Consider the following 55,718-nt stretch of genomic DNA (forward strand, 5'->3'; position numbering starts at 1 on the left):
GCGAGATCAGCACGAGTTCCAGCAGGATTGCGGATATCACCGGGATCATCGAAGGGATCGCGTTCCAGACCAACATCCTCGCACTGAATGCGGCGGTGGAGGCTGCCCGTGCAGGTGAGCAGGGGCGCGGGTTCGCGGTGGTCGCGAGTGAAGTGCGCAGCCTCGCCCAGCGGTCGTCCAGTGCCGCGAAGGAGATCAAGGATCTGATCAACGCGTCCGTACAGAAGATCCGGGATGGGTCGTCGCTTGCCAATGAGGCGGGAAAGACGATGGCCGAGGTCACACAGGCCGTGACACGGGTGACCGACATCATGGGGGAAATCGCGGCCGCGTCGACCGAGCAGAGTCGCGGGATCGAGCAGGTCGATCAGGCGATCACGCAGATGGACGAAGTGACGCAGCAGAATGCCGCGCTGGTGGAGGAAGCGGCGGCCGCGTCGAAATCGCTCGAGGATCAGGGCCGGCAACTGAACCAGGCGGTTTCGTTCTTCCGTCTGGATTCCCAGCCCGCCGCCCATGCAACGGGCGGATCTGCTGCCCCGGCAAACGTCCTGGTATCCCGGGTGCGGACCGCGCCGCCAGCACGCCGGAATATGCTGCTCGACCGGTGAACACACCGACGCGATCTTCTCCCTGGCCAGCACCTTTTTGAAAATCAAAAAAGCCCGAAGACCAGGCGATATCGGACACGGCTCTTGTATTTGCGGTAGGTGTCGTCTTTCGCTAACAAGCGTTCTTCCTGCATGATGCGTCCGATTTGCAGCGTCCACAGTATGAAGATGACGAGGACGTTCCAACCGCCAAAGTTTGCAAGCAGAAAGCCTGCATCGGTGACGATATAGCCAAGGTACATCGGATGGCGGACGACGCGGTAGGGACCGAAGACGATCACCCCGCGATTGGCCGGCAACAGGCCAAATGAACGCCGAAGGGAGCACTTTGCGTAGACCTGGATGACGACGCCCAATAGCTGTATCGCCACGGCATGAAATTCCGGTACCAGCCGGATACCTGGCTCGGTCCGGATCGCCAGATAATAGAAGGTGCCGAAAAGGGTGATCGCCAGGCTGACCGGATTCCAGTCGCGCTCGCGCGGCACGCGCGAGACGATCGCTAAACCCACGGTCAGCACGCCCGACAACGCGAAGAATATCAGCGTGATACGAGACGGATCCATCAGATACTGGCGGGCCGTCGAGACCACGAATAGGGAAAGCACCACAGCGGTAAGGGTTCGCACGACGATTTCTGTCGCGAGTTGCATGCGCGTCAATCGAGTTCGTTCCGCTGGGCGTGAAGGCGCTTGTGCACCGGCTGTGAAGCTGCTGGAATCGGCCGGCCGAGTTGCCAGAGCTGAGCTATCCAATTTCATTAGTGAGTCCCCCGAATAATGACTGTGCAATGGGTACGCCGCGTTCGCCGCGCGTCCTGCTGTCGTTGGTTTCAAGGCCTGAAGGCCGAATCTCTTGTAGCGCCGCCATGAGTTCCAGGCGAATGCCACCGGACGATGCCGGATCTCAGCTGCCCGAGCCGGACAGCGCCGGCAACAACGCACGATAGATCTGGATACATGCGGGACCGATCAGCACCGTAAGTAGCGCAGGAAAAATGCAGAAAATCAGCGGGAACATCAGCTTCAGCGCGATCTTCGCGGCGCGTTCCTCGGCGAGCATCTTGCGACGCGTGCGCAGCGTGTCGGACATGACCCGCAGCGACGCGCCGATGCTGGTGCCGAAGCGTTCCGCCTGAATCAGCATCGATGCGAACATATTGATGTCCTCGACACCGGTGCGCAGTGCGAGGTTGCGAAGCGCTTTTTCTTTTGAGAAGCCGGAGCGCATTTCAAGCAACATCAATTGCAGTTCGCTTGCCACCGCCGGGCTGCCGATCCCGATCTCGTCGGCGACGCGCATCAGCGCGGCGTCAATGCTCAGGCCCGCTTCGACGCACACCGTCAGCAAGTCGAGCGCATCCGGAAAGCCCTCGAAGATCGCGCGCTGACGCAGTGCCCGGCAGTGCGTTAGCACGACATTCGGCGTGTAATAGCCGATTGCTCCAAGCAGTGTCAGGAGCATCCACAGCACCGGCTGGTTGTCCACGAGCGTTGAGCCCAACAGCCACAGTGTCCCGAGCCCGAGTAGCGGCAGCAGCAGCGCGAGAATCGTCTTCGCCGTGAAATAGAGCGAAGCGGATGTCGGCGTGCGCCAGCCGGCGTTCATCAGACGCAGCCGTAACGGGGAGTCTTCCCAGCCCTCTTTCGGGATGGAGAGCCGCGAAATCGGACGTGAGATGTCCGCAATTTTTTCGGCCCACGCGACGCCAGTCGGCGAGGACGGTTCCACCGGCACGGACACGCCGCCCGCCTGCTCGATGCGGCGTTGCATGTCGCGCGGCGCCAGCCAGAAGATGAGGCCGGCGACTGCGCCGGATACCGCCACAAACAGGCTGCCTAACAGCAGCACGTGGGTGGAATTGAGGGTTTCCATCAGAGTTCTCCAGGTCTTTTTATGCGCGGTGGCCTGCCGTCACACACGGATGTTCACGATGCGCCGCATCCACATCACGCCGAATACCATCGAGGCAAGGATCACCTGGGTGACCTTCAATCCGGCCGGGTCCTGCCACAGCATCGCAAGAAACTTGGGGTTCATCGCCTGCATTACGCCGCCGGCGACGAACGGCAACAGCCCGAGAATCCACGCGGACAGACGCCCCTCCGCAGACAGCACGCGCACCTTGTCTGCCAGGTGCAGGCGCGCGCGAACCAGCGACGCAATGCTGTCCAGTATCTCGGCCAGGTTGCCGCCGGTTTCCCGCTGAATCAGCACCGCGATCACGAAATAGCGCAGATCGGGCACAGGGACGCGTGTGGCAAGATTCATCAGGGCTTCATTCAGCGCGACGCCGTAGTTGATCTCATCGAACACGATGCGAAATTCGCTGGCCATCGGCTCTGCAAACTCGCTGCCTAGCATGCCGATCGAGGTCGGGAAAGAATGCCCCGCGCGCAATGCCCGACTGATCATGTCGGCGGCGTCGGGCAACTGCTTCTCGAGCACGCGCAGGCGCTCGCGGCGCTTGTGCAGGACCCGCAGCGTCGGGAAAGCGAACGCGGCGAGGCCGGCCAGCATGATCATCGGCATCGGCACTGGGATCGGCGCGAAACTCGCAGCCCCCGCCACGATCGCGACGGCGAGCACGCTGTGCCCGGCGAGGCGTCCCACAGTGAGGCTCAACCCGGACTGCAGAATGATCCGGTCGAGCATCTGCACGCGCGGCACGTGCATCATCAGTGCGTCGAGTTGCTTTGACTCGCTGAGCATGTGCTGCTTCAGGATCGTCAGACGCTCTCCCTGCACTTGCGCGCCCGCCGACAGTGCCTGAATGCGCTGCTTGAGGCGGCGCGCGGCAGGACCGTGGCGGCCGTTCCACCATTGGTACAGGCCAGCGGTACCCAATACCACGGCGACGAACAGCAACACGACGAAGGCGTAGAAGATCGGATTCATGGATGTCTCCCAAAACAGAAGGTCAGCGCCGCCACCGTCCGGCGCGCCCGTTACGCGGTCTCGAAGTGTCGCGCTGGATCGTAAATCTGGTCGCGTAGCGTGATGCCGAACGCCTGCAACCGGTCCGCAAACCTGGGCCGCACGCCGGTCGCGCAAAAGTAGCCGCGTACCGCACCGCTCTGATCGACACCGGTTCGCTTGAACGTGAAGATCTCCTGCATGTTGACGGTATCGCCTTCCATGCCCGTCAGTTCCTGGATGCTGATGATTTTTCGGCGCCCGTCGGCCAGCCGGGCCGTCTGGACGACTACCGAGATCGCCGACGATATCTGCTGGCGCAGGTTCTTCGGCGGCACTGCGAGTCCGGCGAGGCTGATCATGTTTTCGAGGCGGGTCAGCGCGTCGCGCGGCGTGTTCGCGTGAATCGTCGCGAGCGATCCTTCGTGGCCGGTGTTCATCGCATTGAGCATGTCGAGTGCTTCCGCGCCGCGCACTTCCCCGAGGATGATGCGATCGGGGCGCATCCGCAGCGCGTTGCGAACGAGCGTGCGTTGGGTGATCTCGCCTCGTCCTTCGACGTTCGGCGGCCGCGTTTCCAGGCGCAGGACATGTCGCTGACGCAACTGAAGCTCGGCCGCATCCTCGATCGTCACGATGCGCTCGTCCTCCGGGATGAAGCCCGACAGGATGTTCAGCAGCGTGGTCTTGCCGCTGCCGGTCCCGCCCGATACGAGGGTGTTTATTTTTGCGCGCGACAGAGCGTCGAGCAGCTCGGCCATCGGCGGCGAAAGGCTTTGCGATGCGACCAGATCCGATACCTGCAGCGGGCTGACGGCGAAGCGCCGGATCGACACCAGTGGCCCGTCGATGGCCGATGGCGGGATGATCGCGTTGACCCGCGAGCCGTCGGGCAGGCGCGCATCGACCATCGGGCTCGACTCGTCGATGCGGCGTCCGACTCGCGAGACGATCTTCTCGATGACCTTCATCAGGTGCGCGTCGTCGTAGAAGGTCACGTCGGTCAGTTCGAGCCGGCCACGGCGTTCGACGTAGGTCGTGTGGTGTGTGTTGACGAGTATGTCGGAGACGGTGGGGTCGCGCAGCAGCGCCTCGAGCGGGCCGAAGCCGAACATTTCGTCATGGATGTCGATCGCGAGCTGCTTGCGCTCCAGATCGTTGACCGGCGTCTTCTCCTCCTCGAGGATGCGCGTGATCAGCGCGTTGACCTCCTGACGGACCTGTTCGGCGGGCAAGCGCGACAGCCGTTCCAGTTCCACGCGATCGAGCACGATCCCGTGGACCCGTTGCTTCAGTTTCTGATATGCGACGCGCGCCAGACCGGGCGATGCCCCATCGCCGGAATGGCGCGCTTGCAGCGCATGGATCATGCTGGACGATAGTTGTTCGCGTAATGACATGAAGCTCTCCTCGTCGAAGCGTTACGAGATCTTGGGCTGCCGCGGTGCGACGGAGCGCCTGAACAAATTCCCAAAAAGCGGTTCATTGCGCTTGTCGGCGGGCGCGACGCCCGAGGACTCGGTGGCGATGTTTTGCGCGAGCGTTTGCAGGCTCCGTGCGAGCGGGCTTTTGGGAGCCATCTTCAACACCGGCTCTCCCTGATTGACCGCCTCATATGCCACCTGTGGATCATCGGGAATCATGTGCGATGGCCGCTTGCCCAGCACCTGTTCGAGTGCACTCCTGGCGCGCTCGTCGCCGCGGCGGTGCCGGTTGAGCAGCACCCGGAGCCGGTCAGGCGGGTAAGCAAGCGACACGAGGATTTCCTGCAGGCGCAGCGCGGCCCGCACGTACGGCATGCTTGCCTGAAGCACCATATGCACCTGGGCGCTGCGGTCGAGCGCGACGATCGATAACGCATTGATGCTCTGGCCCAGATCGAACAGCACGACGTCGTAGCGTGGCGCTGCGACGCCGAGAATCCACTCGAGTTTTTCCTCGCGAATCTCGTGCGCCTTGAGCGGATCACCCGCGCCCGCGAGGACGTGAAAGCCGGGGCTCACGTGCGTGAGGGATTGATCGAGAAACGCGGCATCCATCCGGTCGATCTGCGCGCACATCTGTGGCAGCGTCGATGGCGGCGACTGGTCGCTGACAAGGAACGCCGCATCGCCGAACGACTGGTTCAGGTCGACCAGTAGCACCCGCTTGTCGTGCAATGCGGAGATCGCATAGCCGGCGTTTGCTGCGATGAAGCTGGTACCTGCGCCGCCTTTGCAAGAAATGAACGACGCGATATGCGTTTGGTGCCGTTGGTGTGCGGCATGCTGCGCATTCGCGCGCTTGAGCGCGTCGTCGAGGGCGCGCGGCTCCAGCGGCCAGTTGAGGACGTCGCGAATGCCTGCCCGCATCGCCGCGATCAGTGCGTCCGGCGACGCTTCGGACAACAACAGTATGCAGATCAGGCGCGCATAGCGGTGAACCAGTGTGTCCACGGCCGCCAGTTCGGCCCGTTCGAGCGACGGCGCGTCGATGATCAGCACATCGAAAGCGTCGAGGCTGTCGCCGCGCTCCAGCAACGTCGACGGCGCACCGTGCGTTCGTGTGGTGGTGTAGCTGCCGAAGTCCGAGACAAGGCGAACGATCTCGGACATCCGGGCAGCGTGTTCCGAACTGATGAGGATATTGAGCATGATGTGGTCACCAGGTGGACGCTTTAGTTGCACGTGGTGCCGCCGCTCGAGCTGGTCAGGCTCTCGCGCGGCAAGGTAGTGGTGAATGGCGGCATCGTCAGACTCTGCGGCACGAACGGAATGATGGTTTGCACAGTGACGCCAGTAATGCTGACCGTGACCGTGTTGCATGAGTTACGTGCCGTGGAGACGTCCGCGTCGCACCCGGCCGGCAAATAAGACACGTCCACGTTCGCGTTATTCAGCAACGGCAGCAGTGCTTGCATTCGCGTTTTGATCACGGCCGCGTTGGCATCGCATACCACGGCAGTGCGTGCTCCCAGCCGGACTGCCTCGCTCGCGGTGTTCCAGTCGAAGAGCACGCGGGAGAACTCGCAGATACCGATGAGCAGCATGCACAACATGCCTGAGACCAGTGCGAATTCGACTGCGGTTGCGCCGCGCTGGCCGCGCAGCGAAGTACCTCGCAATGTCGGTGTTTTCATGACACTTGCCTCATCACCGTCAGGATGTCGTTGAACGTCGTCGCGGTAGGGTTGAAAACCGGCAGGAGCGGCGCATAGGGAAAGCCCGTGATTTTCACTTCGACGAGGTTGATCGTGCCGACAGGCGTACCGGAGTTCACGCCGTTGTTCGAGTCGTACGTCGCGACGTTTGCGAACTGAGATGGATCCGACGGGCCTGTGCAAGGAGAAGCGCTGTCGCAGACCGCCACGAGACTCGTCGTCAGACCCGGCACCAGGGACGACCCGGTGCAGCCCGTGTTGCCGTAAACCGCGAGACACAGCGCTTCGCTCTTATACGTTGGATAAGAGGTGTCGGACGGCAAGTATTCCGACAGGTAGCGGGCGGCGTTGCGCGTCGACTTCGTGAGTGCCTCATATTGGTAAATGGCGCGTCCGAATTCGGACACACCGGCGACGAGCAGCACGAGCGGGATCAGCACGAGCGCGAATTCGACGGCAGCGACGCCGCGCATGCGTTTCGGAGAAACAGGATGCCTTTTCATGAATGCTCCTATTGCACCAGCACCGGCACTTGCGGGCCGACCGCATTGACGTCGCCGGGCACGCCCTGGGTTGCGCAGGGGCTGCCGGGGTCAGTCGACCGGCCCCGGTATTCGAGGTGCACCGGGCCTGCACCGCCACCTTTTTCCATCGGGTCGAGCATCAGCACGCAGACCCAATCGAGGACGCTTGCCTGTTTCGCAGTGAGATACTGTGTGCAGTTCACCTCGGGAGCGAGCGCGAGCCTGCGGTCAGCCCCACTGTAGTAATTGCTCTGCGTGGCGGTGCCGCCGGTGTTGAGCCCGGACATCGGTGGTGACGGATTGCCGTCACCCTGGTACGACGCGAATGTCGCTCGTCTGGCGACGAAATCCGGATAGGCGTTGTTTTGCGGTGTGAAAGTGGTCGACGTATAAGCGTAACCAGTGAAATCAGGCACACCATCAGATGGACCCTTGTACTTGCCGCCATAGATCCCGAAGCGCGTGTTCCATGCGAATGTATCGCCGACCTTGTTGCCCGGTGAGCCGAGCAGCGCACCGGCGGCCGGCAGCGTGCATTGGTTGCCCGTTAATTGTGAGGCGATCGAGCTGGCCGATTTATCTGAGTTGAGGCTGGCCCAGCCGAAGCTGCCAGCGCCATAGGTGGGCGGCGAGCCCGCTTTCGAAGTGATCCAGTCACCGATGTTGTAAGCCGCCCCCGCTACCGGCGGTGATGTTGCGGTACCCGGCTTGCAGATGAAGACAGGAAGCGCACAAGTCGTTTGCGCCGCGCCGACGGTGGCGACCGCGCGCGCGGAAACGTCCTGCGCCAAGGCCACGTTCACGCCGGGCAGTACATTGAGCACCTGGATGAACCAACTGGCGATGCCAGTGCTTGCCGCCGTGCACTGCACATACTTGATGTTGGCCGATGTCGCCGCGTTAATCGCAGATCTGGGCTGGAAGGCGTTGCTGAGCGAAGTGCTGAACGTCACGTTGGTGTCGGTCAGGCTCTGCACCGCGCTTCCCTGAAAATACGCATAGTTCAGATGCGCCGCCGTGATGCCGTCAGCCTCCGGAATTCTCAAGTCGATTGCCCCGGTCAAGTCCCGCGCAGCTGACAGCGCGCACGCGTCCGCACTATTCTGCAACTCGCTCTTGGTGACATACAGCTTGCCGAGGTCGAGCGCCAGGCCGACGAAGCCGATCAGCACCACCAGCGACAGCGCGACGATGATCGACACCACGCCGCGCTCGCGATGACCCGCACCGCGGCTCCCCCCACGTTGTATTTGGCGATCCATGATGCCCTCGGCTCGAAGTGTCTACTGGCCGCTTGACGGGGCGGTGAGCATGCCCCCGCCACTGTTTCCGTTGCTGCCCACGCCAATCACGAACGCGTTGCTGTTCTGCGGGGCTTGCTGGATCGACTTGTTGTAGTTCGACATCGCCGCAACTGCGGCCTTGCCGTCGAGCCCGTCGACGGACGGATTATGGGTCGCCGCGTCGGGATCGATGATCTGCGCCTGCGTTACGGTCCGCACGGCCTGGCCGAAGTGGCTGTCCCAGACGGGCGTCGACGACAGGCAACCGCTCAGTGCCGCACAGGCCGGTGCGATCAGTGCTGCCCGGCGCAAGAAGAGAATGTGGCGGGTGGTCATGATGTTCTCCTGGGGAGACTTCAGTTCTGTGCGGAAGCGGACGACGCTCCCGGCTTGTTGTTCTGCTGCCGTTCGTGCGCCGCAATCTGCGCGGCGGCCGCCTCGATGCGTACGGCACGCGCGGCAGGGTCGTCTGCCAGCGAGGCCGGCGCACTGGCCCGCGGTTCCTGCAGCGGTGCCGTCACTGTCGGCTGGATCGGCACTGGCTGGGCGATGACTTGCGGGTCGGAAAGGGCAGCTGATTTCCTCGGCGCCGGTGCAGGTTCGCGCGATGGCGCAAGCGCCGGAGCCGGTGCCGCGGCCGGAGCCTGCGGAGCGGGTGCAGGCGCAGCGGGCGTTTGCGTAGGTGGGACAGGCGCTGCATTGTGCGATGGGCTGCGACCTTCCATGTTCCCCGTCGCATAGACGTCCGCTTCGTTGGGTGTGGTGAAGCTGTCGGTCGGAAGCGGAATATTCGAGGCGGTTTGCAACGGCCTGACGAGGTGCGGCGTAATGATGAAGACGAGCTCGGTCCGGTCCTGCTGGAACGACGTGCTTCTGAACAACGCCCCGAGCACGGGCACTTCGCCGACGCCGGGTATCGCCTTCAGTGCGCCGGTGGCGTTGTTCTTGATCAGGCCGCCGATCGCGAAGCTCTCGCCGTCGTTCATCTGGACCGTGGTCGAGGCTCGGCGAGTCGTGATCAGCGGCAGAATCGCGACGCCGCTGACATTGGTCGCGCTGACTGTGACGCCGGTAGGGGACAACTCGGAGACCTCAGGCGCGACCCGCAGATTGATGCGCCCGCCTGCGAGCACAGTCGGTGTGAATTTCAGGCCGACGCCGAATTCTTCTTCCTGCAGGGTGATTGTCGACCCGCCGGTACCGTTGTTGCTCTGCGGCACCGGAATGAAGACCTTGCCGCCAGCGAGAAACGTCGCTTCCTGGCCACTCAGCGTGACAAGATTCGGTTCGGCGAGGATCTTCACCAGGTTGTCGCCGTTTTGCGCATCGAGCGCGATGTTGAACGGCCGGTTGTTCGCCTTGTTGACGGCGACGAGGCTTGAAACCCCGGCGAGCAGGCTACTCACCAGGGCGCCGCTCCACGAGCCGAAGCCACCCTGGATGTTCAGGGCTGAGCCCATCTGGTTGAGCAAGGTCTTCGAGACTTCGGCGACCTTGACCTCCAGCATCACCTGTTGTGGCGAGTCGACGCTCATCATGTTCAACACGCCAGGGGGTTTGCCGTTGCCGTTGACAGCGGCGTTGCCGTTGCCGTTGGCTTGCGCTGCGCTGCGCGCGTAAGCCCTGGCGATCTCCATTGCCTGTTCCGCCGCCTGTGCACTGGAAACCCGACCGGCCAGGACCAGGTTGTCGGCGGCAGTGCCGACACGGATGTTCGGCTCTGCCGGCAACAGTTCGGACAATGATGTCCGCAGGCCGCCTGAATCGGCACTCACGACAACATTGATCACTTCGCACGCACCGCTCTTGCCTTGCACGATCATGTTCGTGGTGCCGACAGTGAGTCCGACCAGATAGAGCGTTTGCGGCGACACCATGGTCGCCTGTGCGACCTGTGGATTACCGAGCGTGCGATTGCGCACCGCTTCGGCGGTGTGAATCAGCGTCGACTTGCCGACCGGCACCACCGTGGTGTTTTCTTCCGATTGCGTGCGGGTACACGCCGGGCCGCGCGCGGAGGCGCTCTGCATCCCGCCGGATTGCTGGGCCGGATTGGAATTCATGGTGATGGTCATTTGCATCGGGCCACGGCCCTGCGGCAGCGGCATGGTGCCGAGTTTGCCGAGCGTGCCGTTCTCGACGGCTTCCTGTGCGAGCACGCCTTGAGTGCCCAACAGCGACGCGCATACAGACGTGGTCAGCAGGACGGTACGCAGTGCGCCGCTCCTCGTCGCATTTGACTGATTCGTTTTCATTTTGTGATTCCCCCGTAGCTTGATGCGAGTGAGCCGACTTGTGTACTGGACGCCGTCGCGGTGAATGACCTACGGCGCGGCCGTCTCTCGCATCACATGGTCGCGTTGCGTGGCTAAAAGCATTCCTGGCTGCCTTGCGTACCTGACAGCACGCCGATGCAGTCGCGTCTGGCCGTGGAACGGGCGATGTATTTCACGCGGGTCGGGGCTGCCGGGGCCGCGGGCGCCGGAGGCGGAACGGCGGCAGGCTTGCCCAGCAGCGTCACCTTGGTTGCACCGCCAGTCGGCAGCGCGCGATTGTCGATCTGGTTGCGCAGCACTAGCGACAGGCTACCGACGCTGCGCGCCAGGTCGAGCTTCTCAGCCTGCTCGGGCGTAACTTCGAGCGTCACTGCATTGACGACCTTTGGCTGCGTGTCGTCGCGGTTCACCTGCTGGGCGACCGCGAGCACCAGGATCTTTTCGAGGACGATCTTCGAGATGCTTTGTTGTTGGTCGCCGCTCCTGGCCTCAGGCTCCTGTGTGTTGACGATCACGTCGACATAGTTGCCCGGCAGCGCGAAGCCCGCGACTCCGACCACGTCGTTCACGCGCACTGTGATCGCCCGCTTGCCGTCTCCGATCACCGCCGACAGCCCGCCCTTCGTGCCCTGCGGTGCGAGCTTCGACTCGATGACTGGCTCGCCGGGTTCGAGGCTCGTGCGTACCACACGGCCTTCCAGCGCCTTCGCGTCCTTGAATGTGCCCGGCGGGATGCTTCCGGTTGGCCAGTTCACCATGCGAACCAGGGTCGGGGTCAGCGGCTGGCCGAGGCTCACTTCGGCGGCGGCCACGGCCACCGGCGTGACAGCCGAAGAGGACGTTTGCAACAGCCATCGTGACGCGAATCCCACGGAGGCGATGCCGGCCAGCAGGGCGATCCCCAACATCGTAAAAACCCGGCTATTTCTCATGGCGATGCTCCTTCGATTGCTCTAGTGGCGGTTGGGAAAATCCAGGCCGCGATGGTTGGCATACCTGATCGGGATGCCGTGTAATAACGGAACCGCTGCCGAAGTAGCTGCGCCATGCGCGCGCCAGTCCATGCTGGGTGACAATGCGGGCGTCACTGTGATAGAGCGCGAACGACCGAAGCACGGCAAGCAGGTCATTGGGATAGCAGGCGAGAAACGGTGTCCCGGTCGGCAAGTGAAGCTCGTGCAGCAGGTAATCGAACGCACCCGCATCGGCTTCGAGTTGCAGCGACGCGCATTTTGCGTCGAACACGCGGCGATAGTCGTCGACGCAAAGCGCTCCTACGTGGAGCTTGGAGCCGAGCCTGCGCATGAATGCGTCGTCATTGAACTCGGCGGGCGTCAGGTTGCTCGAGAACACCGGCCACACGTCGAATGGCGCGAGAAAACGGGCGCCGGACCGCAGCGTGAACTGATCTACGCCACGATCGAGCGGCATCAGCCAGCGGTTCAGGAGGTCGGCCGGCGCGACGCGCTGACGGCCCAGGTCGTCGATGACGTACAGACCCATCGTGGCCTTCATATGCGGCGGCGCCTGGTAGGTGCCGCCGTTCGGGTTGTATTGAAGGTCGAGCATCTCGAGTGTCAGCTCGCCGCCGGACGTCACCACCGGGCGCTTGCAGGCGCGCCAGCGCCGGTCCGTCAAGTCGGGGGAGGGCTCGCCATGCGCGTCGTGATGGACGAGCGGGTCATGCAACAGAATGATCTCCCCGCCGACATGAATGGCGTAAGGGACCGGCACTGCGCCAGTCAATAGCCTGCCCAGACATTCGGCGAGGAAGGTCTTGCCACTGCCGGCCGGACCGTAGAGCATCAGCGGGCGGCCTGCGTTCAGTGCGGCCGCCGCTGAGTCGAGCAAGGACGCATCGACGACGATGCCGGCGAATGCAGCACGCACGTCAGGCTGCGTGATGCGGATCCGTCGCACCGAATACGCGCGAACCACTTCCATGTAGCTGTCGAGCGAGACCGGCGCGGGACCGCAATAGGCGCAGCGGGCCGCTTCGGCCGCGGCGAGCGTGCGCCCGGCATCAGTCAGGCGCAGATGAACGTCGAAGTCGGTCGCACCGCGCGACGCGATCTCGACCAGGTGTTCGCGCACCAGGAAGCCAATCGTCTCGTCGAGTACTGTGGCCGTCAGGCAGTGCCGCCTGATCAGATCGCCGACCGACGATTTGCCGTTGAGCAAGGTCGACTTGAGCACCAACTGCGAGACCAGCATCGGGGGCAGCCCAGTGTCCGCCACGCAGCGCGGTGCGCGCAGCGCGACGGCAGGCTGTTGTGCGTGGGGAGCGCCCTCTGTGTGGGCTTCATGCAGATGCCTGATGCTCGCGGCGCAGCCCGCCTCTGTATTGTGCTCGTACATGCGTTGCTCCCCGGCGAGTGGCACCGCCTACGGCGTCGCCACTCGGAATGTGATCGGTGTAGTCGGATCGTCGTCCGGTTATTCTCAGATTTCCAGCTGTGCCGCCGTACCCACCAGCACGGCGATGGTTCCCGCCGCTATCGCGACGCCGTACGGCATCGTTCCCATCGACTCGGCCGGAGCGGGATTGACACTGCGCGACGTTGGATGGATGAGGACGAACATCGTGGCGCTGAACAGTTTGCTCACCTGGCCACGTCGCGCCGCCAGCGCCAGCGCCCACACGCCACCGATCACGCATGTCGCCAGCGCGACGTAAAACACCAGTGGCGGACCGATCCACGCGCCGACCATTGCGAGCAGCTTGACGTCGCCCGCGGCCATCCCGCGCAGCAAATAGAGCGGCAGAAAGAGGCCAAGTCCGACGAGTGCACCGGTGAGCCACGCGACGGCGCCTGCCGGGAATCCGTGCAGCCAGCACTGCGTGAAGAGTGCGCCGACCAGACCAACCGCGACCAGGATGTTCGGAATGCGCCGGCACTGGAGATCAGTGCTTGCAGCAGCAACCACCAGCGCGATCACGCACGGCGCGATCGGTGGCGGCGCATAGATGGTAATGAGCATGACAAGGACTCGTCAGTGTGCGCAGCGCGTGGTGGAAGCGGTGGTGCGACGGACGAATCGACAGGCTCGCTTCGTCCGTCGGCACCTCTTTCAGGCGGCGGGGAGGGCGTTGCTGATCTTGGTGAACGCCGCTTCGACCTGTGTGCCGAGGGTGGTCACAGTCACAACGATTACCGCTGCAATCAGGGCAACCATCATTCCGTATTCGACGGCCGTAGCGCCTTCTTCGTCACGGATGAATTGCTTGGTGATGTTGACGATCGATTTCATGATTGAATCTCCGTTTGGCCTACTAACGTAAAAAACATCGGATAACTACGGTTGATACAACGTACTACGGGTACTGCAAGAAATATGACCCGTCCGGCGCATTGAAAGACAGGCGCACACGAGCCTGAAGCGGCTCGGCGGACAAGTGTCAGGGCTGGCTTTGGAGAGTCCGGCGACTACGTGCCGGGTCCGTCAGCGACGTATCGCGTCTGGCTGCGATATGGGGCGCCGGAAAGGGGATTCGATGTGCGTGGCACATCGCGATTCTGGTCGAACAAACTTTGAGGGCAACATGCTTGTGTTCCTCGTCTTTTCTTTTCCAGCCGACTTGCTTTTCTCGCCGTTCGCCGTGCGCCTGAGCGCCGGTTACGTGTCAAGGAAAGCCCCCGTAAGCATTGGCGTTGTCTGGGCGCGACTGAAACTACCGTTGCTGCTTCGCGCTCGCCGCCATGCTGTCGACTTGCATGCGTAGTGTTCGCAAGATGTGGACCAAGCGGGTCAAATGTGACGAAACACCGGGTTTTGGCCGATTGGGCCGCTGTTGGACGGAGAAATTTGCCAGCGGGATGGAGAAATCGGTCGAGAATGTTGCATCTCTGGAACGTCAGGTTTCGTCTCGTCTCACAGATTCGCAGAAGAGCGAAGAGTGAGATGAGGCATGGGTATTACCTCCTCGGGAAACGCTTCAACCGTGGTAATTGCCTTGAAGGGTGTTCATGCGCTAGCACCGCGGGTAGATGAAGCATGTCTTCGCATCCGCGGAAAAATCAGGGATTACCCAAATGGAATCATGCGAGTATTCGGCTGACTGTCGGCTTTTTTTCGGAAATCGACATGTCGGGAAAACGTTGCAGCGCTGTTACATCGGGTTGTTAGTCGCGTCGTCCGCGGAGCTGGCAAGCGGACGTTTCAAAATGGCTTTGACATGGGAGCGTTGCTTCGACTCGCGCGAACGGTGAGCCTTTGCGGGGGCCACTGGGGAGGCTTGGCGCCCAGGAAGGTCACGACACCAGACTTGACCTGCCGGCATATCATCGATCCGCACCCCGCCGACGGACGCGCCGATGGAGACGTTATGAACGGTGTCCGCACTGTCACTCACCATCGCCCGCAAGGCGTCCCGGAATCACTGATTTCGACTGTCAAGCAAGGAGTATGGAATGAACAGCATCGCACTGGCCTGCACCGGTGTCCTCGGTTTGCTTCTCTTCGTACTTGGACTCACCATCACGGTCGAGCGCTTTCGCGTCGGGCTGCTGAGCGGCTACGCGCCTGAACCGGACCGGCTGCTAACCAAACTGGTTCGCGCTCACGGCAATACCGCCGAGTACGCGCCGTTCTTTGCGGTGCTATTTCTGTATCTCGGCTCTCAGAATCCGCCTCACTGGCAGCTCTGGTGCATGGCAGGTGCAACGGCCTGCCGCTTGCTCCTGGTGGTTTCGCTACTTGCCTGGCCCACCATGTCGAAGCCCAATCCGGCCCGTGCTATCGGGGCGTCGGGAACCTACGCGTTCGGGGTGGCCCTCTGTATCGCATTGCTCGTTGGCCGTTAGCCCTCCGGCCGTGTCGTGTCGTTTGTTCGAAGAGGAGAGGACACCATGAAACTGGAGCGACGACCCCCCGCCGACACGTGAGCGTCGGCAAAGGCAGACAGGACTGGCCGGGTGCCATCCGACGGCGAAGGCCCGCTGTTTGAGGGTAGCCGCCGCTCGAATGACCGCGTGACGGAGATAGCGAACGGCAGATCATGGCCGCGTCCGGTCCCACAGTGACCCACTCAGGTCGACCCGAATCGGACTCGTCGTCGCAGTCTCATCAACGTCTGCATCGTGACCAATCGCATCTGTTTCGGGCAAATTCCATGCATGAGAAATTGTCCTATCCGGGGATGCGATTTGGGCTTGGATCTGGGATTCCATGCCCGCCCAGCTTCGACCCATCGTTTGCGCTCTCCCTCTCGATCCGCTCCGAAAAAAATAATTGAGCAAGGCTCTAAGATTTCGGTGGCCGGTGCCGATAAGACCAGTTACAAGTCCCCCGCCAGACGAGGCTACCCAATGCCCCTCGATTTTATCGCCAGCCGCCCGATCCGATTAAAACGGGCTCTCGTCATTCTGATTGGCTGTGCAGGCGTACTCGCCAGTCTGTCGATTTGGGGCCGGGTGCCCGCCGATGTACTCGCTGACGCGGATAGAGAGGTCGCCCACTCTGGCCCCGCGTTAGCGAGCACCGCGTGTCCGCTCGAAGGAGCGGTTTCAAGGGACGCTCGCGGTACCTTTCTCATGTGTTGGAAACAGGTCTGGAGCAAGCCGTAAGCGCTACTCCCCTATCCCTATCGGCGTCTCTGGCGTAACGTACGTGACCGAAACTTCGGTAAGGGAGCGTTTCGGCCGGGTTTGTCAAGGCGCGCCTCGCTCGATCGAAGTGATTGTGGCAAAAACACAAACCGGATTTTTTTGCCATGAGTAGTCCGCAAACGACTACTTATACTTTCCGGACCTCGTTCTCCGAAGTGCGTCGCATGCGACAGGAATGGCTCGAATATCTTCAGCTTGTTAGCTGGAACAACCCGATAGCGTTGGCGTTGGCGTCAAGCGCGGTCGGCTCCGTCGTGACGCTCGCATGGATCTCCGCGAAAAATGTCAGGGAGCGCAAGTCTCAGCGACGCGATACAGCGCTGGAACTGGCGTTATCGTTGGAGAGCTACGCCCGAACATGCCGGACGATTATGCATAAGGCCGCGTGGGCGGCGACAGAGCCGGCCGACTCGAAGAGCCCTGAAGCGGTCAAGACGGTGTCCGTTGCTGCTTTTGGCTACCCAGACAAACTCCAATGGAACGTCTTGAGCCGCAAGGTCGTTTCCGAACTACGCGAGTACCCGGCGACAGTGCACGCAGCCCGGGAGTATGTGGAAGCGTTCCGGGAATTCGGCGAGCCGATCGAACTTTGCGGTCTCGTTGAATACGAATGTGCGAAGGCTGCAATGGCCGCGTTAGTCCTTGCCCGGGTCACACGCCGACGCCACGGAGCCGCGTCGTGGAAGCCGGGCGCCAAAGATTCCGCCATGGAGCGCGAACTGTCCAAATTTATCGCGAGCGCTGAAGAAAATCGCACGACGTCGCGTCGAATGGAATCTACGGTTGCTCGGCGAGTTGACGCACAAGCGTTCAAACAGGCCTAAACGCCTGAAGACATCGAAATAAAAAGGAAAGCGAGTGCGTCAGACTTCTCGCGACCCACAAGCGACGCTCACCTTCCTCCAGAGCGGACACTCATGAGGTGCACTCACATTGCACCTCAGCCGGCAGTCGCATCCGCAGTCGCCTTAAAAGGCGTGTGGCTCAAAACGCGTGCCGTCAGGGCAAGTTTCAGGATATAAATGGTCACGAGCGCCAGGGTCAAACCACCGAATACGTCTACAAGATAGTGTCCGCCTTGCGTTGGCGTTGAGATTACCATCGTCGCATTAAGCAAAACAGCAAAGGGAAATAGAAATATAGTCCGGCGAAGTGAGTATGCGAAGAAGACGGCCAGTGCGGTATGAAATGAGGGAAACGATACGAGGCCTTGTATCCGGAGGAGGTCGAACTTAACAATCTTTCCGTTTCGAAGAAGATCGAAGTCGGACACCGTCGCCGACGTATTCGGATCGGTGATGTTGAAATGAAAAAAGGCGCTTGCAGCTGGAAAGGGTGTCGAGATAAGAAGGAGCAGCGCGCTGGAAAGCATCAGAAGAAGCACGAAGCCCGATAATTCCTCACGGCGACCGAGTACGCCCAATACGACCGGGACTCCTATCAATTGCCATCTAGCACTATCGTAAGCGAATGCAAGAATCTGCTGAATGACGGCATGCGAATGTACCCAATAGTAGACGCTTGGCCAATCAAAGCCGAGCGCACGATCGAAGCGGACGAGGCTTTCGTCCACTAACGATGCGTTGACCGTTACGGACAGATAGGAGAGAACGCCCGCAACCGGTACGAAGCAAAGCAGCAGGGCCATCCAGGCGAGCGTGCGTGCAATTTCCTCATAACGGAACCTTTTTGTGACCTGCCTATAGCGCGGAACTGCCGCGATGGCTGCTAAACCGACCGCCGAACTCAACAAAAGCGAGAGAGTTTTAGCGATCAGCAGAATGCCATCCTCCCGCACCGAGCAACCACTCATATAAAGCCACGCAATATCAATCATCGAGAAAAGTAGTACGACGGCTAATCCGAAAAGATATTGCCTCCCGGGCACACAATAGGTTTGAGCTACCGCACGGTTAATCATTTTTTTTTTGTGAAATCGACGCTGGCTTTATTTTCGTTTCTCAACGGAGAGACCGACGGGAGAGTTTTCGTATAAAACGCGTGGGCGCGCATTAAGGATCGCAGTGGCTGTAATCTGCCGACCACAGGAGTGAACGAAATTCCGCTCAGAACGCGAGACGCGGCGCGACATACCCGCCATAGTTCTCCGTCGAGACGCCTGTTCCCTGGGTCGGCATCGTGTAGCCGGCTACGAAGTGCCCCTGGATGTACTTGCCGCCCTGGTCCGCACCATCGATGTGAAAAGCGGCGAATGCGATGATCGGGACGAATGTCTTGTTCTCGATTTGCCTGCTGACTGGCATGAGGACGGTCGTTGCCGTGGGAATGTTCTTGTAGACAGCCGCCTTGACGCCCGGGTCGATGTAGATGCTATCCCCGATCGACAGTGAGGTCGGATTCCCGTTATCGATCAAATTGACGACCGTCGGCGTGTCGTTGGCGACCACGAGAAACGATGTCCACTGCCCCGCCTCGCAAGAAGCGCCATATTCCTGGCCGTTGCCGACCTCGAACTCGTAAGGCTGGCCTGCCGCGTCGACCTTGGGCGCATTCTTCGTCGAGTCCCAATATTGGTTGTATACGCATTGATCCATGACCATGGGAAATAGCGCTCCGGCAGGCACCGCGGAAGGCGGCGCGATAACCGCCACGGCCGTTGCGCTGTCGGCCGTCGTCGGCATGCCGAGCAGCGTGCCGAGCAGCAGGTGCACGAGGCCGCCGTTGCTCGTGGCATTGCGGGAGATCGTCACCTGTACCGCGGGTTCCAGCAATTGGCCCGCCGGCGCCGGCAGCGTGACCTTGCCCGGCGCGAGCAGCGTGGGCGACGACGCGGCGACGTCCCAATATCCCGCCGTGACCGATCCGCTCGTAAGCTTGACGCCGTCCGACGTATTCAACGCAACGGCCGCCGTTGCGGACGAGGCCGCCCCCGCCCAGTTCGGTCCGCTCGTGCTGCCTCGTGAGAGCGCTCCGGCGCCGGCGAGCGCCGCCGCATCAGCGCCGTTTTGCAATTCGCCGCTGACCGTGAAGACGCGCGGCAGATCGATCGCAAAAGCCCCGATGATCAGCAACGCCGTGAACGTCAACAAGAACCATAGCGTTACCGAACCGCGCTCTTGCGATCTCGCACGCACGCACGGGGGTAGGCGCTCGTCGGGGCGCACGGATGCCCGGCAAAGCATCGCGGCCGCGGCTTGGCGGGAACGCACTCGCTTATTCACAGTTTTTCACCGCGACGGCCTTCACCGTAATAGGCCCCGTTATCACACTGAATGCCGAGCCGAGCACAACACCGTTGTAGGTATAACTGATGTTCACCTGCAGCGGATTGCTGCTGCCGGCCGATGCGCAGCCGCCCGTCGGGGTCACGCTCACGGTGGGGGACGTGGCCGTGCCGCTTGTCACCAGACTGTTCTTCGTATAGGCAAGCGCAACATTCTGGATCTGGGTTTGCGTATAAGACGGCACGCGCAGCACGACGCCCTGGCGCGCCGCTTCCCCCGCGGCATTCGTGATCACGGCCTTGTCGCACAGCACCATGCTCACGTCGACGATGCCGAAGAGCACCATCAGCAGGAACGGCGTTACCAGCACGAACTCGAGCGAAACGCTGCCGCGCGCGTGAACGCGGGCACCGGAGCCGGGGCGCCCGCGCCGCTTCATTGGAGCACTCCGCGAGCAGCGGCACTTGCTGCCGACACCGGCCGTGTTTCCCCCACGCCTGCGACACCCGCAACGCCCGCGTCGCCTGCATCACGCCTGGCGGTGACCAGACGCTCGCGCAGTTGCCGGTAAAAGCGCAGATTGTCGTCCGCCGATTCAGCCGGCATGTCAGTCACCAGGATGCGCCTCGCCGCCTCGCTGTTGCCGAGCATCCCATACGCCAGCGCGAGGTTTTCGCGAGCCTGCGGCGGCGCGTCAGGCAAGCCGGCGATATCGAGCAGCACATTGGCGCCTGCGCGCACATCGCCGGCCAGAATGAGCGACAAGCCGAGATCGGCCTTGAGACCCGCAACCTCGGGGTGACGCTGCAAGGCTGCGCGATAGACCGCCTGCGCTTGCGCATGCTTACCCTCGAGATCCAGCGCGGTGCCAAGCCCCTCGGCCGCTACCGCCTGGTCCGGGTGGGTTGCGGTGAGTTCGCGGTAGCGCTTCTCGGCCTCGTCGAGCCGTCGCTGGCGCAGAGCGACGCGTGCGAGCCCGAGCACGGCGCGCGCATCGTCCGGCGCTACGGCCGCAACCTGCCCATATAGGACGCCCGCGCGCGCGAGATCGCCACTCTGGTACATCGCATCGCCGAGGCCGAGCTGCGCAGCTTTCGATTGCGGGTCGATCTTCAGCACTTTTTCGAAAAGCGACATGGCAAGCGGCGTATCGCCGGCCTCAAGGGCGCTTTCGGCGACATGCATGTCGGCCTGCGCATCTGGCAGATAGGTGGCGGCGGCAGGCTGTGGCGTCACGAAGTGATGGCTTGCGCATCCGGTGGCGAGCAGCGCAGCGGCCAGCGGTGCCAGGAGCGCGGCGAAGGCCTTGCGCGCGAGCAACGGATGAGATGAGTTCAATTTAAGCTCCAGAAACCTTGCAGTGCTCAATGGCCGCGAAATACCGCGATGAGTCGAATGACGGCCGGCCCCGCTGCAATGAGCGAGACGGTCGGCATGATGAAGATCATCATCGGCAGCGTCATCTTCGGGGCGAGCTTCGCGGCCTTTTCCTCGAGCGCGACCATCTGCATGGCCCGTTCGGTACGCGACAGGGTGCGCAGCGATTGAGTGACCGGTGTGCCGTACTTTTGCGACTGCACCAGTGTGGTCACCAGTGCGCGCATCGTGGACAGACCCACCCGAGCCGACATCGCGCTGAGTGCCCGCGCCGTGTCGCTGCCGATACTGAGTTCGTCCGCGGTCACGGTGAACTCATCGGCAAGCGGCGGGCAGATAACGCGCAGCTCGCGCGCCACGCGCTTGATGGCAACGACGAGACTATTGCCTGCGTTGGTGCAGACCACGAGCAGGTCGAGTGCGTCGGGCAGTGCGGCGGCGATCGCCTTGCGACGATGCCGGATGAAGAATGCGAGCGCATATTCCGGCAACATCATGCCGATGACGAATGCGCCCGCCATCAGCAGCGCGCGAATCGTAAAGTTCTGGCCGACTTGGGGCAGATGCCCGCCGAGGGCGATGGCGCCGAGCGCGAGACAGGCTCCCACGACAATCTTGAGCCCCGACATGACGGCGATCGCGCGCCGGTCGCGAAATCCCGCGCTGGCAAGACGCATGGCCACTTTGGCGCGGTCTTCGGCCTGCACGACAGGCAGCCGTTCGCCGAGCGCGGCGATCCGTTTGGCGAAGCGCTGCGGCATGCGCTTCGCGGCGTCGGCCATCGCGCTGTTGTCGACGCCCACGCGGGCCACGCTTTGCCGTGTGCGCTGGGCAATGCGCGCGCGCTGGCTCTTGTCGCGCAGGACCAGCCACAGCGTGAAGCCCGCGAGCAGGGCGAGCAAGGCGGCATTGCGCCAGAAGTCGGCGTTCATCATCGCGAGGTGTCCAGGTTCGAAATCTTGTTGATCGACCACAGCCCGATCGTGAGCAGCACGGCGGCGAGGGCGAGAATCTTGTGTCCGGCCCGGGTATGCGTGAGCGTGTCGAGATACGGCCGATTGGCGATAGAGATAAAGCCCATGAGCGCGAACGGAACGGCTGCGATCATCTTGCTGGCGAGCCGCCCTTCCGCCGTGAGCGCCCTGCTCTTTGCGCGGATATCGCGCCGCATGCGCACTATGCCCGCGAGGTTCTCGAGCGTATCGCCGAGATTGCCGCCCGTCTCGCGCTGCAGGACCAGGCAGACCGAAAAGAACGAGAAGTCAGCGAGTCGCAGGCGCACCGCTGCCTGTTCGAGCACCTCCTTCAGGTCGGCGCCCACGAGCAGCGCATCGCCCATGGTGCGAAATGTCGTGCGCACCGGCTCCTCGCTTTCGACCCCGGCCACGCAGATCGCCTGCACAACGGGAATACCTGCGCGCACCGCGCGAATGATGAGGTCGATCGTATCGGGAAAAACGGCGAGAAAGCGGTTCCTGAAACGCGCGATCTGCCAGTGATAGGCCCAACGCACGACGAGAAAGGGGATTGCGATGCAGGCGAGCACGCGCAGCACGGGCCCCACAGGAACGAACGCAGTGGCGATCACCGATGCAATGAGTGCAGCGAAAGCGACTAGATAAATCGCGCGAACACCGCCCGGGCCGCTGACGGTGCGTATGCGTTCATGCCAGGCCGAGACGACGGCGAAGAGCGCGTCCTGGTCGGCGAGGCTGCGCTTGGGGTGCAGCAACTGCTCCTGAGGACTCGCGTCGCGCTCGGCGAGGGCGGCCTTGCTTTCGTCGCGCACCCCGGCCACACGTGCGCGGATGCGCGTACCCGCCTGCTGGCGCGCGATGCCGCGCAACGCGTGCACGATGAGCCCCCCGACCATGAAGGCGAAGAAGGTGCCCAGGCCGATGACGTCCGCAGGTCTCATGATTGCATCGCCGTGAGCAGCGCATCTTCGAGGCCATAGTAGGCAGCGCGCTGGGCGAACACTGGACGCAGTGACGAGCATTCGAACGTGCCGCGTACCTGCTCTTCGTAAGCGGTTCCGTTGTAGCGGAACGTGAACAGATCCTGGGTGATGACGACGTCGCCTTCCATGCCCGCGATCTCGGTCACATGAGTCACGCGCCGCACGCCGTCGCGCATGCGTTCGATTTGCACGATCAGATGAACGGCGCTCGCAATCTGCCGCCGGATCGACATCAGCGGCAAATTGCCGTTGGCCATCATCACCATGCTCTCGAGGCGCGTGATCGCATCGCGCGGCGCGTTCGCGTGGACCGTCGTCATCGATCCGTCGTGGCCCGTATTCATCGCCTGCAGTACGTCGAATGCTTCCGTGCCGCGCGTCTCGCCGAGGATGAGCCGGTCCGGGCGCATCCGCAGCGCGTTGCGAACGAGGTCCCGTTGAGAGATTCCGCCAAGGCCTTCGCTGTTTTCGGAGCGCGTCTCGAGGCTGACGACATGCGGCTGTTGCAGTTGCAGCTCAGCGGCATCCTCGATCGTGACGACGCGCTCGGTTTCGTCGATAAAGCGGGAGAGCGCATTGAGCAGTGTTGTCTTGCCGGAGCCCGTGCCGCCCGAGATGACGACGTTCAGGCGGGACGCGGTTGCGATGCGTAGTACGTCCACCATCTGCGTGGAGATATTGCCTTGCTGCGCCATCCGGCCGAGTGTGATGTTCCGTTTGGCGAACTTTCGGATCGAGATCGATGCGCCGCGCAGCGCGATCGGCGGCAGCACGACGTTCACGCGGCTGCCGTCGGCAAGACGTGCATCGACCATCGGGCTGCTTTCGTCGACGCGCCGCCCGATTGCCGCTGCGATGCGCTGCGCCACGTTGATGACGTGCGCGTTGTCGCGGAACTTGAGCGCCGTCAGTTCAAGGCGGCCGCCGCGCTCGACGTAGACCTGGTCCGGTCCGTTCACGAGAATATCGGTGACGCGTTCGTCAGCGAGCAAGGGCTCGATTGGCCCGATGCCGAACATGTCGTTGAGAATCTCGTCGACAACGAGCGTCTGCTCGGCCAGCGTCAGCGACAAACGCTCGCGGGTGGTCGTCTCGGCTGCGATCTGCTCGATGCCCGTGCGTACCTCGCTGCGCGACATCATGAGCGCCGCCGACATGTTCATCGACGCAAAGACGGCCGAACGAATCGCCCTGAACGTCTCGGAGCGGATCAGCGCTTCATTGCGGTCCGCGGCCGAGTGGCTCATTGCTGCGGGTGTAGCGCTCACCGAGGCCAGCGGCGTCTCGCGCTTGCTCGCTTCCGGCTCGGCGGCCGCGGAGCCGGCGACCGCCACGGATTCTCGAGGCTCATCGTGATCGGCGAGCGACGGGCTCGTCGAGAGGGGGGTGCGCCGGCCGAACATCAGCTCACCTTCCTCGTGGGCAACAGGCGCTTGTACCACGGCTCGCGGGCCACTGCCGTGTCGCTGCCCGTGATCGCATTGGCCAGCGACACGATGGCCGCGGCGAACGGCGAGCGATGCGCGTGGGCAAGCGTTCCAGCCTCACCGAGGTTCTCAGCGAGGGCAAGACTCTGCGGCTCGTAGGGCAGCGAATGCACGGACCCGCGTGCGAGCGCGTTGACGAAATCGTCCTCGCGAACGCGCCCGGACACAGGCTGCTGTGCTTCGTTGAGCAGCACCGTGATGGCGGGTGCGTTGTCGAGGTTCTGTGCGAAACGGCAAAGCCGCGCAGCTTCGCGCGCCGAATGCACCGAGAAGTCGGCGACGACGTGGATCGTCGAACTGCTATCGAGGGCTTCCTCGACGATTTTGCCCGCGCGTCCAGGCAGATCGAGCATGATGTAGTGGAAGTGATGCTTGAGCATCGTGACAAGCTCGCTCAGCGCGCCCGTGCGCAAAGCGAATTCCTGGTTGTACGGGAGCTCCGCTGCAAGCACGAGAAGACGATCGCTCTGGGCAACGAAAGCCTGATTGACTAATTGCTGGTCGAGCCGCTGCGGGTTCTGCAGCAATTCAATAAGCCCGTTGTTGGCGGCGACGCCGAGCATCGAGGCGGCCGCGCCGCCGTACGGATCGAGATCGACATAAGCGATCCGGCGCCGCGTCGTGTCGGCAAGATGAGAAGCAAGTGCGGTGGCAATTGTCGTGACGCCGACGCCGCCTCGCGCGCCAACGAACGAGAGCACCTTGCCCATGCGTGCCGACGCGCCGTCGTCGATGGCCGTCAGCGCGCGCCGGACGAGTTCGGCGGTGAGCGGCTTGACGAGATAGTCCTGCACGCCGATATGCAGCAGGCTGCGAAAGAGCCCTACGTCGTTGCGCTCGCCAATGGCGATGACTGCAACCGAAGGGTCGACGACCTCGGCGAGCCGCGTGAGGTCGGAAATCGGCATCGTCGATCCCGTCACATCGACGATCAGGTGGCGCGGCGACTCCTTCAGTGAAGTCATGATCCCTATCGCATCGTCGAGCGAACCGAGCGTGACGTGCGAGGTCGCGATGCCCTGATCGACGACAACGCTGTTGACGACCTCGATGCTTTGCGCGTCGGAGACGACGGCGATGAGTTTCTCGGCGCCGGACGGTTGTGCCCGGCGTTTGAGGATGTTCGATTCGAAAACGCCCATGTGTGCAATCTCCGTTAGCGAGATCCCGACGACGAGCCCGTCGTCGAGTTCGACGAAGATGACGAAGAACTCGAATAATCCGAGTTCAACGGTTTCGCCCGGTCTTCCTGGTAGCGCCGTACCGCGCTCGCGGCGAGTGGCGCGTCCGCGCCCGCGTAGGGCACGGGCGCCACGAGGTCGGCTGGCCGCGCGAGCATCGCGGCCAGGTTCGAGTAGGTCGCGCAGCCGAACGCCACGCCGGGCCGCGCCTGGCCCGCATCGAGCATGCCGGAGCGCTGCGTGAGCGTTTCGCACGCCGGCGGCGTCGCGCGTCCGCCGTCCCCGGGCGTAAAGCCGATCACGGATGGATCGGGCATGCCGAGCGGCGGCCGCGCCGACATGCACGACGTGAGGCAGGCGCTCGCCACACCGGCGAGAACGGTGGCAATGAGGGAGAGCCGAGGATTCATTGTGGTCTCCATATCAATAGACGAAGCCCGCAGCGCCAATGAGGCGGGGCGAATTGCCCATAAGCGGGTCGATCGAAAGCGACTGGCGCACGGCATATTCGATGTCGCTGCTGGGGGTGGTGACATCGTCCAGCGCGCCGCGCAGCCGGCCCGGCCCCGTCGGACCGACGATATACGGTGTCACGATTACGACGAGCTCCGACTTGTTGTTCTGGTATTTCGTCGACGAGAACAGCTTGCCGAGAATGGGCAGCCCGCCGAGGCCGGGAAGCTCGGAGACCAGGTCGCTCGTCGAACTCTGCAGGAGTCCGCCGATTGCGAAGCTCTGCCCGCCTGACAGCTCGACGGTGGTTTCCATGCGGCGCACGGTCAGCGCCGGTACCACGATCGAGTTCAGCGTGATGCTATTGCTCGGATCGATCTGGCTGACTTCAGGCCGAACGGTGAGGCTGATGCGGTTGTCGGCGAGCACGGTCGGGGTGAAGTTCAGCGCGACGCCGTAGGGTTTGTACTCGATCGTGATCGTGCTCGTCGTGCCGCTCTGGGGCACGGGGATCGGCAACTCACCCCCTGCGAGGAAGCTCGCCGTCTGACCCGACATCGCGGTCAGGTTCGGTTCGGCCAGCATCGTCAGCAAGCCTTCCTGGTCGAGCGCGTCGAGTACGCCTTCGATCGTCGTGCGGCCGGCCTTGAAGCCGCCCACCACCGAGAACGCACCACCGGACGGCAGGTTGAAGAGATTCGTCGTCGCGTCGAAAATGGCACGCCCGTTGAACAGCCCACCGAAGAAGTTGCCGCTCGCGCCAATGGCATTCCAGTTGATGCCGAGCTGCTGCGTAATGTTGCGATCCACTTCGGTGATGCGCACGCGCAGCAGGACCTGGATCGGGTGTGCGATCGAGAGGCGGTTCACGAGTTGCTCGTTGGCGTGAAGATACGGTTGCAGCGTTTGCACAATGGCATCGGCATCCGCCGCGCTCGGTACCGCGCCAGTTACCATCAATGAGCCAGGCGCACCCGACACGGTGACCGCGAATTTGGGGAAGCGCGCGTCGAGAAGACGTTGAATCGAAGCGGTATCCGTCGACACACTGATCGTCTTGCGGAGAATTTCCCGATTGTTCGGCCCGATTGCAAAGAGTGTCGTCGTGCCGGACTTCTTGCCGAGCACGAACACCGAGCGCGGCGTCGGCACATGGACATCGGCAACGCTTGGGTCGGCGACGAACACGGCAACGGCGGGCTGCGGCAGCTGGAGCAACGTGCCACTGCCTGCCGCAACTGCCAGCACATCGGCGGGCTCGCTCGCCCATGCCGCCCCCGCACCGAGGCCGCAGAGCGTGGCAATGACAAGCAGCGCGGCGCAAATGCCGGTGACGGCAGGACGGCCGGCTGCACAAAGCAGCGCGCAGCGCGAAAACAGCTTGCCGTGTGTGAGGCTGAACATGTGTCGTCCTATGATCCTGCGGAGATGGCGGGAGCCGCGTCGGCGCGTGCGGGAGCGGCGGGCGGCGTGCCGGTGGGCAGCGGCGGCACGCCCGGCGCGCCCATCGACGTGCTGCCGGGCAATTCGCCGTCTACCTGGTCGACCTTCGAGCCACGGTAGATGACGACATGCGGCGTCGGTGCCGGTGTTTTCGCCGAGTGCGACTCTGCCGGTGCGCTCACTGCGCGCAATGCGCGTGAGACATCTCCGGCCCACACGGGACGTGTGTGCGTCATGGCGACATCCTCGACGTCCGGCGTGTGCCGGTCACGCGTGGCAAAACTGCGCAGCGCAAGCGAGAGCGTGCCGAGGTGAGCCGCGACCGTGATCGTCTGGGCGCTCGCCGGCGTGACTTCGATGGTCACGGTGCGAGCGGTCGTGCTCGGGGCATTCGTGCTCGACGCGCTGTCGTCATCCTTCGGACGACGAAACGCTGTGCCGACCGCCAGCACGCGCACACGCTCGGCGACCGTTTCCGATTCAACCGCACGCGCGGGGTCGACCCGGGCGCCTATTTCGGCCCGCATCTGCTGGGTCAACAGGATGTCGACATAATCGCCAGGCTGAATGAGTCCTGCATTGCCCGACACGTCGTCAACGGCAACCGAGATCGCGCGCATACCAGGCTTGAGCGCAGCCGCAAGAAATCCGGGGGCGCTCGGCAAAATCACGTCGGCAACGCCAAGCGGCGTCCCCGCGCGTACCGCGTGCCGCAGTAGATCGCCCTTGAGGTCTTTTCCGTCGCTGCCGTTGGAGGCTTCTTCGATGAGCGCGCCTGCCGGGACCTGGTCGCTCGGCATCGTTTTCCATACGAGGTCCACGTCGCGCAACAGCAGTCCGTCCGGCAAATCGTCGGCTGCGGCGCGCAAGTGCACCATCGACGATTGGTGGGCCACGCGCGGGCTCGATGCCGAAATGTACAGCGCGCGGATGATGAATGCGCCAATTGCGGCGATGACAACGAGCGCGGCTAGCTTGATGAAGTTTTGCATATGGGCGGCGTTGTATTCAGGCAAGCGGCGCACGGCTCGTGCAGCAATAACCTTAGGTGAACTCTCCGAATAGTCGAAACACGGCGAGCGTCGTGCGATGACCGGCTGTGGGCTGCAGCAAGACTGCGACGATGCCGCCCAACGCGAGCGCGACGCCATACGGGACGCCCCGCGCCGGTGCAATCCAGCCAAGCCGCACGCTCACGCCCGCGAGGGAGGGAATTCGCTGCATGCCGGCCACTGCGAGCACTGCGAGGGCAACAAGCAATCCGCACAACGAAACGACCACAAGCACCGGCCAGGATTCCGGCCCCGCCCAGAGAAAGACCGCGGCGGCGAGCTTCGCATCGCCGCCGCCGAGCCAACCCAGTCGAAACATTAATGCAGCCACGGCAAGCGATGCCGCGCCCGCGGCCACATGGATGTCCCATGAAGCAGGGCCGAAACCGGCCATGGCGGCGTTGACGAAATACAGGGCGGCAAACGCGGCCACGGCGGCATTGGGCAGACGCCGCATGCGCAGATCGGAACTTGCCAGCATGATGAGGGTCACGCAGGCACCTGCTTTCACTACACCGGGGGCTATCATCGTTTTCCGAATGTGCCGAGGAAGGTGATCTCCGGCTCACACCTGCTCGTGCTGAGCCGGAGCATCACGACCACTAGATTGCGTTGGTTGCGTTCGTGAGCAGCTTCTGGAAGACGGCCTGGAAGCCCGTAGTGCCAGACAGGAACGTGCCGAGTGCGACCAGCACAGCGACGATGATGCCGCCAAGAACAGCGTATTCCAGCGAGCTGACACCGCGCTCGTCGCGCGAAAGGGAACGGATAAAACGCAGCATGAGAAAGACTCCTTGTTAAGTAACGCCTGCATAACAGGCTTGCTACGCCGATTGGCCACGAAGGAGGACCGACTCATCCCCCAAACCCGTCTAACGGCAATTGGCCGGCAAGCTTTAGCCCATCGCGCGCAAACTGGGATCCGGTGTGACGCCCTACCTCGATGCTTATCGTATTTCCGGTCGCAGCAATGCGATTCATTGAATAGAGGCGTAAAACAGTTCCAGTTTTTGCCTTATAAAAGCCTTTCAGGCCGGACGATTAGGGCATGCGCGGTAACGCCGATCAGCGTCACGCGGCCTTTGCTCCAGCGGCCGAGGGGGGCGATGGACCAGGCCCCAGCGCTGACTGATCGGCACAACTGTGATCATGTACACGACGGCCGGATGCCAGTTCTTGAATAGGCGCAGTTGCTGGCCCTCGCTGGCGGGCATGACCCAGTCGCGCGACGGCCACGGCGATGGATGACGGCGCGGCGTACGGCGTCAGGTGCGACTGACGGTGCCGCACTTCATGAGCGTAGGCTACATCCTGCAACGCACCGATCTGGCCGCCACGGTCCCGGAGCGACTTGCCTTCAACTGGCAACCCCTTTCTCGCTCAGCCTGCGCGCGTTGCGCATACACGAGTCCAGCAGGACGAAGGCAATCGCTGGCTGCGCGGGGTAGCGATCGATCTGTTTGCGGACACGGCAACGCATGTCCGCAAGGCAGGGGCAGCAAAAGAAATGACACTCAGGGGCGAAAGGCCCGGGTGCCTCTGTCGCAGCCGATCGAGGCAACCGGGCGCACATCCAAGGCTTCGGTCGATGCTGTTGAAATCATGGGTCGCTTTACCCTTACCCAAGGGCTGCGAGCGGCTTGTAGGCCGATCTGAGAGGTCGATTTTTTGCTGTTGCTCGACAAACCGTATGTCGCGACTTTTTCAACAGCATCGGCCAACTACGGCCGTTCGGCCACGCTCGCAGTCGGACATTCGAACGCCGGCTCCGCCCCAAACAGCGGACCTTCACCGCCTACGCTGGCTCGTAGCGTTGTCGGCCATCAAGGACATTCGGATCTCGGCGAGTACGACCTACCGCGAATGGCCGGTCTAGAACACATGCAAAGCGACGCACGAAGGCATCACTGACCTACCGACGTAGAAAGAGTCTGCGAGCCGTTCAATTGCTGCTTGGCCAAACCCGCGTCGAACGCACCGTTGGACATCCGGGTAAATCGACCATGCACTGGAAACGTTCGAACAGGCCAATGTATGACGTACAAAGTAGCGATCGGCTGGGGAGATCCCTGGCTTAGGGCCAGCTTCGGACGCGGGCCTGCACGTCAAGACGGGCATTCGAACCTCGGCTTCGCGCCGATTGTGTGGGGAGCCCCGCATCGATACTCGCAAGGTCGCCACGCGGCGTATGTTCGATGCTCTTACTTAAGCGATGCCGCCGCACGCGCCTAACGTTCCCGTCGCCTAATCAGGCAATCGTTGGAATGCGCGCGAAGTGCATGGACAAGTAGCGTTACCTCGCCGATCATAGTCTTGGACGGTATGCCAGATATCCAGCGATGACCGACGACATGACAACGTGGCTGGTGCAGATTGGCCTCGGTGGACACGCTGCGAAGTTCGCCTCGGAAGGGATCGATTGGGATGTGCTCGGCGATCTTTCCGATGACGAGTTGAAGGAGCTTGGCCTGACGCTCGGTGACCGCAAGCGGCTGGCGAAAGGGCTCGCTGCACTGACCGACGCCCACGCACGATCGCTCGGATACGCGAAGGAACGAGGAGAGCGGCCTTCGGTGTCTACATCCGCAACCGTCGAGGCCGAGAGACGGCAGCTCACCGTGATGTTCGTCGACCTGATCGATTCGACGGGGCTCGCGGAGCGATTCGATCCCGAGGACATGCGGCGCCTGCTCGGTTTCTATCATCAAGCCTGCGCAAGCGCGATCGAAGCTCATGAAGGTCACATCGCGCTTTACCTCGGTGACGGGCTGCTCGTTTATTTCGGCTATCCAAACGCGCACGAAGACGATGCCGTGCGCGCAGTACTTTCCGCTCTCGCCGTCGTCGCGGCGCTTCGCGAGGCCAACGATCGCATCGAAATTGAGCACGGCGTACGCCTGCAGTTGCGTATCGGTATCGAGACGGGACTTGTCGTCGTCGGGGCAATTGGCGCTGGAGCCACGCTCGATCACCAGGCGATCGTCGGAGAGGCCCCAATCGTCGCCGCAAGGCTGCAGTCGCTCGCCCCGCCCGACGCAATCGTCGTGGGCCCGGCCACGCAACGCTTGATCGAAGGATCGTTCCTGCTCGAAAACCTCGGTTGGCAAGAACTGAAAGGGATTTCGGGTCCGGTTCAGGTCCAGCGCGTGCTGGCGCAAACAGATGCGATCGACCGCTTTGGAGTCAGGGCGGGCCACCGCATGACACCGCTGATCGGACGGGCCGCGGAACTCGAAATGATCCGGCAGCGCTGGAAGCAGAGCGTTGACGGCGAGATGCGCTGCGTGCTGTTGATCGGCGAGCCGGGAATCGGAAAATCCCGCGTGTTGCGAGCATTCGACGATAGCATCAGTGGAGACACCCATGCGGTCATTTCGCTCCAATGTTCCGCGTACCATCGCAACAGCCCTTTTTGGCCGGTATTACGCTGGCTACGGCGCGTCTTTGGCCTGGCATCCGACGCGCACGGCGCTTCGGACCCCGAACGGCTTGAGGCTGGAATCGCAAGCCTCGGAGTCGATGTCGACGAAGCGGTTCTCGTACTCACAACGTTGCTGGAAATTCCGGCTACCGCGCGCCATCCTGCGATCGACGCCTCATCGCCGTCATTTAAACGACGGACGCTGGACGTGCTCGTCGCCATCATCGAAAGCTCGACGCGCATTCAGCCGGTGCTCGTCGTTGTAGAGGACGCGCACTGGATCGATCCGTCTTCGCAGGAGTTCGTTCGGCTGCTGCTCGAGCGACTGGTGGCCGCCCCGCTGTTTGTACTGCTCACGGCGCGGCCCGAGTTCGAACCAGGATGGACTTACCCTCATCAGGTAAAGGTCAATCTCGATCGGCTTTCGCGCCGTGATTGCATCGCGATGATCGAACGGCTGACCGATGGAAAGCGGCTTCCGGATCTCGTACTCGATCAGATCGTCTCCAAAACGGACGGCGTGCCGCTTTTCGTCGAAGAACTTACGAAGACCGTCCTGCAGGGCGATTTGTTGCAGGATGCTGGCATCAGCTACGAGTTGAAAGGAACGCTGCAGACAATTGCGATTCCGGACACGCTGCAGGGCTCGTTGCTATCGCAGCTCGACCGGCTGGAACCAACCGTCAAGGAAACTGCCCAGATCGCAGCCACAGTGGGGCGGGAGTTCGGCAGAAAGCTGCTTGGCCTGATTACCTCGAAGCGAGAGAACGAACTGCAGGAAACGCTTGACTGCCTGGTCGCAGCCGAAATTATCGTTCCCGCTTCGGGTACGCCAGCGGAGAGAGACGTGTATCTGTTCCGGCACGCGCTGATCCAGGAGATCGCGTACCAATCCCTGTTGCTTGCGAGGCGCCGCCAATATCATGCGCTGATCGCCGCCGCTCTGGAAGACCATTATCCGGAAGTCGCGGAGCGGCAACCCGAACTGATTGCTCAGAATTTGACTGCGGCCGACCTGCCGGATCGTGCAATCGGCTACTGGCAGCGTGCGGGAGAACGGGCGCTTTCGGGCGCGGCCTACGAGGAGGCTATCGCTCACGCGCAGCGTGGGCTTGAACTGATAAACCGATGTTCCTGCAGTGATCAGGATCGGGCAGCCCACCAGGTGCCTCTGCTGCTGACAAGGGGCGGAGCGGAGCTCAGGTTGGCCCGCCGCGAGGCGATAGCGACCTTCCGGCAGGCGGCGCAAATTGCCCGCGAGCAGAACCTGCCGTCGTTTCTTGTGCAGGCGGCGTTGGGGTTCGACACCGCCGAGACGTTCCTCGAAGGCTCCGGCAAAGCCTCGCTTTCTTTGCTCGAAGAGGCGCTCGCCTTGATCGGCACCGAAGAGTCGGTCGAACGCTGTCGGCTGTTGAGTCGACTGGTCCGCACCGTTCACATGACCGGTGCACGTGAACAAGCTGACGAACTGGTTTTGGAGGCTGTTGCTCTAGCCAGGCGCCTGAACGACCTGCCGAGCTTGTTCGACGCATTGGTGTGCGACATGATGCATATCGGGGCCCGCCCTTTGCCTGCGGACAAGTTCGCGGAGCGTGAAGGCGTGTTGCAGGAGTTGAGACAGATTGCAGAAGCTCTCGGTGACGCACACACCATAGGTCACGCATGCGCTCGATGTCTCGCCGGCTACCTGGAGATCGGCGAGGTGGAGCGCTTCGAGAGCGCACTCGAAAGGTATCGGCAGATTGCCACCAGTGGGCAGCACTTCGTCGACAAGTGGTGTGTGACGGGTGCGCAGGCGATGCGGGCCATACTCGTCGGGGACTTCGCCGTGGCGGAGCAGAAGGCGCGAGAGTCGTTGCAGATGGCGCAGACCGTCGACGCGACACTGGCAACGGGCGTCTACGGCATGCAGATGTTCACGATACGCCGCGAACAAGGCCGGCTTGCCGAGGTAGCGCCGCTCTTCAAGCGGTTCGTCGACGAGCATTCCGAAAACGCTGCGTGGCGGCCGGGGCTCATGTTGATCTGCAGCGATCTCGGCTTCGAATCACAGGCCCGCGACAATCTCGATCGGCTCGCGGAATCGGAATCCAGCATCCCCGTCGACAGTAAGCGGCTCGTTACGTTGACGTATCTGGCGGAAGTTGCTGCGCGACTCCGGGACATTGAGCATGCCGAACAGGTTTATGGACTTCTCCTGCCGTTCAGGGATCAGGTCGTCACCGTTCCTGTTTTTACGCTGTGCTGCGGATCTGCGGCACGGTATCTCGGCATGCTCGCACATGCTCTGGGCGATTGGTCCGCCGCCGAAGATCATTTCGAATATGGCCTGCGCATGGACGAGCGCTTGCGGGCGTGGCCTTGGCTCGCGCACGGCCGGCACGAATTCGCGCTGATGCTGGCAGCACGCAATCGCATCGAAGATAGAGCACGAGCGCAAGACCTGCTCGCCACGGCGGCCACCGCAGCCAACGAACTGAAGATGTTCGCTCTCGTAGAGCGCATCGGTGGCGCTCAGACAAGCACAGGGCACAGAAACTAGCACACGGCTGCATGTTTCGAAGCGCAGCGATGCAGCCACTACTCAAGGAGGGCCCCATGCCACGTTTTATGATTGAACGAAACTTTGCGGAACAGCTGGAGGTCACTGGCGAAAGTGCGGGTGCCGTGAAACGGATCAACGACGAGGAGGGCGTCGAGTGGCTCTTTTCGTTTCTCAGCGCGGACAAGAAGAAGACTTATTGCCTATATGAGGCGCCCAACGCCGAAGCCATCCGCGCTGCGGCACGTCGGGCGAACCTGCCGGCCGATGTGATCATTGAGGTGAGCGACTTGCGGCCAGAAATGTTCAGTTAGAGGGCTAGGCGCGAATAGCACCGTTGTGTCGCGAGGACGATGCAACGACAGGAGCGCCGCCCGCGTCATCGGGCAACAGCAACAACGCTGGACCGAGTGACCCGATTCATAACAAGACAGCCCTGACAATTTGCCTTAATGCCCGAAACCGCCGGGTTGAGCCGTCGCGGACCAGGCACCGAAGGGCGGAAAAGGCCTGGGACATGCCCGCAGTTGAGGAGGCGCGGATGGCCGTTGTACGTTTGGAAGCCGCCACTGATGAGGAGCTTCGTCCGCTGGCCGAGATGTGTCGAAACGGTGAGTTGGTGGATGCCAGAAGCGGCCGTCCCGCTGCGCGGCGCCGTCACCGTCGGCAACCCGCCATATTGCTGACGTCCAAGGGAGTCTCGTCCAACGTCGGCCTTATGCAAAGCTTTCCATAAGGCCGAATTGTGCGCATAGCTTGTTCGGCAGATTCCGGAGTCTTCCTGCCGATGCGGTTGCAAGGGCGCGCCTTGCGCACGTGCCCTCGGCCTTGCGTCCATCGGGCGCGAGCGCTTTTCGCCTGGCAATCGATTGCATCAGGTCATAGACATGTGCCACCTTGATGTCACGAACCGGCATCGCGCCGAGTCGCGAACCCTTCACGTAGCGCGTAAGGAAGCGCGTAGCCTGACCGTGATAGTACGCGGTCCAGTTCGCACTGTTGTCATTCAGCCATTCCTCGCAAACAGGCCAAAGCGTGTAAATCGCGGTCGGTGAGCTTATACGGCCTGGCTCGCGGCTTCGCGTTCAGCAGGAGCGGATCGGTGAGCATCATGGCGAGCTCCGTGAGGGACAACTACCATGAATTTTGCCCGCAATTTACCTGCAAAACCGGCGGAAGCTGGCGGATTTTCCCGGAAGTCTGTGCACCAGGTGCCACCGACCGGATGCGCGATCGGAGCCAATGAGAACAGCTTGACCCATTCGTTGTAACCCTTCACCAGAAAGCCTCCGGAGCGATCGATGTACTGCTGGCGGGAGGCTTCATAGACCCCCCGGAGTGCAAACCACGGCACCTGCGGCAAGTCATGATGAACCAGATGGTAGTTGTTGTTCAGAAACAGCAACCGCCACAACCATCCCGCTTCATTGATGACCGTGCGATGCGCGGGTTCCTGCGCGACCCGATGCTCATGAAACGAACGCACGGATGCAAGTGCGAGCGAGCCATACCCCGCACCGACGATGAACACCCACGCCGGTATCCCGCACACCTGCTGCAACCACGCAGTGAGCACGACCAGCGCGGCGAGATGCGCAAGCCATGCGGGCACGTCGCGCCAATCGCCGTCGCGAATCTTGCCAAGCGCTTGCGCACCGCTTGCGGCAATCGAAAACGCTGGCCCGACCAGCAATCTACCGATCAACGTATTGCGGAAAACCAGCAATGCACGCATCGCGGTTCCCGCGCATCGCCACTCCGATGCGCTCAAGAAATAGCTTTCGGGATCGCTGCCAGGCTCGGTCAGGTGCGCATCGTCGTGATGACGCAGATGCGACTCGCGATACACGTGATAAGGAAACCACACCGCGAGCGGCGCGAAACCGAGCAGTGCGTTGACGAATCGCGCGCGCGTCGGATGGCCGTGCAGCAGCTCGTGCTGCAACGACATGTACCATGCGCCGAATACGGCCAGCAACGCGGCTGTCAGCGGCAGACCCAGCACACGCGCGTGCGTGGCGACGCAGATCCAGCCGCCGTAGATCGCGACGATCAGCACCCATGTCGGCCATTGCGTGCGCCAGGTCCGGCTCGCCGCCAGACGGTCGATGTCGTTGCGCTGGGTGTCGTCGAGATAGATCGCCATCGTTGAATCGGTCCGGATGCGGGTTCCAACCCGCGGTTTCGATTCGCAGGTTCAGACCGATCGTACGGGGCAATGCGGCGCGCCCGAACCATTTTATTGAGCAATGCATCTGCGCCAGCGTGGAAAAGCGGCCCCGGAAAGCGCGTTTCCGGCAAACCGCTCAATGATCGCCCGCTACCCCGCACGCGTGATCGAGCAGACCTTCGGCCGTGCCACTGCCGCCATCGATGTGGATACCGCTGTTGACGATCAGCCAGCCATCCTGAGTCGCGGACGGTCCCGCGCCGGTGACGAGAATCGTTTGCGTGGCCATCGTCGCCGGATCAGGATTGTCGCGCGCGACGATTTTGAACGGGTTGTCGGCGCCGCTCAGCGAGCTCACGCGCATGATCCTGTAGCGCTCGCCATCGAGCGTGTCCCAGCGCCATTGCCCGGGCGTGTCGTGTGCGTGATTCGCGAGTGCGGCGCTGACTTCACGCCGCAAGCAGTCGATGTGGATATGCAACTGGTTTTGCGAGCGACGATATTCGGAGTTGATTTCAAGGCCGAGCTGATCGTCGGGCAACTCGCGTTTGACCGCTCGCTGCACGTAATGGCGCGAATCCCACGCGTCGCTCCAATAGTTCCTGGCATCGGGCGCGAGGATCGACGGACTTTCGATGCCGGTGATGCGATCGGTCGGCATCAACAGAAACTGCGAGCGGCCGAGAATATCCTTCAGGACGACATAGCGTTTGTCGAGATCGACGACCGTGCATTGATCCGGCGTGCCGGTGGCCTGCTGCGACGGCACGCAGCGGACGTCGACGATCTTCCACAGCGCGTTGGAATCGACCGTCGCGAGGCGAGCGCAGGCGCTCGCGGCGAGAGCGACCGCGACAACGGCGCTGAAGTGAACGACGCGGCGCGTGAGGCCGCGAATTGACAGGGCGGTGGCGGGTTTCGTCATCGTCGCTTAGGGTGAAGTTCGGTCAGCGGAGGCGTCGGCATGCGGGCTGCGACGCGCAGGCATTAAAGCACAAACCTGCTGGCGCGCACGTGAAACCCGGGCGTCAAAGCACCGGCGGCGGCAACGCTCCGAGCACCTGTTCGAACGCGACACCGATGGCCAGCAGCCGTCTGTCCGAGCCGAGCGGTCCATCCAGTTCGAGGCCGACGGGCAGACCGCTCGCGCTGATACCCGCCGGCAGCGACAGCCCCGGAATGCCGGCCGTGCTGGCCGGATCGGTATTGCGCAGGAACGCTTCCATCGTATCGATCGTTGGACCGCCGTCGATCGTGACCGTCGACGAACCGTTCAGATCGTCGATCGGTACGGCGACGAGCCGCGTAGTCGGAAACAGCAACGCGTCGAGACTGGCATCCGCGAACGTCGCGGCGACGTAGCTTTGCAGCCGCGGTCGCCAGTAATTGAGCGCCGCCGGGTAGTGCGAGCCGAGCACGTCGGCGAGCACGTCGTCGTAGATCGCGCGCACGTCCGGGCTTGCGATGCGCGCGGCCAGTTCGGCGACGGTTTGCACCGGCGCCTGATTCGCGACCAGCCACGCGAGCACGTCGTCGCGCGCTTCGTGAATGGCGAGCGGGCCACCGACCATCCCGTTCAGATGCTCCAACTCATTCATCGCGACCTGCACGAACGTGACCCCCGCCGCTTCGAGCTTCTGCAACGCGGCGCGCGCGACGTCCTCGACCTGTCGCTCGAGAGCGTCCCACAGTGGCGTCGGCAAGCCGATGCGCAAGCCATCGAGCGCAATCGCGGGCAACGCGCCGTCGCCGGTGATCACGGCGTCGAGCAGCGCCAGATCGGCGACGCTGCGCGCCATCGGCCCGACGGTGTCGCGCGTATGGCTGATCGGCACGACCGCATCGGGGTCGTGATAGCGCCGCTCGGCGCCGCCGTTGCCGACCGATGGACGCAAGCCCGCGGTGCCGGTCAGCGCGGCCGGGATGCGGGTCGAGCCGCCGGTGTCGGTGCCGAGCCCGGCGGGTGCGATGCGCGCGGCGATCGCCACGGCGGTGCCACCCGACGAGCCGCCCGGTATCAGCGACGGATCGTAGGGGTTGCGCACCGGCCCCGCGTGCGCGGCGAGGTTTGTGCTCGTGATGCCGAACGCGAGTTCATGCATGTTGGACTTGCCGAGCACGATCGCGCCCGCATCGACGAGGCGTTGCACCGATCGCGCATTGGTCTTCGGTACGAAGCCCGCGAGCGCCGGCGTGCCGGCCGACGTCGGCAGGCCCGCGGTATTGATGTTGTCCTTGACGACGATCGGCAAACCGGCGAGCGGCAGGCGCGCGCGATCGGCCGCCGGCAATGCGTCGAGGCGCTGCGCGGCGGCGAGCGCACCGTCGAAGTCGAGCGTGGTGAGCGCGTTCAGAGGCGTGAGCGCGGCGGCGCGCGCGAGCAGGGTGGCGACGTAGTCGGCGGTTTTGAGGCGGCCGGAGTGCAGCGCCTCGACCGCTTGTGTCGCGTTGAGCGCGAGTTGTGCGTCGACGGTCCATGTCATGACCGGCGTCTCCGTATCGATGGATGCGTAGCGGGTGGCGCGAGTTTCGGCGGCATGCGTCGAAGTCGTGCACAGGTCACGCGGGCAGACAGCGAACGCAAGGGTTCACCTATTCTGGCACATCCGCCTGAAAGCCGATGCCGGTGCGCACTACGATCCGCTTACTGGCGATTATCGATCCACATACGACCCCAGTCGGACGCGTAGGCGAGCGCATGCTCTTCGTCGAAGAAGTAGTCGAGCGCGTCGAACGAATAGGCCTTGCGCCTGTTCTCGTCGCGCTGCTCGATCGTCAGATTGGCGGCGAATAATCCATTTGGGAGCAGTTGCGTTGCCGCCTCGACCTCGTAGCCCTTGTAGCGGATGTGTGAGTTCATGATCTTGACTTGTCAGTGTGTCCGCGAGTGTCATGCGGAAAACCAATGCGTGCGGCGCGGCCCCGTCGTTGCCGAAGGTGAGTGAAGCGGTGGGCTGGGTCAAGCGTAGGGCGCGCTGCGCAGCGGGTGAACCAATCTTTCGTCGAAAACAAATCAGCGCGGATCGGGAGTGGTCATCAAAAGCCCGGATTGGATCAAAACCGCTGGGTTCGATGACTCTATCCACGCGGGGGCGCGGTGTCTGTTATGTGGCGCACGGTCGGGTGGGGCAAAGCGTGCCGCCGCGCGCGATTGCGGCGGCTTCATGGTGTCCGGAGGACGCGTCAGACCGCGTGCAGAACGCGCGCGGAACGGGTTTCCGCGGCGGGGGAGGTGGTTGTGCTTGGTGCGCAGGCCAGGCTCGCCGTCGAGCGGTTCGACGCGGTGGGCGTGCCGTGCGGACGCTGTGCATTGAACGCGAGCGCGAACTGCGCGGCCTGCTGGCCGACGGTCGCGAGTTGCTCGACCACCTTCGGATCGGAGCAGCTGTCCGCGCTGTCGAAGCGCGTCTCCAGCGTGTTGATGCCGGCACCGAACGGGGTCGGCCAGCCACGCAGCGCATGCACAATCGAGCGCAGCGATGTCAGCACGGAGCCCGCTGCCTGCCAGCCGTAGGCGGTGACGATGCAGCCCACCGCGCGGCCATCCAGATACGGGCGCTCGTCGGCGCGCAATTCATCGAGCGTATCGAGCGCGTTTTTCACGAGCCCGGACACGCCACCGTGATAACCGGGCGTCGCGATGATTACCGCGTCCGCGCGACGCACGGCCTCGATCAGCTCGAGTTGTTCATCGGTACGCGCCGGCTGTTCCGGCGCATAGTGCGGCAGGCTATGCAGAAAAGTGCCGCCAAATAGGCGGGTATGCGCGCCCGCGGCTTCGGCGCCGTGCAACGCGAAGGCGAGCGCGCGCTCGGTCGACGAGGCCGCGCGCGTCGTGCCACCAATACCGACGACGAGCGGCGCGGGGGAATGATCGGATCTGCTCAACGAAATGCTCCTTCGATTGCGGTTCACGGTGCGGTTGACGGCGCAGTTCAAGCGGAGCTCATGCAGCGGTAGCACCGCACGTTCACGGCCATCAACGGACCGGCCGGAGCGAACCGGACCTTGAAGCGTCATCTTAATGAGCGGCCGCCGCGCGGCTAAGCGACTTTTTGTTCTAACGATATAACCGTGTGGTCGGTCGCAACTCGCCGGAGCCTTCTTCAATGCACGTGAGCGCCGCTGCTCCGTCGCGGCATTGGCGGAATGCGCATGCTGGCGTCGAGGCCGCTTCGCGATGACGCCGCTTTGGGCATGCTAGGATGCCCGCATCGTTTTTCGCGAGGTCGAGCCCAGCATGGCTACCCTGTATGACACGCTCGGCGTGCCCACGCACGCCACCGATGAGGAAATCAAGCGGGCCTACCGGAAAGCCGCGATGAAGTGGCATCCGGACCGCAACCACGGTGCCGAGGACGTGGCGCGCGCGGCGTTCCAGGAAATCAGGGACGCGTACGCGATCCTGTCCGATGCCGAGCAGCGCAAGGTCTACGACACGGTCTACGCCGAACAGATGCGCGAATGGGAGGCCCAGCACACGCGCCGGCAGCGCGCGCAGGCGAAGCGCGAGGCGGCGGCGCGCGCGGCCGAAGAAGCCGCGTATGCGGAGATGGTGTCGATCGCGATCCGCTTCGCCGACCAGGGTCACAATCGCGACGTGCTGTTCGGCGTGCTGCTCGGGCGGCAATGCGAACCGCAGCGCGCCGCGCAGATCGCCGACAGCGTCGCGGCGTTGCAGGCGGCGCGCCGCGACGAGGCAGACGTCGCGCAAAATGCCGAGCGCATGAGGAAGACCGCGAACAGCGCGCAAGCGGCGGAAGCCGGCGCGGGCGAGCCTGAACCGACGGAAACCGCGCATGAAACCAGCGCGGCCTCTCAAACCGCCCGTCACGACACGCCGCACGCCAAACGCGCGGAGCATGCGAAGCGCGACGGATCCGCCAGCGACATGCATCCGGCCGGCGCGCTCGGCAACCTGTGGTTCCAGTTCCTCAACAGCCTGAAGTTCTGATGTGTCGTGTCGGAGCCGCGGCATGGCGCCAGCGTCGTTTGCACTGACAAATATTGACACGGTACTAAAGAGCGGGCCGGACACTGGTACACTGCCGATCGTTCGCAAAGCTGTACTCTGTGCCCGTGATCGAGATCCTTGGTGCGAATCCCGTGGCGCAAATAATAAACACGCCGTAGTGTCACGGGGGCGCAAGACTGGAGCGGCACAATACCGCCCAGAGGCCAATAAAAAACAATCGGTACGGGGTAAGCGTGTCCAGAAAATATAAGGTGTTGTTTCTCTGCCGCGATAATTCGATCCGCAGCATCATTGCAGAAGCTTTACTACGCGAACTGGCGGGGCATCGGTTCGAAGCGTTCAGCGCGGGACCTGAACCGGCCGCACGTCTTCATCCACTCGCGGTCGCGCAATTGCGGCCCGGCATTTCGGGGCGCGCGGTGCTGAGCCCTAAAAGCTGGCTCGAATTCACCGGCGAATGGGCGCCGCGCATGGATATCGTGATCGCACTCGACGAATTCGTCGGCGGATTGCCTACGCCGGTATTTCCCGGCGGCCCGGCCTTCGTCTACTGGACCATTGCCGATCCGCTCGCGGCCGGCCACGGGTCCCCAGACGAGCAGGCCCGTCTTTTCGATAAAACGTTCTGGCAGATCGTGCGTCAGGTCAGCGCGTTTATCGAATTGCCGCAATATGCGCAGCCTGCATCGAGTCACGCGAATATCGCCGATACGGGGAATGCCATCAGTGCGGGGAATACGGTGAATGCCGCGAATGCGATGAATGTGGCAAGCGGTGGCACAAAACAGGTGCGTGGCACGGCGGTTCATTTCGAAGCCGCATCCATTGTGTCCGCGCCTTCGAGCGCGGCAGCCTGCACCTAGCGATTATTGGGGCGCCCGAGCCGCGAGCCGGCGAACGGGTCATTCGACCAGTCGACCTGCTTTTTCGGTTGGGGTGCGGGCGGCGGTTTTGCGGCCAATTCGAAATGCTCGATGCTCTGGCCGGCACTAATGGCCTGCTTCAACCATTGCGGCATTTCGCCATTGCCGTCCCAACTGTCTCCGGTCGCATTGCGATAGCGCTCAGCTTTTTTGGCCAGTGACTCGGTCGCCAGCGCCGCGGCAAGGTCTTCTGGTCTGATACCAAACTCTTCCATACGATGGCGGAGATACGCAATCATGCTATCTCGCTTCCTTTCGTCCATAGGATATTTGTCCTTCTAAAACGTGCAGCGTGCTGTCGAAGACAGATTGCGGGGAAAAAGCTGCGAAGCGTTCGAGCCCGACTGAATGGGGCCGCCCCGCGGTGGGGTTGTCGATTGACGGAAATGCCATGTGCCGGGTTAAAAAACGTTGCTCCGTGAACTGCAATACGGCCAGGGACTAAGACGGCCGCTGGAACAACCGACCCTCAAACCGAGAGTCTCAATCAGCAAATATTTCAGCATGTCGCAGCGCGGCGAACGAGGCCGGTAAGCCTGACGTTCGCGATGAAAAACTCTGTGTCTAGATGCAAGGATTGCGAATGGATGGAGTCACTCCACGCTGTCCGTCTTTCACCGGACTTTCGTCGATGTGCGGGTGCCGCTTTTTGTGCGTTGTAGCAACATCATAACGCAATGCGCGAGCAAAGCACGCTTAGTTCACGTTGAATTTGTCGGTGAATGCGGTTTGTCGAACGGTGTGGGCGATTGACGACACTGCTGGAAGCTCCTGGATTGAATTCCGGGGTGCGCGAACTATAAAAGAAGCATAAAGGCTGCGCAATGTGGACTGACAGCCGCGTTGTGCGCGCCGATTCCGCCGACGCACGGGAACGCGTCGAATATCGGTTGCAAGCGTCTAATTCTTCATCTGCTTAGTTCGATGACCCGTCGCAGCAGTAGCGCATTCGCATCGACCCGTTCCTCGGCCCCTTTGGGCAGGTTGGCTGTTCGCGGATCAATTTCTTGTGGAGGACGAACACTGCTGCGCCGGATTCGAGGAGTCCGGAAATGAGAGTGCGTATATTGATGATTGCCGCAACCGCCGTTCTGTTTCTCGTGCCAAAAACGGCCGCCGCGGACGAGATGAGCGGCCAGGCGGACCCCGCCGCGTCGGGTCGCGCGATGATGCAATACGATGCGGATGAATCGGCGCAGGCGACGACCGACATGTCGTTCGGTCAGAGCTGGAATCCGCGCGAGCAGGGCGTGCGCAACGCGTCGTATGGTGGTGTTCCGGCGGGCGGGTCGCAGGCGGGAGGCCGGCGCAGTCAGTCCTGCTCGTTCGGCACGGAGTGCAAGACCTATTTCGGTCAATGACCCGCTCGCGAGCGGCAGCGGCGCGCCTCGAATGACGCGCGCCGCGAACGACGCGGGGTCCCACATAACGAACCGGTGTCGCGCTGCGCCGCCGCTTTGCGAGAGCGTGACTGCAAGCGCACGCAATGTCACGCGAATGCCGATTCCCGCTGCGCATGACCACTACGCTCGCCGAGGCGCGCGACGATATCGTCGACGCCGCGCGCCGTGTCATGGTTTTCTTCCGCTTCATGGTAGCCACGGAATTCATCGAGCAGAGCGCGCCATGACCCGTGCCAGCGCGTTTCCAATAGGCAGAGGCCCGACGAATCGGCAATACGCAACACGCCGTTATCCGGATGGAAAGTCAGCGTGACGAGGCGGCCGTCGATAACGCAAGCGGCGGTGCAGGGGCGAGTCGTGAGCATGTGTGGTGTCCTTTTCCTTTCGATAAGCCAAAGAGTGTCGGTTAAACGCTGACGCGAGGATCAGCAAGCGCTGTGCCTGCGATGCCGCACCCGTGGTGCGCCATCGGCCCTGGCGTCCTTTCACATCGCATTGACGGCTAAGCTCGCTTGATCAATGCAGCGGTGTTCTCAGTATCCCAATGATTGACGACAATTTTTTGTATTCGTCGCTGAGCGATGCGCAATAACTTCAGTATCATCCATTAAGGGTTTCTGCTGAGTCGATTCGCGATAGTGCCTACCCACCCGCTGACGCCCGCCGGAGCGCGTGCGCAAAGCCGCGCGGCTCTGTGTGCGGGCTGATCCGCCACAACGCGCGTAGCGATTGCATCGCACGAAGAAGCAGCGCTTGTCGCGATCCGTTCTTCATGACGATTCGACGCATTCGAAAGGAACAGCCTCTGGTTTCAAAAAGCATATGCCCATCCGCTAAAAGCGATTAATAGTCCGTTTTCCTTTTTATTCGAAGTGATCGCACTGGCCGCTGCTGCGCGTAGTATGCATTCCTCGACAAAGACATTTGCCGTAACAACGACGCAATCAAAAGGAGCATTTCATGGCTTGCAATACAACAGGCTCGGGGCTCATGCGAGTGAAGGCGATCACGGTTGCGTTGGCGGTTTCCGTCACGGCGGCGGGCCCGGCGCTCGCGCAGGACAACGCGGCGGCGTCCACGCCCGAACAGCGGGCAATCGGCGCCGCGGCGCTGCTGCACGTTCAGGCGCGCGTCGTCGCGATCGATGCCGCGACGAATAGCGTGACACTGCGCGGCCCGCATGGCGGCGACGAAACTTTCGACGTCAATCCGCAAGCCGCGGACGTCAGCAAGCTGCATATCGGCGACGTCGTGACGATTGCGTACAAGAAAGCGGTGCTGGTCGGCGTCGACAAACTCGCGCCGAACGGAATCCGCCAGCGCATCGATACCGAAGTCACGCAGCCCGCGGCCAACGGTGTCGTTGCGTCGGCGCGGCGCGTCGAGGTGGTGGCGACGGTGCGCAACATCGATCGCAAGAAGCGCACGATTGCGCTGCGCGGTCCGTCTCGCACGGAAACGCTCGACGTCGCGCCGGACATTGCGCTCGAGAAACTGAAGGTCGGTGATTCGGTGCGCGCGGTGTTCGTGTCGGCCATCGCGGCGTCGGTGTCGCGCAACGGCGCGGACGTCAAATAACGGCGATCACGATGACTTAAATAAACTACGCTGAAGCGTATCGAGGCGCGCGGCGTCGACCGGGCAACCGGGAGTTCGGTGTCGCGCGCCTGCCATTGCGGCTCAGGTTTCACGATGGTCATCGCGTCGCGCGCGAAGGAGCAGGGAATGGAACAGAGCGAAACGGAAACCACGGCCGAATCGGAGCGCAAAAGGCTGGTCCGCAGCAAGATACACGTGGGCCTCGCGGCGATCGGCACGTTGGCATCGGTCTTCGGGATCGGCATAGCGATCATCGGCGGTATCAACTATGACCAGACCAAAGTGCTGGTCGGCGCCGGCATCATCGTCGTGTCGACCATTCTTTATGTTTCCATGCTTTTCGTCGCCGCCGGTGATTAGCAAGTTCGCTTGCCCTTAGCGCTCGATCCCGCTGCCGATCCACTTTTGCTATCGACCCCTCCAATAGTCGAATTGTTCGTGCATCGCACCGCCCGTATATTGACTGCAGCGATATACAACAACTCGATGGCACGCCACGGCGGCCCACAGGAGCACAGCAATGAATCGGATCGATCTGGAGGGGCGCGCGGTCGTCATTACTGGCGGCGCGCGCGGCATCGGCTACGCGGTCGCGCAGCGGGCGTTGCGCTCGGGCGCGTCGGTCGCGTTGTGGGACGTCGATAGCGAACGCCTCGCGCGCAGCCAGCGCGAGTTGGGTGAGCTCGGCAAGGTCAGCGCCGTCACGGTCGAACTGACTGACGACGCCGCGGTCCAGCAGGCCACCGCGCAAACGGTCGCCGAGCACGGCTCGATCGACGTGCTGATCAACTGCGCGGGCATCACCGGCGGCAACGGCGCGACGTGGGAGCTCGCGCCCGACATGTGGCGCCGCGTGATCGACGTGAACCTGATCGGCCCGTACCTGACCTGTCGCAACGTCGTGCCGCAGATGCTGAAGCAGGGCTATGGACGCATCGTTAACATCGCGTCGGTGGCCGGCAAGGAGGGCAATCCGAATGCTTCGCACTACAGCGCGTCGAAAGCGGGGTTGATCGGGCTCACCAAGTCGCTCGGCAAGGAGCTCGCGACCAGAAACATCCTCGTCAATGCGGTCACGCCGGCCGCGGCCAAGACCGAGATCTTCGATTCGATGTCGCAGCAGCACATCGACTACATGCTCGCGAAGATTCCGATGAACCGTTTCCTGCTGCCGGAAGAAGCGGCGTCGCTGATCCTATGGCTGTCTTCCGAAGACTGCGCGTTCAGCACCGGTTCGGTGTTCGACCTGTCCGGCGGCCGCGCCACCTACTGAGCGCGCTGCCCGCGCATTGCTTACGCATTGCTCATATTTCGCAGCGTATTGCACACGCGTCGAACGCGCGTTGTCGAGCCGCTTCGACGCTTCTCTGACGGAGCCCTTTCATGGCCATGCCTACCATCCGGCACGTGCGTGCCTTCATCGTTCGCGGCGGCGGCGCGGACTATCACGACCAGGCCGGCGGACACTGGATCGACGATCACATCGCGACGCCGATGGCGCGTTATCCCGAGTATCGCCAGAGCCGCCAGTCGTTCGGCATCAACGTGCTCGGCACGCTGGTCGTTGAGATCGAAGCGAGCGACGGCACGGTGGGCTTCGCGGTGACGACCGGCGGGGAGATCGGCGCATTCATCGTCGAGAAGCATCTCGCGCGTTTTCTCGAAGGGCAACTCGTGACCGACATCGAGAAGATGTGGGATCAGATGTACTTCGCGACGCTGTACTACGGGCGCAAGGGCATCGTGCTCAACACGATTTCCGGCGTCGATCTCGCGCTGTGGGATCTGCTCGCGAAGGTTCGCAAGGAGCCCGTATATCAACTATTGGGCGGCCCGGTGCGCGACGAACTGGTGTTCTACGCGACCGGCGCGCGACCTGATCTTGCGAGGGAAATGGGCTTCATCGGCGGTAAGCTGCCGTTGCAGCACGGTCCCGCGGAAGGCGACGAGGGACTCAGGCAGAACCTCGACAAACTCGCCGACATGCGTTCGCGCGTCGGCGACGACTTCTGGCTCATGTATGACTGCTGGATGAGCCTCGACGTGCGCTATGCGACACGGCTCGCGCAAGGCGCGCACGAATACGGCCTCAAATGGGTCGAGGAATGTCTTCCGCCCGACGATTACTGGGGTTACGCCGAACTGCGCCGCAACGTGCCGCGCGGCATGATGGTGTCGACCGGCGAGCACGAGGCGACGCGCTGGGGCTTCCGGATGCTGCTGGAGATGCAGTGCTGCGATCTGATCCAGCCGGACGTCGGCTGGTGCGGCGGCATCACCGAGCTGATCAAGATTTCCGCGCTCGCCGATGCGCACAATGTGATGGTGGTGCCGCATGGGTCGTCGGTGTACAGCTATCACTTCGTGCTCACGCGCCATAACTCGCCGTTCGCCGAGTTTCTGATGATGGCGCCGAAAGCCGACGAAGTCGTGCCGATGTTCAATCCGCTGCTGCTCGACGAGCCGGTGCCGGTGAACGGGCGCATGAAGGTGCCGGACACGCCGGGCTTTGGTGTGCGGCTCAATCCGGACTGCGCGCTGGTGCGGCCTTATCAGCATTGAACGTTTTGAACGTGTGCCGAACCGCGAACCCCGCAAAGGAGACTCAGGTGCTGCTCAAGGACAAAGTCGTGATCGTCACCGGCGGCTCGCGCGGCATCGGACGCGCGATCGCGGTGGCCTGCGCCCGCGAAGGCGCGGACGTGGCGATCAACTACTGGGGCGACAACGACGCATCGTATGGCCGCCGCTCGGCGGTCGCGGAAGTGGTCGGCGAAATCGAGGCGTTGGGCCGGCGCGTGATCGCGGTGGAGGGCAACGTCGCGGCGCGCGAAACCGGTCAGGAGCTGGTGCGCCGGACCGTCGATGCGTTCGGCAAGCTCGACGTGCTCGCGAGCAATGCCGGCATCTGCCCATTCCACGCGTTTCTCGACATGCCCGCGGACGTGCTCGAATCGACGGTCGCGGTTAATCTGAGCGGCGCGTTCTTCGTGACGCAGGCCGCCGCGCAGCAGATGAAAAAGCAGGGCACCGGCGGCGCGATCGTCGCGACGAGTTCGATCAGCGCATTGGTGGGCGGCGGCATGCAGACGCATTACACGCCGACCAAGGCCGGCGTGCATTCGCTGATGCAGTCGTGCGCGATAGCATTGGGGCCGTTCGGCATCCGCTGCAACTCGGTGATGCCCGGCACGATCGCCACTGATCTGAATGCCGAAGACCTCGCCGATGAAGCGAAGAAAGCTTACTTCGAGAAGCGCATTCCGCTCGGTCGCCTCGGGCATCCCGACGACGTCGCCGATTGCGTCGTGTTCCTCGCGTCGGACCGCGCGCGCTATGTGACGGGCGCCGCGCTGCTGGTCGACGGCGGCCTGTTCGTGAACCTGCAATGAGCGACGCGCGATGCGGGCGTCAATTGACCGTGGCGGGCGTGGTCGGCGTGCCGGGGGCGGCGGCCGGATTGTCGCGCGTGAGGTTGCGCGAGAAGCCGCGCAGCAGCTCGATCAGACGCAGCGCCGGCTCCGCGAGCGGCTCTTCCTTGCGCGTGAGAATGCCGAACCCCGCGAGGCTTTTGCCGATTTCGAGCGGCAGCGCGACCAGCAGGCCGCCGCGCACATGATCGCGCACGACAGACTCCGGCAGCATCGCGACCGCATCGTAATTCTCGAGCAATTGCAGCGTCGCGAAGATCGACGCGCATTCAGTCAGATTGACCGGCGTGGCGAGCCCCGCGCGCGCGAGTTCTTCCTCGAACAGCACGCGCGCCGGACTCGTGACCGGTTGCGCCACCCACGGCCACGCAACGAGTTCGCGCAACGTGATGCGGGCGCGCCGCGCGAGCGGATGCACGGCACGCACGACGAGCAGCAGCGTTTCGCGCGCGAGCGGCTCGAAAGTGAAGTCGTTGTGCTGCAAAGGACTGGTCAGCCGCCCCAGCGCGAGGTCGACCTCGCGGCGATGCAGCAATTGGACGACCTGGTCGCTCGTTTCGCCGAGGATGCGCACGTTGAGCAGCGGGCTTTCGGTCTTCAGCACGGCGACCGACATCGCCAGCAGATCGGGCGCGGCGCCCATGATCGCGCCGACGGTCAGCTGTCCGTGACCGCCGCGGCGTTTGACGTCGAGGTCTTCGGCGAAGCGCGTCAGCTCGGCGAGGGCACGGCGCGCGTAAGCGAGCGTGACGACGCCGAGCGGCGTCGGCGTCATGCCGCGCGCGTTGCGCTCGAACAGCAGGAAGCCGAATGCTTCCTCGATGTCGCCGAGCATGCGGCTTGCGCTCGGTTGCGCGACGTTGACGGCCTCCGCGGCCTGGTGCAGGTTGCGGGCGTCGTCGAGCGCGACGAGCAGGGCGAGATGCTTGAACTTGAGACGATTGACGAGGGCGACGGCGGCTGAATGTTGGCTCATGGTGCCAGTGTGGGGGCCAGTGCGATTCGGTTTGTGGATCGCCCAATCCCAACAACGGATTGAGAGGCTATCGACGCAGGAATTATAGTTCGTTGAATGGCGCGACAGGAGACAGGCCGCAATGGAGACAATCGCTTTCCGGTTGGTGCTCAACCCCGGCATGCGCGAAGAATACGAACGGCGTCACGCGCAGATCTGGCCCGAGCTGGTTGACGCGTTGCACAACGCCGGCGTGCGCGACTACCGGATTTTCTTCGACCCCGACACGCATCATCTGTTCGCGGTGCTGTCGCGCACCAGCGATCACACGATGGACCAGTTACCGCAACTCGACGTGATGCGCAAATGGTGGGATTACATGGCTGACATCATGCAGACCGCGCCGGATCATACACCGCTGTCGCAGACGCTCGAACCGGTCTTTCATCTCAGTCATTGAGTCGCGCTGAACCCAGCTTGACCCCGCGACGACGCACGAACCTCGAAACGCTTTTCACCCGAACAAGGTGCCGCATGCAGGTTGTCGATTCGCATATCCATCTGTGGGATCTGAAGACGCATCGCTATCCGTGGCTGGAGAACCCGGGCGTGTCGTTCGTCGGCGATGCGCGCGATCTGAAGCACGACTACCTGCTCGACGATCTGCTCGGTGAGGCGGGCGACATCGACGTGCTAAAGCTCGTGCACGTCGAGGCGAATCACGATCCGGCCGATCCTGTCGAAGAGACGCGCTGGTTGCAGTCGATTGCGGATCGCAAAGCTTCGCGCGGCATGCCGAATGCGATCGTCGCGGGCGTGGATCTGTCCGCGCAGAACGCGCCCGCGTTGCTCGAAGCGCATGCTTCGTTCGCGAATACGCGCGGCATCCGGCAGATTCTGAACGTGCACGACAATAAGCTGTTCGATTACGTCGGCCGTCATTACATGCGCGAGTCGCAGTGGCGCGAGCATTTCGCGTTGCTGCGCCGGTACGATCTGTCGTTCGATCTGCAACTCTATCCGTCGCAAATGCAAGAGGCGGCCGCGCTCGCGCGTGCCCATGCGGACACGCTGTTGATCGTCAATCATGCCGGCATGTTCGTCGATCGTCATAGCGTGGCCGGTTACCGGGCGTGGCGCGAAGGCATGCGCTTGCTCGCGGCATGTCCGAACATCGCGGTGAAGATCAGCGGGCTCGCGATGTTCGATCATCACTGGACGGTCGAAAGCCTGCGGCCGTACGTGCTCGAAACGATCGATACGTTCGGCGTCGAACGCGCGATGTTCGCGTCGAACTTTCCGGTCGACCGGCTGTTCGGTTCGTACACGGATTTGTGGTGCGCGTATGCGGCGATCGTCGCCGATGCGAGCGAGGCTGAAAAAGACGCGCTGTTTCGGTGTAACGCGGAACGCTATTACCGAATCTGATGCCGCGTGCGCACGGACCAAGAACCATAGAAGCAACCGCTCAGGAGACACGCAGTGCAGCCATCCCATTCCGCGGTGCCGCGACTCGAGTTGCGGCACGCGAGCAAATCCTTCGGCCGGGTGCGCGCGCTATCCGACGGCGATCTCGTGCTGTGGCCAGGCGAGGTGCATGCGCTGCTCGGCGAGAACGGCGCGGGCAAATCGACGCTCGTCAAAATTCTCGCCGGCGTGCATCAGCCCGATGCCGGCGAGTTGCTGGTGAACGGCGAGCCACGCCGCTTCGCGACGCCGGCCGAAGCACGCGACGCCGGGCTTGCGGTCATCTATCAGGAGCCGACGCTGTTCTTCGATCTGTCGATCTCCGAGAACATCTTCATGGGCCGGCAGCCGGTCGACCGCTTCGGCCGCATCCAGTACGACACGATGCATCGCGAAGTGGACGGATTGCTGGCGTCGCTCGGCGTCGAGCTGCGCGCGGATCAACTGGTGCGCGGTCTGTCGATCGCGGATCAGCAGGTGATCGAAATCGCGAAGGCGTTGTCGCTGAACGCGAGCGTGCTGATCATGGATGAACCGACGGCCGCGTTGTCGCTGCCCGAAGTCGAGCGGCTCTTCGCGATCGTGCGCAAGCTGCGCGAACGCGACGTCGCGATTCTGTTCATCACGCACCGGCTCGACGAAGTATTCGCGCTGACGCAGCGCGTGACGATCATGCGAGATGGCGCGAAGGTCTTCGACGCGCCGACCGCCGATCTGAGCACCGACGCGATCGTCGCAAAGATGGTCGGCCGCGATCTGGAAACGTTCTATCCGAAGGCCGATTGCACACCGGGCGACGTGCGTCTGTCGGTGCGCGGCCTGACGCGCATAGGCGTGTTCAAGGATGTCTCGTTCGACGTGCGCGCCGGCGAGATCGTCGCGCTCGCGGGCCTCGTCGGCGCGGGACGCAGCGAGGTCGCGCGTGCGATTTTCGGCATCGATCCGCTCGACTCGGGCGAAGTATGGCTGGCCGGCAAGCGGCTCGACTGCGGCAAGCCCGCGGCCGCGGTGCGCGCCGGGCTCGCGCTGGTGCCGGAAGATCGTCGCCAGCAAGGGCTCGCGCTCGAACTGAGCATCGCGCGCAATGCGTCGATGACGGTGCTCGGCCGGCTCGTGCGGCATGGCCTCGTTTCGACGCGCAGCGAAACGCAGCTCGCCAACAAGTGGGGCACGCGTCTGCGCCTGAAAGCGGGCGACCCGAGCGCGCCGGTCGGCACGCTGTCCGGCGGTAACCAGCAGAAGGTCGTGCTCGGCAAGTGGCTCGCCACCGGCCCGAAAGTGCTGATCATCGACGAACCGACGCGCGGCATCGACGTTGGCGCGAAAGCCGAGGTGTATGGCGCGCTGGCCGAACTCGTGCGCGATGGCATGGCGGTGCTGATGATTTCGAGCGAGCTGCCCGAAGTGCTCGGCATGGCCGATCGCGTGCTCGTGATGCACGAAGGCCGCATCGGCGCGGAAATCGCGCGCGCCGACGCGAACGAGGAGCGCATCATGGGCGCCGCGCTCGGTCAGGGACTGTCACCATTGGGACGTGCAGCATGATGCGCCATTCGACCCATCCCGCGCCGGTGCGGCAGTCGCTGCCCAAGCGTTCCGCCGCTTCGTCGGGCGGTCTCGTCGCGAACATCGCGAAGAGCCGCGAAACCACGTTGTTCGTCGTGCTGATCCTGCTGATCGTGGGGACCGGGCTCGCGAAGCCGCAGTTCCTGAATCTGCAGAACTTGCGCGACGTGCTGCTGAACGTGTCGATCATCGGTCTGCTGACGGCCGGCATGACCGTCGTGATTCTGATGCGGCATATCGATCTGTCGGTCGGCTCGACGGTGGGTGTCAGCGCATACGCGGTGGGGAGCCTGTACGTTGCGTTTCCGCATATGCCGGTGCTCGTCGCGCTGGCCGCGGGGCTCGCGATCGGGCTCGTCGCGGGCGGCATCAATGCGTTGCTGGTCGCGGTGGGGCGCGTGCCGTCGCTGGTCGCGACGCTGTCGACGCTGTATATCTTTCGTGGGGCCGATTACGCGTGGGTGCACGGCGGCCAGATCAACGCGACCAGCCTGCCCGACGCGTACTCGCGGCTCGCGACCGGCACGCTGCTCGGCATCCCGACGCTCGCGCTGATCGCGATCGTCGTACTTGCCGGCCTGTCGGTGTATCTGAAGCAGTTTCGCGGCGGTCGCGAGCACTACGCGATCGGCTCGAATCCAGAGGCCGCGCGGCTCGCGGGCGTGAACGTCGAGCGGCGCGTGATGTCGGGCTTTCTGCTGTCCGGCGCGATTGCGGGCTTTGCCGGCGCATTGTGGCTCGCGCGCTTCGGCACCGTCGATGCCAGCACCGCGAAGGGCATCGAATTGCAGGTCGTCGCGGCGGCGGTGGTCGGCAGTGTCGCGATTACGGGCGGCGTCGGCACGATCCTCGGCGCGACGCTCGGTGCGCTCGTGCTCGGCGTGATCAGCATCGCGCTCGTCGTGCTGCACGTGTCGCCGTTCTGGGAGCAGGCGATCCAGGGCGCGCTGATCGTTGCCGCGATCGCCGCCGATACGCTGCTGGCCCGCTCCGTCGCCAAACGCATGATGAGGAAACGCGATCATGGCTAAACCCGATTCCGCGCTGCTCACGCGCAAGCGCGAAACGCCGCTGCAATGGGAAGTGTTGCTGGTGATCGTGCTGATCGCGTCGCTGGTGCTGGGGCGCTGGCTGTCGCCGGTGTTTCTGAGCGGCGCGAACCTGAGCAACGTGCTCGCCGATCTGACCGAGATCGCGCTGATGGCGCTGCCGATGACGCTGATCATCGTCGCCGCCGAAATCGATCTGTCGGTCGCGTCGGTGCTGGGCGCATCGAGCGCGTTGATGGGCGTGCTGTGGCACATGGGCCTGCCGATGCCGGTCGTGATCGTTCTGGTTCTGGCTGCGGGCGCGTTGGCGGGTCTGCTGAACGGACTCGTGATCGTCAGGCTGAACCTGCCGTCGCTCGCGGTCACGATCGGTACGCTCGCGCTATTTCGCGGTCTCGCGTATGTGCTGCTCGGCGATCAGGCGGTCGCGGATTTTCCGGCCGCTTATACGGCGTTCGGCATGAACACGCTCGGGCCCACGTTCATTCCGTTGCCGTTCGTCATCGTGATCGTCGCCGCCGTGCTATTCACCGTGTTGCTGCAAGCCACCGCGTTCGGCCGCAGCCTGTATGCGATCGGCGCGAATCCGACCGCCGCCGCGTTCTCCGGCATCGAGGTCGCGAAGATCCGCTTGCGCCTGTTCGTGCTGTCGGGTCTCGTCAGCGCGCTCGCCGGCATCGTCTATACGCTGCGTTTCACGAGTGCGCGCGGCGATAACGGCGAAGGCTTCGAGCTGTCGGTGATCGCGGCGGTGCTGTTCGGTGGCGTCAGCATTTTCGGCGGACGCGGCTCGATGGTCGGCGTGCTGTTGTCGCTGCTGATCATCGGCGTGCTGAAGAACGCGTTGACGCTCGACGACGTATCGAGCGAAACGCTGACCATCGTGACCGGCGTGCTGCTGCTCGCGTCGGTGCTGATCCCGAACCTCGTCGCGCGCTGGCGTGCGGCGCGCGACCGGCGTTTCATCGCGAAGTCCGCCGCCGCGTCTTCTTCATCCCCGACCTAGCTTCCCCTATCTGTCCAACAACAACGCAGGAGACACTTCATGTTCAAACCTCTACGTCACACCGGTATGGCCGCGCTCTGCGCCGCGTTGCTCGCGATCAGCTGCGGCGGCGCGTTCGCCGCGGACCTCAAAAGCGGGCTGAAGATCGCGTTCGTGCCGAAGCAGATCAACAACCCGTACGAAGTGATCGCCGACGACGGCGGCCTCGCCGCGATCAAGGAATTCGGCGGCGTCGGCAAGGCGGTCGGGCCGTCGGATGCGGGCGCGTCGTCGCAGGTGTCGTACATCAACACGCTGATCACGCAGCGCCAGGACGCGATCGTGATTGCCGCCAACGATGCGAACGCGGTGGTGCCCTATCTGAAGAAGGCGATGGGCCAAGGCATCAAGGTCGTTACGTTCGACTCCGATACCGCGCCGGAAGGCCGCCAGCTGTTCGTCAATCAGGCGAACGCGGAGGGCATCGGCCGTGGCCAGGTGCAACTGGTGGCGAAGCTGATGGGCGGCGACGGCGAGTTCGCGATCCTGTCGGCGACGCCGAACGCGACGAACCAGAACACGTGGATCAAGTGGATGCAGGAGGAGCTGAAGAAACCGGAGTACTCGAAGATCAAACTCGTCAAGATCGCGTACGGCAACGACGACGATCAGAAGTCCTTCGTCGAAACCCAGGGTTTGCTGCAGGCGTATCCGAACCTGAAGGCGATCGTCGCGC

At 63.0% G+C, this 55,718-nt stretch carries 55 protein-coding genes and 3 pseudogenes (2 of these 58 cut by a window edge); 21 read left to right on the forward strand and 37 right to left on the reverse strand.

Annotation, left to right across the window (positions count from 1 at the left end; translation table 11 throughout):
- On the forward strand, window positions 1-611 hold the 3' end of the coding sequence (locus OKW43_RS09520; RefSeq protein WP_429446806.1) for a methyl-accepting chemotaxis protein. Its footprint begins 1,066 nt before the window's first position; 611 of the gene's 1,677 nt are visible here — the last part of the coding sequence; the start codon falls outside the window, past its left edge; it ends in the stop codon at window positions 609-611.
- A gap of 44 nt (window positions 612-655) precedes the next feature.
- Here OKW43_RS09520 and OKW43_RS09525 read toward each other — a convergent pair whose 3' ends face one another.
- From OKW43_RS09525 to OKW43_RS09590, 14 genes are all read right to left on the reverse strand, one after another.
- On the reverse strand, window positions 656-1,264 hold the full coding sequence (locus OKW43_RS09525; protein ID WP_429446808.1) for a methyltransferase family protein: 609 nt from the start codon (window positions 1,262-1,264) through the stop codon (window positions 656-658).
- A 253-nt stretch (window positions 1,265-1,517) separates the two neighbouring features.
- Complete coding sequence (locus tag OKW43_RS09530) at window positions 1,518-2,486, reverse strand: type II secretion system F family protein (protein WP_187634040.1); 969 nt, start codon at window positions 2,484-2,486, stop codon at window positions 1,518-1,520.
- A gap of 39 nt (window positions 2,487-2,525) precedes the next feature.
- Window positions 2,526-3,509, reverse strand: coding sequence for a type II secretion system F family protein (locus OKW43_RS09535; protein WP_429446810.1), 984 nt, complete (start codon window positions 3,507-3,509; stop codon window positions 2,526-2,528).
- Between the two features lie 50 nt (window positions 3,510-3,559).
- Window positions 3,560-4,927 (reverse strand): CpaF family protein, encoded by a 1,368-nt coding sequence (locus OKW43_RS09540; protein WP_429446812.1) that lies wholly within the window; start codon window positions 4,925-4,927, stop codon window positions 3,560-3,562.
- A gap of 21 nt (window positions 4,928-4,948) precedes the next feature.
- The gene (locus OKW43_RS09545) at window positions 4,949-6,160 is read right to left on the reverse strand and encodes an AAA family ATPase (protein WP_187634043.1); all 1,212 of its coding nucleotides are present in this window, start codon (window positions 6,158-6,160) and stop codon (window positions 4,949-4,951) included.
- A 23-nt stretch (window positions 6,161-6,183) separates the two neighbouring features.
- A complete protein-coding gene (locus OKW43_RS09550) occupies window positions 6,184-6,645 on the reverse strand; it encodes a TadE/TadG family type IV pilus assembly protein (RefSeq protein ID WP_187634044.1) in 462 nt (153 codons plus the stop codon).
- Window positions 6,642-7,169: a TadE/TadG family type IV pilus assembly protein gene (locus tag OKW43_RS09555; protein WP_429446815.1), complete on the reverse strand. Its 528-nt coding sequence runs from the start codon at window positions 7,167-7,169 to the stop codon at window positions 6,642-6,644. The genes OKW43_RS09550 and OKW43_RS09555 overlap by 4 nt, the downstream gene beginning before the upstream one ends.
- A gap of 8 nt (window positions 7,170-7,177) precedes the next feature.
- A complete protein-coding gene (locus OKW43_RS09560; RefSeq protein ID WP_429446817.1) occupies window positions 7,178-8,452 on the reverse strand; it encodes a pilus assembly protein TadG-related protein in 1,275 nt (424 codons plus the stop codon).
- Window positions 8,453-8,473: 21 nt separating this feature from the next.
- Window positions 8,474-8,809: a hypothetical protein gene (locus OKW43_RS09565; RefSeq protein WP_429446819.1), complete on the reverse strand. Its 336-nt coding sequence runs from the start codon at window positions 8,807-8,809 to the stop codon at window positions 8,474-8,476.
- 20 nt (window positions 8,810-8,829) lie between these two features.
- Window positions 8,830-10,728, reverse strand: a complete 1,899-nt coding sequence (locus tag OKW43_RS09570; protein ID WP_429446821.1) for a type II and III secretion system protein family protein — start codon at window positions 10,726-10,728, stop codon at window positions 8,830-8,832.
- A 113-nt stretch (window positions 10,729-10,841) separates the two neighbouring features.
- Window positions 10,842-11,681 (reverse strand): Flp pilus assembly protein CpaB, encoded by an 840-nt coding sequence (cpaB, locus tag OKW43_RS09575; protein WP_429446823.1) that lies wholly within the window; start codon window positions 11,679-11,681, stop codon window positions 10,842-10,844.
- On the reverse strand, window positions 11,671-13,107 hold the full coding sequence (locus OKW43_RS09580; RefSeq protein ID WP_429446825.1) for an ATP-binding protein: 1,437 nt from the start codon (window positions 13,105-13,107) through the stop codon (window positions 11,671-11,673). The genes cpaB (OKW43_RS09575) and OKW43_RS09580 overlap by 11 nt, the downstream gene beginning before the upstream one ends.
- 84 nt (window positions 13,108-13,191) lie before the next feature.
- A complete protein-coding gene (locus tag OKW43_RS09585; RefSeq protein ID WP_429446827.1) occupies window positions 13,192-13,731 on the reverse strand; it encodes an A24 family peptidase in 540 nt (179 codons plus the stop codon).
- A gap of 90 nt (window positions 13,732-13,821) precedes the next feature.
- Window positions 13,822-14,001 (reverse strand): Flp family type IVb pilin, encoded by a 180-nt coding sequence (locus OKW43_RS09590; protein ID WP_187634051.1) that lies wholly within the window; start codon window positions 13,999-14,001, stop codon window positions 13,822-13,824.
- 1,160 nt (window positions 14,002-15,161) lie between these two features.
- Here OKW43_RS09590 and OKW43_RS09595 point away from each other — a divergent pair.
- Both OKW43_RS09595 and OKW43_RS09600 read left to right on the forward strand, forming a co-directional pair.
- Complete coding sequence (locus OKW43_RS09595) at window positions 15,162-15,554, forward strand: MAPEG family protein (protein ID WP_187634052.1); 393 nt, start codon at window positions 15,162-15,164, stop codon at window positions 15,552-15,554.
- Between the two features lie 908 nt (window positions 15,555-16,462).
- Complete coding sequence (locus OKW43_RS09600) at window positions 16,463-17,182, forward strand: hypothetical protein (RefSeq protein WP_429446830.1); 720 nt, start codon at window positions 16,463-16,465, stop codon at window positions 17,180-17,182.
- A gap of 116 nt (window positions 17,183-17,298) precedes the next feature.
- Here OKW43_RS09600 and OKW43_RS09605 read toward each other — a convergent pair whose 3' ends face one another.
- From OKW43_RS09605 to OKW43_RS09670, 14 genes and pseudogenes are all read right to left on the reverse strand, one after another.
- Entirely contained in the window at window positions 17,299-18,279 is a 981-nt protein-coding gene (locus tag OKW43_RS09605) for a phosphatase PAP2 family protein (protein ID WP_429446832.1), read from the reverse strand.
- Between the two features lie 145 nt (window positions 18,280-18,424).
- Window positions 18,425-19,501: a TadG family pilus assembly protein gene (locus OKW43_RS09610; protein ID WP_429447371.1), complete on the reverse strand. Its 1,077-nt coding sequence runs from the start codon at window positions 19,499-19,501 to the stop codon at window positions 18,425-18,427.
- 31 nt (window positions 19,502-19,532) lie between these two features.
- On the reverse strand, window positions 19,533-19,982 hold the full coding sequence (locus tag OKW43_RS09615) for a TadE/TadG family type IV pilus assembly protein (RefSeq protein ID WP_429446834.1): 450 nt from the start codon (window positions 19,980-19,982) through the stop codon (window positions 19,533-19,535).
- Entirely contained in the window at window positions 19,979-20,863 is an 885-nt protein-coding gene (locus OKW43_RS09620; RefSeq protein WP_429446836.1) for a tetratricopeptide repeat protein, read from the reverse strand. Before OKW43_RS09620 ends, OKW43_RS09615 begins: the two co-directional genes overlap by 4 nt.
- 44 nt (window positions 20,864-20,907) lie before the next feature.
- Window positions 20,908-21,855 carry a type II secretion system F family protein gene (locus tag OKW43_RS09625; RefSeq protein WP_429446838.1) on the reverse strand — a complete coding sequence of 316 codons (948 nt, stop codon included), beginning with the start codon at window positions 21,853-21,855 and terminating at the stop codon, window positions 20,908-20,910.
- The gene (locus OKW43_RS09630; protein ID WP_429447373.1) at window positions 21,852-22,838 is read right to left on the reverse strand and encodes a type II secretion system F family protein; all 987 of its coding nucleotides are present in this window, start codon (window positions 22,836-22,838) and stop codon (window positions 21,852-21,854) included. The genes OKW43_RS09625 and OKW43_RS09630 overlap by 4 nt, the downstream gene beginning before the upstream one ends.
- Window positions 22,835-24,283, reverse strand: coding sequence for a CpaF family protein (locus tag OKW43_RS09635; RefSeq protein ID WP_429446840.1), 1,449 nt, complete (start codon window positions 24,281-24,283; stop codon window positions 22,835-22,837). Before OKW43_RS09635 ends, OKW43_RS09630 begins: the two co-directional genes overlap by 4 nt.
- The gene (locus tag OKW43_RS09640; RefSeq protein WP_187634059.1) at window positions 24,283-25,509 is read right to left on the reverse strand and encodes an AAA family ATPase; all 1,227 of its coding nucleotides are present in this window, start codon (window positions 25,507-25,509) and stop codon (window positions 24,283-24,285) included. The genes OKW43_RS09635 and OKW43_RS09640 overlap by 1 nt, the downstream gene beginning before the upstream one ends.
- A 14-nt stretch (window positions 25,510-25,523) precedes the next feature.
- Complete coding sequence (locus tag OKW43_RS09645) at window positions 25,524-25,958, reverse strand: CpaD family pilus assembly lipoprotein (protein ID WP_376776343.1); 435 nt, start codon at window positions 25,956-25,958, stop codon at window positions 25,524-25,526.
- Window positions 25,959-25,971: 13 nt separating this feature from the next.
- Entirely contained in the window at window positions 25,972-27,405 is a 1,434-nt protein-coding gene (locus OKW43_RS09650; RefSeq protein WP_429446843.1) for a type II and III secretion system protein family protein, read from the reverse strand.
- 8 nt (window positions 27,406-27,413) lie between these two features.
- On the reverse strand, window positions 27,414-28,436 hold the full coding sequence (cpaB, locus tag OKW43_RS09655; protein WP_429447375.1) for a Flp pilus assembly protein CpaB: 1,023 nt from the start codon (window positions 28,434-28,436) through the stop codon (window positions 27,414-27,416).
- Window positions 28,437-28,488: 52 nt separating this feature from the next.
- Window positions 28,489-29,025, reverse strand: coding sequence for an A24 family peptidase (locus tag OKW43_RS09660; RefSeq protein ID WP_187634062.1), 537 nt, complete (start codon window positions 29,023-29,025; stop codon window positions 28,489-28,491).
- Between the two features lie 73 nt (window positions 29,026-29,098).
- A complete protein-coding gene (locus OKW43_RS09665; RefSeq protein ID WP_187634063.1) occupies window positions 29,099-29,278 on the reverse strand; it encodes a Flp family type IVb pilin in 180 nt (59 codons plus the stop codon).
- 257 nt (window positions 29,279-29,535) lie between these two features.
- Window positions 29,536-29,746, reverse strand: a pseudogene (locus OKW43_RS09670) (FAD-dependent monooxygenase); the annotation flags it as partial.
- Between OKW43_RS09670 and OKW43_RS09675 the strand changes: the two are divergent.
- The 4 genes and pseudogenes from OKW43_RS09675 to OKW43_RS09690 all read left to right on the forward strand — a co-directional run.
- Window positions 29,745-30,003, forward strand: a pseudogene (locus tag OKW43_RS09675) (LysR family transcriptional regulator); the annotation flags it as partial. The pseudogenes OKW43_RS09670 and OKW43_RS09675 overlap by 2 nt on opposite strands.
- A gap of 370 nt (window positions 30,004-30,373) precedes the next feature.
- Window positions 30,374-30,574 (forward strand): annotated as a pseudogene (locus OKW43_RS09680) (hypothetical protein); the annotation flags it as partial.
- Between the two features lie 261 nt (window positions 30,575-30,835).
- Window positions 30,836-34,459 carry an AAA family ATPase gene (locus OKW43_RS09685; protein ID WP_429446845.1) on the forward strand — a complete coding sequence of 1,208 codons (3,624 nt, stop codon included), beginning with the start codon at window positions 30,836-30,838 and terminating at the stop codon, window positions 34,457-34,459.
- Window positions 34,460-34,515: 56 nt separating this feature from the next.
- The gene (locus OKW43_RS09690) at window positions 34,516-34,773 is read left to right on the forward strand and encodes a DUF4242 domain-containing protein (RefSeq protein ID WP_026226125.1); all 258 of its coding nucleotides are present in this window, start codon (window positions 34,516-34,518) and stop codon (window positions 34,771-34,773) included.
- 402 nt (window positions 34,774-35,175) lie between these two features.
- Here the strand turns inward: OKW43_RS09690 and OKW43_RS09695 are convergent, their stop codons facing one another.
- The 6 genes from OKW43_RS09695 to OKW43_RS09720 all read right to left on the reverse strand — a co-directional run bounded on the left by OKW43_RS09695 (window position 35,176) and on the right by OKW43_RS09720 (window position 40,517).
- On the reverse strand, window positions 35,176-35,520 hold the full coding sequence (locus OKW43_RS09695; protein WP_376776350.1) for a phage integrase central domain-containing protein: 345 nt from the start codon (window positions 35,518-35,520) through the stop codon (window positions 35,176-35,178).
- Window positions 35,517-36,605, reverse strand: coding sequence for a fatty acid desaturase (locus tag OKW43_RS09700; protein ID WP_429446847.1), 1,089 nt, complete (start codon window positions 36,603-36,605; stop codon window positions 35,517-35,519). Before OKW43_RS09700 ends, OKW43_RS09695 begins: the two co-directional genes overlap by 4 nt.
- A 160-nt stretch (window positions 36,606-36,765) precedes the next feature.
- Window positions 36,766-37,554: a CDP-diacylglycerol diphosphatase gene (locus OKW43_RS09705; RefSeq protein ID WP_429446849.1), complete on the reverse strand. Its 789-nt coding sequence runs from the start codon at window positions 37,552-37,554 to the stop codon at window positions 36,766-36,768.
- A gap of 103 nt (window positions 37,555-37,657) precedes the next feature.
- Window positions 37,658-39,112: an indoleacetamide hydrolase gene (gene iaaH / locus OKW43_RS09710; protein ID WP_429446851.1), complete on the reverse strand. Its 1,455-nt coding sequence runs from the start codon at window positions 39,110-39,112 to the stop codon at window positions 37,658-37,660.
- Between the two features lie 161 nt (window positions 39,113-39,273).
- Window positions 39,274-39,489 (reverse strand): transcriptional regulator, encoded by a 216-nt coding sequence (locus OKW43_RS09715; RefSeq protein ID WP_429446853.1) that lies wholly within the window; start codon window positions 39,487-39,489, stop codon window positions 39,274-39,276.
- A 323-nt stretch (window positions 39,490-39,812) separates the two neighbouring features.
- Entirely contained in the window at window positions 39,813-40,517 is a 705-nt protein-coding gene (locus tag OKW43_RS09720; protein WP_187634068.1) for an NADPH-dependent FMN reductase, read from the reverse strand.
- A 352-nt stretch (window positions 40,518-40,869) separates the two neighbouring features.
- Between OKW43_RS09720 and OKW43_RS09725 the strand changes: the two genes are divergently transcribed.
- Together OKW43_RS09725 and OKW43_RS09730 are read left to right on the forward strand one after the other, a co-directional pair.
- Window positions 40,870-41,583, forward strand: a complete 714-nt coding sequence (locus OKW43_RS09725) for a J domain-containing protein (RefSeq protein WP_429446855.1) — start codon at window positions 40,870-40,872, stop codon at window positions 41,581-41,583.
- 254 nt (window positions 41,584-41,837) lie between these two features.
- Window positions 41,838-42,467 (forward strand): arsenate reductase ArsC, encoded by a 630-nt coding sequence (locus OKW43_RS09730; protein ID WP_429446857.1) that lies wholly within the window; start codon window positions 41,838-41,840, stop codon window positions 42,465-42,467.
- Here OKW43_RS09730 and OKW43_RS09735 read toward each other — a convergent pair.
- Window positions 42,464-42,790: an H-NS family nucleoid-associated regulatory protein gene (locus OKW43_RS09735; RefSeq protein ID WP_187634071.1), complete on the reverse strand. Its 327-nt coding sequence runs from the start codon at window positions 42,788-42,790 to the stop codon at window positions 42,464-42,466. The two genes, OKW43_RS09730 and OKW43_RS09735, sit on opposite strands and share 4 nt — an antisense overlap.
- Window positions 42,791-43,579: 789 nt before the next feature.
- On the opposite strand from OKW43_RS09735, the gene OKW43_RS09740 reads away from it, so the two are divergent.
- Window positions 43,580-43,888 (forward strand): hypothetical protein, encoded by a 309-nt coding sequence (locus OKW43_RS09740; protein ID WP_187634072.1) that lies wholly within the window; start codon window positions 43,580-43,582, stop codon window positions 43,886-43,888.
- A gap of 128 nt (window positions 43,889-44,016) precedes the next feature.
- On the opposite strand, the gene OKW43_RS09745 is transcribed toward OKW43_RS09740, so the two are convergent.
- The gene (locus OKW43_RS09745; protein WP_429446859.1) at window positions 44,017-44,295 is read right to left on the reverse strand and encodes a hypothetical protein; all 279 of its coding nucleotides are present in this window, start codon (window positions 44,293-44,295) and stop codon (window positions 44,017-44,019) included.
- Window positions 44,296-44,890: 595 nt separating this feature from the next.
- Between OKW43_RS09745 and OKW43_RS09750 the strand changes: the two genes are divergently transcribed.
- The 5 genes from OKW43_RS09750 (at window position 44,891) to OKW43_RS09770 (ending at window position 48,921) form a co-directional block, all read left to right on the forward strand.
- The gene (locus OKW43_RS09750; RefSeq protein WP_429446861.1) at window positions 44,891-45,508 is read left to right on the forward strand and encodes a hypothetical protein; all 618 of its coding nucleotides are present in this window, start codon (window positions 44,891-44,893) and stop codon (window positions 45,506-45,508) included.
- A 147-nt stretch (window positions 45,509-45,655) separates the two neighbouring features.
- Window positions 45,656-45,889 (forward strand): hypothetical protein, encoded by a 234-nt coding sequence (locus tag OKW43_RS09755; RefSeq protein WP_429446863.1) that lies wholly within the window; start codon window positions 45,656-45,658, stop codon window positions 45,887-45,889.
- A 160-nt stretch (window positions 45,890-46,049) separates the two neighbouring features.
- A complete protein-coding gene (locus OKW43_RS09760) occupies window positions 46,050-46,802 on the forward strand; it encodes an SDR family NAD(P)-dependent oxidoreductase (RefSeq protein ID WP_429446865.1) in 753 nt (250 codons plus the stop codon).
- A gap of 110 nt (window positions 46,803-46,912) precedes the next feature.
- Window positions 46,913-48,091, forward strand: coding sequence for an L-rhamnonate dehydratase (gene rhmD / locus OKW43_RS09765; RefSeq protein ID WP_429446867.1), 1,179 nt, complete (start codon window positions 46,913-46,915; stop codon window positions 48,089-48,091).
- Between the two features lie 47 nt (window positions 48,092-48,138).
- Window positions 48,139-48,921 carry an SDR family NAD(P)-dependent oxidoreductase gene (locus OKW43_RS09770; protein WP_429446869.1) on the forward strand — a complete coding sequence of 261 codons (783 nt, stop codon included), beginning with the start codon at window positions 48,139-48,141 and terminating at the stop codon, window positions 48,919-48,921.
- Window positions 48,922-48,940: 19 nt separating this feature from the next.
- On the opposite strand, the gene OKW43_RS09775 is transcribed toward OKW43_RS09770, so the two are convergent.
- The gene (locus OKW43_RS09775) at window positions 48,941-49,936 is read right to left on the reverse strand and encodes a LysR family transcriptional regulator (RefSeq protein ID WP_187634079.1); all 996 of its coding nucleotides are present in this window, start codon (window positions 49,934-49,936) and stop codon (window positions 48,941-48,943) included.
- Between the two features lie 121 nt (window positions 49,937-50,057).
- Here OKW43_RS09775 and rhaM point away from each other — a divergent pair, with 121 nt between their 5' ends.
- The 6 genes from rhaM to rhaS form a co-directional block, all read left to right on the forward strand.
- Window positions 50,058-50,375 carry an L-rhamnose mutarotase gene (gene rhaM, locus OKW43_RS09780; RefSeq protein ID WP_429446872.1) on the forward strand — a complete coding sequence of 106 codons (318 nt, stop codon included), beginning with the start codon at window positions 50,058-50,060 and terminating at the stop codon, window positions 50,373-50,375.
- 74 nt (window positions 50,376-50,449) lie between these two features.
- Window positions 50,450-51,343, forward strand: coding sequence for an amidohydrolase family protein (locus OKW43_RS09785; RefSeq protein ID WP_429446874.1), 894 nt, complete (start codon window positions 50,450-50,452; stop codon window positions 51,341-51,343).
- 54 nt (window positions 51,344-51,397) lie between these two features.
- A complete protein-coding gene (locus OKW43_RS09790) occupies window positions 51,398-52,927 on the forward strand; it encodes a sugar ABC transporter ATP-binding protein (protein ID WP_429446876.1) in 1,530 nt (509 codons plus the stop codon).
- Window positions 52,924-53,979 (forward strand): ABC transporter permease, encoded by a 1,056-nt coding sequence (locus tag OKW43_RS09795; protein WP_187634083.1) that lies wholly within the window; start codon window positions 52,924-52,926, stop codon window positions 53,977-53,979. Before OKW43_RS09790 ends, OKW43_RS09795 begins: the two co-directional genes overlap by 4 nt.
- The gene (locus OKW43_RS09800; RefSeq protein ID WP_187634084.1) at window positions 53,972-55,003 is read left to right on the forward strand and encodes an ABC transporter permease; all 1,032 of its coding nucleotides are present in this window, start codon (window positions 53,972-53,974) and stop codon (window positions 55,001-55,003) included. Before OKW43_RS09795 ends, OKW43_RS09800 begins: the two co-directional genes overlap by 8 nt.
- 39 nt (window positions 55,004-55,042) lie before the next feature.
- Window positions 55,043-55,718: the 5' portion of a rhamnose ABC transporter substrate-binding protein gene (gene rhaS, locus OKW43_RS09805; RefSeq protein ID WP_429446879.1), read on the forward strand. It continues 335 nt past the right edge of the window; only the first 676 of its 1,011 coding nucleotides appear in the window; it begins with the start codon at window positions 55,043-55,045; its stop codon lies off the right edge, out of view.

Origin of the sequence: Paraburkholderia sp. WC7.3g (assembly GCF_050436345.1) — a bacterium.
GTDB classification, from domain to species: Bacteria; Pseudomonadota; Gammaproteobacteria; order Burkholderiales; family Burkholderiaceae; genus Paraburkholderia; species Paraburkholderia podalyriae.

Excerpts from the sequence above, each read along its gene's own strand:
- OKW43_RS09525 (WP_429446808.1), bottom strand. The coding sequence starts at position 1,264 with ATGCAACTCGCGACAGAAATCGTCGTGCGAACCCTTACCGCTGTGGTG.
- OKW43_RS09530 (WP_187634040.1), bottom strand. The coding sequence starts at position 2,486 with ATGGAAACCCTCAATTCCACCCACGTGCTGCTGTTAGGCAGCCTGTTT.
- OKW43_RS09535 (WP_429446810.1), bottom strand. The coding sequence starts at position 3,509 with ATGAATCCGATCTTCTACGCCTTCGTCGTGTTGCTGTTCGTCGCCGTG.
- OKW43_RS09540 (WP_429446812.1), bottom strand. The coding sequence starts at position 4,927 with ATGTCATTACGCGAACAACTATCGTCCAGCATGATCCATGCGCTGCAA.
- OKW43_RS09545 (WP_187634043.1), bottom strand. The coding sequence starts at position 6,160 with ATGCTCAATATCCTCATCAGTTCGGAACACGCTGCCCGGATGTCCGAG.
- OKW43_RS09550 (WP_187634044.1), bottom strand. The coding sequence starts at position 6,645 with ATGAAAACACCGACATTGCGAGGTACTTCGCTGCGCGGCCAGCGCGGC.
- OKW43_RS09555 (WP_429446815.1), bottom strand. The coding sequence starts at position 7,169 with ATGAAAAGGCATCCTGTTTCTCCGAAACGCATGCGCGGCGTCGCTGCC.
- OKW43_RS09560 (WP_429446817.1), bottom strand. The coding sequence starts at position 8,452 with ATGGATCGCCAAATACAACGTGGGGGGAGCCGCGGTGCGGGTCATCGC.
- OKW43_RS09565 (WP_429446819.1), bottom strand. The coding sequence starts at position 8,809 with ATGACCACCCGCCACATTCTCTTCTTGCGCCGGGCAGCACTGATCGCA.
- OKW43_RS09570 (WP_429446821.1), bottom strand. The coding sequence starts at position 10,728 with ATGAAAACGAATCAGTCAAATGCGACGAGGAGCGGCGCACTGCGTACC.
- cpaB (WP_429446823.1), bottom strand. The coding sequence starts at position 11,681 with ATGAGAAATAGCCGGGTTTTTACGATGTTGGGGATCGCCCTGCTGGCC.
- OKW43_RS09580 (WP_429446825.1), bottom strand. The coding sequence starts at position 13,107 with ATGTACGAGCACAATACAGAGGCGGGCTGCGCCGCGAGCATCAGGCAT.
- OKW43_RS09585 (WP_429446827.1), bottom strand. The coding sequence starts at position 13,731 with ATGCTCATTACCATCTATGCGCCGCCACCGATCGCGCCGTGCGTGATC.
- OKW43_RS09590 (WP_187634051.1), bottom strand. The coding sequence starts at position 14,001 with ATGAAATCGATCGTCAACATCACCAAGCAATTCATCCGTGACGAAGAA.
- OKW43_RS09595 (WP_187634052.1), top strand. The coding sequence starts at position 15,162 with ATGAACAGCATCGCACTGGCCTGCACCGGTGTCCTCGGTTTGCTTCTC.
- OKW43_RS09600 (WP_429446830.1), top strand. The coding sequence starts at position 16,463 with ATGAGTAGTCCGCAAACGACTACTTATACTTTCCGGACCTCGTTCTCC.
- OKW43_RS09605 (WP_429446832.1), bottom strand. The coding sequence starts at position 18,279 with ATGATTAACCGTGCGGTAGCTCAAACCTATTGTGTGCCCGGGAGGCAA.
- OKW43_RS09610 (WP_429447371.1), bottom strand. The coding sequence starts at position 19,501 with ATGCTTTGCCGGGCATCCGTGCGCCCCGACGAGCGCCTACCCCCGTGC.
- OKW43_RS09615 (WP_429446834.1), bottom strand. The coding sequence starts at position 19,982 with ATGAAGCGGCGCGGGCGCCCCGGCTCCGGTGCCCGCGTTCACGCGCGC.
- OKW43_RS09625 (WP_429446838.1), bottom strand. The coding sequence starts at position 21,855 with ATGATGAACGCCGACTTCTGGCGCAATGCCGCCTTGCTCGCCCTGCTC.
- OKW43_RS09630 (WP_429447373.1), bottom strand. The coding sequence starts at position 22,838 with ATGAGACCTGCGGACGTCATCGGCCTGGGCACCTTCTTCGCCTTCATG.
- OKW43_RS09635 (WP_429446840.1), bottom strand. The coding sequence starts at position 24,283 with ATGTTCGGCCGGCGCACCCCCCTCTCGACGAGCCCGTCGCTCGCCGAT.
- OKW43_RS09640 (WP_187634059.1), bottom strand. The coding sequence starts at position 25,509 with ATGGGCGTTTTCGAATCGAACATCCTCAAACGCCGGGCACAACCGTCC.
- OKW43_RS09645 (WP_376776343.1), bottom strand. The coding sequence starts at position 25,958 with ATGAATCCTCGGCTCTCCCTCATTGCCACCGTTCTCGCCGGTGTGGCG.
- OKW43_RS09650 (WP_429446843.1), bottom strand. The coding sequence starts at position 27,405 with ATGTTCAGCCTCACACACGGCAAGCTGTTTTCGCGCTGCGCGCTGCTT.
- cpaB (WP_429447375.1), bottom strand. The coding sequence starts at position 28,436 with ATGCAAAACTTCATCAAGCTAGCCGCGCTCGTTGTCATCGCCGCAATT.
- OKW43_RS09660 (WP_187634062.1), bottom strand. The coding sequence starts at position 29,025 with ATGATAGCCCCCGGTGTAGTGAAAGCAGGTGCCTGCGTGACCCTCATC.
- OKW43_RS09665 (WP_187634063.1), bottom strand. The coding sequence starts at position 29,278 with ATGCTGCGTTTTATCCGTTCCCTTTCGCGCGACGAGCGCGGTGTCAGC.
- OKW43_RS09685 (WP_429446845.1), top strand. The coding sequence starts at position 30,836 with ATGACCGACGACATGACAACGTGGCTGGTGCAGATTGGCCTCGGTGGA.
- OKW43_RS09690 (WP_026226125.1), top strand. The coding sequence starts at position 34,516 with ATGCCACGTTTTATGATTGAACGAAACTTTGCGGAACAGCTGGAGGTC.
- OKW43_RS09700 (WP_429446847.1), bottom strand. The coding sequence starts at position 36,605 with ATGGCGATCTATCTCGACGACACCCAGCGCAACGACATCGACCGTCTG.
- OKW43_RS09705 (WP_429446849.1), bottom strand. The coding sequence starts at position 37,554 with ATGACGAAACCCGCCACCGCCCTGTCAATTCGCGGCCTCACGCGCCGC.
- iaaH (WP_429446851.1), bottom strand. The coding sequence starts at position 39,112 with ATGACATGGACCGTCGACGCACAACTCGCGCTCAACGCGACACAAGCG.
- OKW43_RS09715 (WP_429446853.1), bottom strand. The coding sequence starts at position 39,489 with ATGAACTCACACATCCGCTACAAGGGCTACGAGGTCGAGGCGGCAACG.
- OKW43_RS09725 (WP_429446855.1), top strand. The coding sequence starts at position 40,870 with ATGGCTACCCTGTATGACACGCTCGGCGTGCCCACGCACGCCACCGAT.
- OKW43_RS09735 (WP_187634071.1), bottom strand. The coding sequence starts at position 42,790 with ATGGACGAAAGGAAGCGAGATAGCATGATTGCGTATCTCCGCCATCGT.
- OKW43_RS09740 (WP_187634072.1), top strand. The coding sequence starts at position 43,580 with ATGAGAGTGCGTATATTGATGATTGCCGCAACCGCCGTTCTGTTTCTC.
- OKW43_RS09745 (WP_429446859.1), bottom strand. The coding sequence starts at position 44,295 with ATGCTCACGACTCGCCCCTGCACCGCCGCTTGCGTTATCGACGGCCGC.
- OKW43_RS09750 (WP_429446861.1), top strand. The coding sequence starts at position 44,891 with ATGGCTTGCAATACAACAGGCTCGGGGCTCATGCGAGTGAAGGCGATC.
- OKW43_RS09755 (WP_429446863.1), top strand. The coding sequence starts at position 45,656 with ATGGAACAGAGCGAAACGGAAACCACGGCCGAATCGGAGCGCAAAAGG.
- OKW43_RS09760 (WP_429446865.1), top strand. The coding sequence starts at position 46,050 with ATGAATCGGATCGATCTGGAGGGGCGCGCGGTCGTCATTACTGGCGGC.
- rhmD (WP_429446867.1), top strand. The coding sequence starts at position 46,913 with ATGGCCATGCCTACCATCCGGCACGTGCGTGCCTTCATCGTTCGCGGC.
- OKW43_RS09775 (WP_187634079.1), bottom strand. The coding sequence starts at position 49,936 with ATGAGCCAACATTCAGCCGCCGTCGCCCTCGTCAATCGTCTCAAGTTC.
- rhaM (WP_429446872.1), top strand. The coding sequence starts at position 50,058 with ATGGAGACAATCGCTTTCCGGTTGGTGCTCAACCCCGGCATGCGCGAA.
- OKW43_RS09785 (WP_429446874.1), top strand. The coding sequence starts at position 50,450 with ATGCAGGTTGTCGATTCGCATATCCATCTGTGGGATCTGAAGACGCAT.
- OKW43_RS09795 (WP_187634083.1), top strand. The coding sequence starts at position 52,924 with ATGATGCGCCATTCGACCCATCCCGCGCCGGTGCGGCAGTCGCTGCCC.
- OKW43_RS09800 (WP_187634084.1), top strand. The coding sequence starts at position 53,972 with ATGGCTAAACCCGATTCCGCGCTGCTCACGCGCAAGCGCGAAACGCCG.